42 protein-coding genes and 6 pseudogenes (1 of these 48 cut by a window edge) are annotated in these 57,671 nt (G+C 57.2%); 20 read left to right on the top strand and 28 right to left on the bottom strand.

The annotated features are described in order from the left end of the window. The 9 genes and pseudogenes from GSD1FS_RS03110 to GSD1FS_RS03080 form a co-directional block, all read right to left on the bottom strand. On the bottom strand, positions 1–522 hold the 5' portion of the coding sequence (locus GSD1FS_RS03110; protein WP_155588329.1) for a coiled-coil domain-containing protein. The gene continues 486 nt to the left of window position 1, outside the view; only the first 522 of its 1,008 coding nucleotides appear in the window; its start codon is at positions 520–522; its stop codon lies off the left edge, out of view. A gap of 284 nt (positions 523–806) precedes the next feature. Beyond that, positions 807–4,076 carry a CAP domain-containing protein gene (locus GSD1FS_RS03105; protein WP_155588328.1) on the bottom strand — a complete coding sequence of 1,090 codons (3,270 nt, stop codon included), beginning with the start codon at positions 4,074–4,076 and terminating at the stop codon, positions 807–809. 257 nt (positions 4,077–4,333) lie between these two features. Further along, positions 4,334–4,540 carry a hypothetical protein gene (locus GSD1FS_RS09685; protein WP_246165747.1) on the bottom strand — a complete coding sequence of 69 codons (207 nt, stop codon included), beginning with the start codon at positions 4,538–4,540 and terminating at the stop codon, positions 4,334–4,336. Then, positions 4,512–5,180 (bottom strand): putative RNA methyltransferase, encoded by a 669-nt coding sequence (locus tag GSD1FS_RS03100; protein WP_246165745.1) that lies wholly within the window; start codon positions 5,178–5,180, stop codon positions 4,512–4,514. The genes GSD1FS_RS09685 and GSD1FS_RS03100 overlap by 29 nt, the downstream gene beginning before the upstream one ends. 287 nt (positions 5,181–5,467) lie before the next feature. Further along, positions 5,468–5,809, bottom strand: a complete 342-nt coding sequence (locus tag GSD1FS_RS03095) for a hypothetical protein (protein ID WP_246165743.1) — start codon at positions 5,807–5,809, stop codon at positions 5,468–5,470. 180 nt (positions 5,810–5,989) lie between these two features. Beyond that, entirely contained in the window at positions 5,990–6,964 is a 975-nt protein-coding gene (locus GSD1FS_RS03090; protein WP_196425021.1) for a DMT family transporter, read from the bottom strand. A 247-nt stretch (positions 6,965–7,211) separates the two neighbouring features. Beyond that, positions 7,212–7,337 carry a hypothetical protein gene (locus tag GSD1FS_RS10125; protein ID WP_281349827.1) on the bottom strand — a complete coding sequence of 42 codons (126 nt, stop codon included), beginning with the start codon at positions 7,335–7,337 and terminating at the stop codon, positions 7,212–7,214. Positions 7,338–7,631: 294 nt separating this feature from the next. After that, positions 7,632–8,699 (bottom strand): alpha/beta fold hydrolase, encoded by a 1,068-nt coding sequence (locus tag GSD1FS_RS03085; protein WP_343030178.1) that lies wholly within the window; start codon positions 8,697–8,699, stop codon positions 7,632–7,634. A 45-nt stretch (positions 8,700–8,744) separates the two neighbouring features. Next, positions 8,745–11,296, bottom strand: a pseudogene (locus GSD1FS_RS03080) (S9 family peptidase). A gap of 377 nt (positions 11,297–11,673) precedes the next feature. On the opposite strand from GSD1FS_RS03080, the gene GSD1FS_RS03075 reads away from it, so the two are divergent. The 7 genes and pseudogenes from GSD1FS_RS03075 (at position 11,674) to pknB (ending at position 20,706) form a co-directional block, all read left to right on the top strand. Then, positions 11,674–12,375 (top strand): FHA domain-containing protein, encoded by a 702-nt coding sequence (locus GSD1FS_RS03075; RefSeq protein WP_155588326.1) that lies wholly within the window; start codon positions 11,674–11,676, stop codon positions 12,373–12,375. A 16-nt stretch (positions 12,376–12,391) separates the two neighbouring features. Beyond that, positions 12,392–12,955: an FHA domain-containing protein FhaB/FipA gene (locus GSD1FS_RS03070; protein WP_155588325.1), complete on the top strand. Its 564-nt coding sequence runs from the start codon at positions 12,392–12,394 to the stop codon at positions 12,953–12,955. A gap of 35 nt (positions 12,956–12,990) precedes the next feature. After that, positions 12,991–14,577, top strand: a complete 1,587-nt coding sequence (locus GSD1FS_RS03065) for a PP2C family protein-serine/threonine phosphatase (RefSeq protein WP_155588468.1) — start codon at positions 12,991–12,993, stop codon at positions 14,575–14,577. A gap of 2 nt (positions 14,578–14,579) precedes the next feature. Beyond that, positions 14,580–16,166: an FtsW/RodA/SpoVE family cell cycle protein gene (locus GSD1FS_RS03060; protein ID WP_155588324.1), complete on the top strand. Its 1,587-nt coding sequence runs from the start codon at positions 14,580–14,582 to the stop codon at positions 16,164–16,166. Continuing rightward, positions 16,159–17,630, top strand: a pseudogene (locus tag GSD1FS_RS03055) (peptidoglycan D,D-transpeptidase FtsI family protein). The gene GSD1FS_RS03060 and the pseudogene GSD1FS_RS03055 overlap by 8 nt, the downstream one beginning before the upstream one ends. Continuing rightward, positions 17,627–18,646: a serine/threonine-protein kinase gene (locus GSD1FS_RS03050; protein ID WP_246165740.1), complete on the top strand. Its 1,020-nt coding sequence runs from the start codon at positions 17,627–17,629 to the stop codon at positions 18,644–18,646. Before GSD1FS_RS03055 ends, GSD1FS_RS03050 begins: the two are co-directional and overlap by 4 nt. After that, complete coding sequence (pknB, locus tag GSD1FS_RS03045; RefSeq protein WP_155588323.1) at positions 18,643–20,706, top strand: Stk1 family PASTA domain-containing Ser/Thr kinase; 2,064 nt, start codon at positions 18,643–18,645, stop codon at positions 20,704–20,706. The genes GSD1FS_RS03050 and pknB overlap by 4 nt, the downstream gene beginning before the upstream one ends. A gap of 646 nt (positions 20,707–21,352) precedes the next feature. Here pknB and GSD1FS_RS03040 read toward each other — a convergent pair. The 3 genes from GSD1FS_RS03040 to GSD1FS_RS03030 form a co-directional block, all read right to left on the bottom strand. Then, complete coding sequence (locus GSD1FS_RS03040; RefSeq protein ID WP_155588322.1) at positions 21,353–22,000, bottom strand: anthranilate synthase component II; 648 nt, start codon at positions 21,998–22,000, stop codon at positions 21,353–21,355. Positions 22,001–22,074: 74 nt separating this feature from the next. Next, positions 22,075–23,124: a class E sortase gene (locus GSD1FS_RS03035; RefSeq protein ID WP_246165777.1), complete on the bottom strand. Its 1,050-nt coding sequence runs from the start codon at positions 23,122–23,124 to the stop codon at positions 22,075–22,077. A 182-nt stretch (positions 23,125–23,306) separates the two neighbouring features. After that, on the bottom strand, positions 23,307–24,104 hold the full coding sequence (locus GSD1FS_RS03030) for a DUF881 domain-containing protein (protein ID WP_155588320.1): 798 nt from the start codon (positions 24,102–24,104) through the stop codon (positions 23,307–23,309). Between the two features lie 107 nt (positions 24,105–24,211). Between GSD1FS_RS03030 and crgA the strand changes: the two genes are divergently transcribed. Further along, on the top strand, positions 24,212–24,793 hold the full coding sequence (crgA, locus tag GSD1FS_RS03025; RefSeq protein WP_155588319.1) for a cell division protein CrgA: 582 nt from the start codon (positions 24,212–24,214) through the stop codon (positions 24,791–24,793). Positions 24,794–24,895: 102 nt separating this feature from the next. Here crgA and GSD1FS_RS03020 read toward each other — a convergent pair whose 3' ends face one another. After that, the gene (locus GSD1FS_RS03020) at positions 24,896–25,693 is read right to left on the bottom strand and encodes a rhomboid family intramembrane serine protease (protein WP_155588318.1); all 798 of its coding nucleotides are present in this window, start codon (positions 25,691–25,693) and stop codon (positions 24,896–24,898) included. 525 nt (positions 25,694–26,218) lie between these two features. Here GSD1FS_RS03020 and GSD1FS_RS03015 point away from each other — a divergent pair. From GSD1FS_RS03015 to GSD1FS_RS03005, 3 genes are all read left to right on the top strand, one after another. Beyond that, entirely contained in the window at positions 26,219–27,445 is a 1,227-nt protein-coding gene (locus GSD1FS_RS03015) for a THUMP-like domain-containing protein (protein WP_155588317.1), read from the top strand. A gap of 248 nt (positions 27,446–27,693) precedes the next feature. Next, a complete protein-coding gene (locus GSD1FS_RS03010) occupies positions 27,694–27,918 on the top strand; it encodes a hypothetical protein (protein WP_155588316.1) in 225 nt (74 codons plus the stop codon). A 115-nt stretch (positions 27,919–28,033) separates the two neighbouring features. After that, positions 28,034–29,197 carry a DUF805 domain-containing protein gene (locus GSD1FS_RS03005; protein WP_196425013.1) on the top strand — a complete coding sequence of 388 codons (1,164 nt, stop codon included), beginning with the start codon at positions 28,034–28,036 and terminating at the stop codon, positions 29,195–29,197. A gap of 78 nt (positions 29,198–29,275) precedes the next feature. Here GSD1FS_RS03005 and GSD1FS_RS03000 read toward each other — a convergent pair whose 3' ends face one another. Beyond that, complete coding sequence (locus GSD1FS_RS03000) at positions 29,276–29,938, bottom strand: TetR/AcrR family transcriptional regulator (RefSeq protein ID WP_155588314.1); 663 nt, start codon at positions 29,936–29,938, stop codon at positions 29,276–29,278. A gap of 110 nt (positions 29,939–30,048) precedes the next feature. On the opposite strand from GSD1FS_RS03000, the gene GSD1FS_RS09675 reads away from it, so the two are divergent. After that, a complete protein-coding gene (locus tag GSD1FS_RS09675) occupies positions 30,049–30,564 on the top strand; it encodes an MBL fold metallo-hydrolase (RefSeq protein ID WP_246165738.1) in 516 nt (171 codons plus the stop codon). After that, the gene (locus GSD1FS_RS09670; protein ID WP_246165735.1) at positions 30,561–30,992 is read left to right on the top strand and encodes an MBL fold metallo-hydrolase; all 432 of its coding nucleotides are present in this window, start codon (positions 30,561–30,563) and stop codon (positions 30,990–30,992) included. The genes GSD1FS_RS09675 and GSD1FS_RS09670 overlap by 4 nt, the downstream gene beginning before the upstream one ends. Before the next feature lie 98 nt (positions 30,993–31,090). Here GSD1FS_RS09670 and GSD1FS_RS02990 read toward each other — a convergent pair whose 3' ends face one another. Then, on the bottom strand, positions 31,091–33,547 hold the full coding sequence (locus GSD1FS_RS02990) for a glycogen/starch/alpha-glucan phosphorylase (protein WP_155588313.1): 2,457 nt from the start codon (positions 33,545–33,547) through the stop codon (positions 31,091–31,093). 323 nt (positions 33,548–33,870) lie between these two features. Here GSD1FS_RS02990 and GSD1FS_RS02985 point away from each other — a divergent pair, with 323 nt between their 5' ends. Then, positions 33,871–34,287: a sterol carrier family protein gene (locus GSD1FS_RS02985; RefSeq protein ID WP_155588312.1), complete on the top strand. Its 417-nt coding sequence runs from the start codon at positions 33,871–33,873 to the stop codon at positions 34,285–34,287. Positions 34,288–34,493: 206 nt separating this feature from the next. On the opposite strand, the gene GSD1FS_RS02980 is transcribed toward GSD1FS_RS02985, so the two are convergent. Beyond that, complete coding sequence (locus GSD1FS_RS02980; RefSeq protein ID WP_155588311.1) at positions 34,494–34,712, bottom strand: hypothetical protein; 219 nt, start codon at positions 34,710–34,712, stop codon at positions 34,494–34,496. A 125-nt stretch (positions 34,713–34,837) separates the two neighbouring features. Next, positions 34,838–35,215, bottom strand: a complete 378-nt coding sequence (locus GSD1FS_RS02975; RefSeq protein ID WP_155588310.1) for a DUF3073 domain-containing protein — start codon at positions 35,213–35,215, stop codon at positions 34,838–34,840. Positions 35,216–35,356: 141 nt separating this feature from the next. Between GSD1FS_RS02975 and trpS the strand changes: the two genes are divergently transcribed. Then, a complete protein-coding gene (gene trpS, locus GSD1FS_RS02970) occupies positions 35,357–36,460 on the top strand; it encodes a tryptophan--tRNA ligase (RefSeq protein ID WP_155588309.1) in 1,104 nt (367 codons plus the stop codon). Between the two features lie 275 nt (positions 36,461–36,735). Here the strand turns inward: trpS and GSD1FS_RS02965 are convergent, their stop codons facing one another. Continuing rightward, entirely contained in the window at positions 36,736–37,074 is a 339-nt protein-coding gene (locus tag GSD1FS_RS02965) for an MGMT family protein (protein ID WP_155588308.1), read from the bottom strand. 524 nt (positions 37,075–37,598) lie between these two features. Then, positions 37,599–39,343: pseudogene (locus GSD1FS_RS02960) on the bottom strand (threonine/serine exporter family protein). Positions 39,344–39,760: 417 nt separating this feature from the next. On the opposite strand from GSD1FS_RS02960, the gene GSD1FS_RS02955 reads away from it, so the two are divergent. Continuing rightward, positions 39,761–42,517, top strand: coding sequence for a phosphoenolpyruvate carboxylase (locus GSD1FS_RS02955; protein WP_155588307.1), 2,757 nt, complete (start codon positions 39,761–39,763; stop codon positions 42,515–42,517). A 184-nt stretch (positions 42,518–42,701) separates the two neighbouring features. Here the strand turns inward: GSD1FS_RS02955 and GSD1FS_RS02950 are convergent, their stop codons facing one another. The 8 genes from GSD1FS_RS02950 to GSD1FS_RS02915 all read right to left on the bottom strand — a co-directional run bounded on the left by GSD1FS_RS02950 (position 42,702) and on the right by GSD1FS_RS02915 (position 50,982). Continuing rightward, positions 42,702–43,070 (bottom strand): hypothetical protein, encoded by a 369-nt coding sequence (locus GSD1FS_RS02950; RefSeq protein ID WP_155588306.1) that lies wholly within the window; start codon positions 43,068–43,070, stop codon positions 42,702–42,704. A 378-nt stretch (positions 43,071–43,448) separates the two neighbouring features. Then, positions 43,449–44,321 (bottom strand): aldo/keto reductase, encoded by an 873-nt coding sequence (locus GSD1FS_RS02945; RefSeq protein WP_155588305.1) that lies wholly within the window; start codon positions 44,319–44,321, stop codon positions 43,449–43,451. A gap of 184 nt (positions 44,322–44,505) precedes the next feature. Then, a complete protein-coding gene (gene araA / locus GSD1FS_RS02940) occupies positions 44,506–46,023 on the bottom strand; it encodes an L-arabinose isomerase (RefSeq protein ID WP_155588304.1) in 1,518 nt (505 codons plus the stop codon). A 43-nt stretch (positions 46,024–46,066) separates the two neighbouring features. Beyond that, the gene (locus GSD1FS_RS02935) at positions 46,067–46,759 is read right to left on the bottom strand and encodes an L-ribulose-5-phosphate 4-epimerase (protein ID WP_155588303.1); all 693 of its coding nucleotides are present in this window, start codon (positions 46,757–46,759) and stop codon (positions 46,067–46,069) included. Between the two features lie 43 nt (positions 46,760–46,802). Beyond that, complete coding sequence (locus tag GSD1FS_RS02930; protein WP_196425012.1) at positions 46,803–48,419, bottom strand: xylulokinase; 1,617 nt, start codon at positions 48,417–48,419, stop codon at positions 46,803–46,805. Between the two features lie 145 nt (positions 48,420–48,564). Continuing rightward, positions 48,565–48,903 (bottom strand): hypothetical protein, encoded by a 339-nt coding sequence (locus GSD1FS_RS02925; protein ID WP_246165734.1) that lies wholly within the window; start codon positions 48,901–48,903, stop codon positions 48,565–48,567. A gap of 56 nt (positions 48,904–48,959) precedes the next feature. Then, positions 48,960–49,766, bottom strand: a complete 807-nt coding sequence (locus GSD1FS_RS02920) for an ATP-binding cassette domain-containing protein (protein WP_155588301.1) — start codon at positions 49,764–49,766, stop codon at positions 48,960–48,962. Between the two features lie 28 nt (positions 49,767–49,794). Continuing rightward, the gene (locus tag GSD1FS_RS02915; protein WP_155588300.1) at positions 49,795–50,982 is read right to left on the bottom strand and encodes an ROK family transcriptional regulator; all 1,188 of its coding nucleotides are present in this window, start codon (positions 50,980–50,982) and stop codon (positions 49,795–49,797) included. A gap of 223 nt (positions 50,983–51,205) precedes the next feature. On the opposite strand from GSD1FS_RS02915, the pseudogene GSD1FS_RS02910 reads away from it, so the two are divergent. The 3 genes and pseudogenes from GSD1FS_RS02910 (at position 51,206) to mmsB (ending at position 55,168) form a co-directional block, all read left to right on the top strand. After that, positions 51,206–52,376 (top strand): annotated as a pseudogene (locus GSD1FS_RS02910) (substrate-binding domain-containing protein). Positions 52,377–52,398: 22 nt separating this feature from the next. Next, a pseudogene (locus GSD1FS_RS02905) lies at positions 52,399–53,954 on the top strand (ATP-binding cassette domain-containing protein). Next, a complete protein-coding gene (gene mmsB / locus GSD1FS_RS02900) occupies positions 53,951–55,168 on the top strand; it encodes a multiple monosaccharide ABC transporter permease (protein ID WP_155588299.1) in 1,218 nt (405 codons plus the stop codon). Before GSD1FS_RS02905 ends, mmsB begins: the two are co-directional and overlap by 4 nt. Positions 55,169–55,525: 357 nt before the next feature. On the opposite strand, the pseudogene GSD1FS_RS02890 reads toward mmsB, so the two are convergent. Next, positions 55,526–56,637 (bottom strand): annotated as a pseudogene (locus tag GSD1FS_RS02890) (LacI family DNA-binding transcriptional regulator). Positions 56,638–56,848: 211 nt separating this feature from the next. On the opposite strand from GSD1FS_RS02890, the gene GSD1FS_RS02885 reads away from it, so the two are divergent. Then, complete coding sequence (locus GSD1FS_RS02885; protein WP_155588467.1) at positions 56,849–57,478, top strand: carbonic anhydrase; 630 nt, start codon at positions 56,849–56,851, stop codon at positions 57,476–57,478. Positions 57,479–57,671 lie beyond the last annotated feature (193 nt).

The following is a 57,671-nucleotide window of genomic DNA, read 5'->3' as shown; positions in this document are numbered from 1 at the left end:
CTGCGCCTGCTGCTGAGCATTCTGTGCGTTTTGCACGGCCTGCTGCTTGTTGGCTGCGTCATCAGCGGCAGTCTTCAGCTGAGTATTCGCTTCGGCAAGCTTGCTATTCGCAGTGTCGAGCGCCTGCTGCGACTCGGCGGTGGCGGGATCATTCGAGATCACCGACTTCAGCGCGGCATCTGCCTCGTTCACATTGTTCTGCGCCTGCTCAACCGCCTTCGCGCTAGCATCAGAAACATTCTGTGCCTGCTCCTGCCCGCGCTGTGCTTCGCTAAGCGCGGCCTTCGCGTCGTTCACATCTTGCTGCGCTTGCTGAACGGCCGTATTCGTGTTCGCCGTAGCTTGCGTTTTCTGCGAGTTTTCTGATGCCGAGTCGCCGGTCGTCGCTGCAAGCGCGGTCATTGGCGCACCCAACGTGGTCGCCGCGGTCACTGCCGCGACCGTCGCCATCGCCCCCTTGCGCACTGCTTTCACACGATCGTCATGAATTTTGCTGTATTCATCTTTAGCGTGCTTCGCCATGGATGTCCCTCTCTTCTCTCACTTGGAATTTCCAAGTCACTTCCCCGCCGATGCCTGCATCATTGCGGGTACGTTCAGAGAATATTTTAGTTTCCCACAGAAATTATTCAAATTTAAAGAAGAGTTATTATTAGACAAAGATAAGATTATTGTTGATTCATATTCTTCAGCTGAGCGACAATATTACGCAGAACTAAAAAATAGCATTTGTTCTCGAAATAATACACATATAAAAAGCTGTGGTCAGCGGAGATCCACTGGTCACAGCTCAGATACTGCCAATATCAGCTGTTCACATGCTTCTTGCCGGCTGCAAACAGCGAGGCGCCAACAACCACGAGCATCAGCGAAGTCATTGCCACAGCATCAGCAGTTGCGCCGGTTGCCGCAAGCTTCGCGCTGGCAGCATTCGCGGCTTGCACGGTTTCCGGCACAGCTTCTGATACAGCGTTGCTGCTGTTCGTATCATTGCTCGCGCTAGATGCTGAACTAGACACTGAGTAGGCGGTGCCAGCGTGCGAGTCAGAAGCGGCCTTGGCATTCGCGACCGGCGTAGCGGAATGCGCCGATTCATGCGCGCTGTTCTCAGTCAGCGATTGGGCTGCGGGGCGCGAAGTTGCGTTGGCGTCAAGCTTCAGCACGGCTGCCAGCGCAGCCTCGGCAGCCTCGAAATTGTGCTCCTGCGTGACGAGCGTCTTCTGCGCGGTCTGCAGCGCCTTCTGTGCAGCCGCAAGATCGGTGCGCTTCTGTGCGGCGTCAGCCTTGGCAGCGTCCAAGCGCTGCTCAGCCTGCTCAACTGCCGGTGAATGCTTCGCCTGCTCCTTGGCCTGTGCGAGGGCGGTGCGATCGGCAGCCACCTCAACCTGCGCGTTCTTGTATGCGGTCTGAGCCGACTGTTCCTTGCTCTGAGCGTTGCTCAGTGCGGTTTGTGCCGCCGCGAGCGCGTTGTCAGCGTCACTCAAGCGCTGCTTGTCTGCAGCAAGCGCAGCCTGGCGCTTGGCAAGCGTCGCCTTGGCAGCGGTCAAATCAGCAACGGTCTTCTTCGCATTGGCCAGCGCCGTTTCAGCAGCCTGATATGCCTTGTTTGCCTTGGCGTGTGCGGCCTTCGTATCAGTGGCAGCGGTTTCTTTTGCGGCAGCGTCTTGATGCGCGAGTGCGAATAGCCTCTGCGCAGAGGCGAGCTTGGCAGCCGCCTGCTTCTTGGCGGCCTTCGCGTCTTGCAGCTTGGTCTGAGCCGCATCAAGCGCGCGCGTCTTCGCGGTTGCGGTCTCATTGGCAGTCTTCGCAGTCTGTTCGGCGGCGGCGAGCGCAGTTTGCGCGGCGTTGTAATTCCGTTGCGCCGAATCGTCAGCCGAGCGTGCACGCTGCACGGCAACCTTGGCAGCGGCCTCCTGAGCGTCAGCCGCGCGAGCCGCCTTCTGTGCAGAAACCAGTGTCGAATCGGTGGAATCGCTTGCTTGCTGCGCCTTGATGAGATCGGCGGCAGCCTTGCTCTGCACGGTCTTGGCGTTGCCCAACTTGCGCGAAGCCGTTTGAGTGGCGGTCTGCGCGGAAGTCACGGCCTTGTTTGCCGCGGTGAGCACGTGCTGAGCCTGCTTCACAGCGGTTTGCGCGTCGCTGAGCTTCTTCTGCGCGTTGTTGATCGAGTCGACGTACGCCTGCGCCTGCTGCAAGTATTCGTTCGCGTCAATCGGCGTATCGGCGTTCGGCTCGCCTTCCATCGCGGTCGGGTTCACCAGCCAGCTGTTGAGCCCGAACTCCTGCGAATCCGCCTTGCTGTATTCGCCACCTGGGTTCTGGCTGCAACCCATGCCGATCACTTGCATGCCGGAGTCCCTGATGTTCAGGTAATGACCGATATTCTCCCACAACTGCGGGTATTTCAGCGAGATTGCATAGGCAGACATGTGCGCGAGATTCGGGTACTTTCCGCTCTTCACAGCGTCGTCGTACACCTTCTTTTCCTGAGTCCACCAACCGTCGAGCGGATCTGGCCAGCCCCACGAAAGATTCTCTCCGAGCACGAATTTGTCGTTGAACTGATAGTTGTGAGCCACAGTTTGCGTGGCACTGTTCGCCTGCACCATGGCGAGTGCCATCGCAGCGTCCGACACCTTAAGCGGCTTGAGTCCTTCCGTCGCGCGCAACTTGTTCGTCTCTTGCACGAGCTTCAGCGCGCGGATCATATTCGGCAGACTCGTCGCGTCAGTGGACTCGCCGATATGCGCTTCATCAAGATACGGCTTGCCTGTGCGCGGGTTCACCTTGCCGAGAGACGAATCGGTGAGCACTTTCACCGCGAGCTGCGAGTTGCGGCTCTTGAACCAACCGAGCGCGCCCTCTTTTTGCTGCTCGCTCACGTTGGCGGCGGCGGTTTTCGCGGCTGCCAGCGTCTTGTTGGCAGCGGCGAGTGCGTTCTTCGCTTGCGTTTGAGACTGCGTGGCAGCGGTCACCTGCTTGCGCGCCGCATCGAGATTCGCAGTGGCCTGCGAAACGGCTTCATCTGCGGCGTTCTTCGCCTTTTGCGCCGCTTGCACAGCTGGCGATTGCTCCGACGCAGACCTGCTCTGCGCCTGCTCAAGCGCTTCGTCTGCCTTGGTTTGCGCCTCGCGCGCCTGCTGTTCCGCGGATTGCGCGGCATCGAGCTTCTTGTTCGCATTCGTCAGCGCTGCGGAAGCCTCTTGCACCGCTGCCTTTCTCGCCGTGACCACAGTATTCGCCGTAGTCACTGCGTTTTGCGCCTGCGCCACTTGCTGTTGCGCGTTTTCAACGGCGTTCGCATCTGCGGTTTCATTTGATTGCGCGGTCGCGTTATCACGTTCCGCTTGCACGAGCGAATTTTTCGCAGTACTTTCGCGCTGCTGCGCGCTCTGCTCAGCTTGCGTTGCCGCAACGTCGGCTGAAGCGGCAGAATTATTCGCTTGCTCGGCGGAATGTTCGTTCTGCTCGAGCTCATCGATGTTCTGTGCGGAGGCTGATTTGTTCAGCTCATCGACTTGCTGCTGCGCAGCATCCGCGGCGTTCTGCGACTTCGACTCCCGAGCACTCGCCTGCTGCTGCGCGTGCTCGGCTTGCGCCATTTGCTGCTGATCTTGCGCCGTTGACTGCTTAGCGTCGTTCAACTGATTCGCGGCATCCGAAAGCTTGCTGTTCGCTTGGTTCAGCGCCTGCTGCGCATTGCTCACCGAAGTGTTGCTCGACATAGCTGAATCAAGCGCGGACTGCGCCTGCTCGACTGTTGCGTTCGCCTGCTTGAGCGCTTGCTCGTCACCGTTCACAGTGCGCTGCGCCTGTTGCTGCGCCTGCTGCGCTTCAGCGACCGCCTGCTTCGCCTCGGTCACGGAATTGCGCGCTTTCTGCACGGCTGACGTCGCCGGCGTGCTCTCCGAAGTCTTCTCAGAGGCACTCGGCTCGGCCTGAGAACCGGTTGCTGCCATGGCAGGTAACGGTGCGCCCAACGTTGCCGCCGCAGCCACAGCTGCGATCGTCACGCCGATGCCCTTGCGCACCCCGTGTTCGTTGTTATGCAGTGGTTCTTGTTCATACTTGGCCATAATCCCTCTTTTCGACCGCGTTCAGTCATTATGTGAGGAATCCTCGTGACGCTATCTACTGATCTGTGTATTTATTTTGCGCTACGAGAGTATCCGATGCCATATTGTATGAATTTGTCTAGTATTTTCAATTTATATTCGTCGAATGTTTTACTTAAATAAAAAATTCCAAACTCTTATTAATTTTTCGCACATACCAGACTCGGTAATACTAGACATAAAAATCAGACTGTATAACACTAAATATTATGTGAACGTCAGTCTTCACAAACGCGTCCCACCAAAATTTGCGCCTCGATTGTCAGTTCACGCACCCGACTCAGGTCGAGCTGTTCAACGTCGACGTTGAACAGCAGCGGGGTCATATGAGCGAATGCGAGCACATCTTCGGGCGGCATGGCGAAGGTGCGAGAAACCGTATGATTCTCAATAACATCAACGTGTTCGGAGAACTGCTCGACCACCGACTCGTTCGAGTAATCGGCATGTCGCAGCTGCTCGTGCGCGAGGTCGCGCAGCTGCCTGTCGTGGTTGGCCCCGGGCACTACTTTGATAATTAGTCCGTTGTTTTTCACCACACGCTGAAATTCGCCGTAATGTATTGGCGAAAAATATCAAGAATGCAGTCAAAATATGATCTCGCAGCGGAAGCTCGGCGAGGTTGCCGACGAACCACTTCACCGCCATGCTCGCATCATCGCGAGCGGCGAGCTGCACCGAATCTTTCGCAATGTCGAAAGCGAGCATAGTGGCGGCTGGATTCGCCCGCTGCACAGCGCGCGCATAGAATCCCTCGCCGCAACCGGCATCGAGGATCGTGCCGCTCGCGCAATACTTCGCCACCGCGTCGAGCACTGCCTCGAGAACGTGCTGGTAATAACCGCCTTCGAGCACCGTGCGGCGGTTCTCGAACGACTGTTTGCTGTAGTACTGCGACTGCTTGGCTGCCGGCACGAGATTCACATACCCCTGCTTCGCGATGTCGAAGGTGTGGCGATTGGCGCAACGCAAACTTGTGCCGCTCAATCGCAGTTCTTCACGGCACAGCGGGCAGATGAAGTAGCGTTCGGCATCGGCGAACCGCTTCAATTTCGCAGGACTCATGCCCTCATTGTAAAGAACGCGGTGCAACAAGCGGCATTGACTTATGTTTGCCTGCTTTTATGGCATCTCAACAAGTCACGGGCGAGACATCCGGCATTTACCTCATTTCAATCAGCAAGTACGTGCACGAGCACACACCCGTTATCGTCACATTCACCAGTATGTTCCACGTAAGAACACAAACGCGCGCCTTGCACAACCTCCTCTTGTTCCACATGAAACACAAGCGCGCCCCGCAACATAAGCTGCGGGGCGCGCAAATAATAATTAATTATTTTCAGTCAATATCAGTCGTGCGGGCGCGTGTTCAGGCGGCTGAAATAGAACGATGCGAGCACGCAGAACACGATCGTGGCGATGTTGAACACGAGTTCGATCCACCACAGAATCTGATTCCACGTGTTCGAGAGCGGGCCGAACAGTCCGGGCAACGTGACGAGCCAGCTCACGATGACGCAGATGAACACCCAGATGCCATATTTTTGACCCATTTGCTGGTCGTAGAGATGCGCCGGCGTGAGTTCGAAGTTCGGCTTGTTGTTATACACGGCGAAGATGCCGAATACGAGCAACGCGATCAGCACGATCACGTTGAGCACAGTCATGATGATATTTTGTGCGATCATCATTTCACACTTTCCTACACAATATATGTTCGACTTTGATTGTATGAACTTGAGTTCGTGCCGTAGCCCAGTTTTACGATTAACACAATTTTGTGCAATTAATCAGATTATTTTATCTCAAATGAACAGCGTGAGTGCTGTTCACTCACGTGAGACTGTATACTGTGCGCCGCGTTATCTGCATTATCTGACGAGGAACACCATGATGAGGATGAGCACGAAGCCCACCAGATCGGCGGGCGTGAACACTGCGCCGGTCCACATGACTGCGGTGATCGTAGCCATGACCGGCTCGATTGTGCCGAGCATCGTCGCGCGCATTGAGCCGATGCGCACAACGCCGATCATGAACAACCAGAACGCGGCGAACGTGCCAATGACCACGGTGAATGCCAGCAGTCCCCAGCCGCGAGCGTCATATGCGGGCACATGCTCCCAAGGGCGGACGAACGGCATAAGAATCAGGCCGGAGAGCAGAAATGTGAGGCCATTGACCACGAAATTTCCATACTTGTCGATCATCTTCACTGGAATAATCGCCAGGCATGCGCACGAGAACGCGTTGAGCAGTCCCCAGAACAGACCGGGTAGCGGCAGTGACAGCGCGGAGATGTTGCCGCCAGTGGCGAGCAGCCAAACGCCGATGAGTGCGAGCAGCACACCCACCGTTTCGCGGGAACTCGGGCGTCGATGCCCGCGCACGCACACGTAGATGAGCACCATCACCAAGTTCAACGTTTGCAACACCGTCGCAGTGCCGGCGTTCGTCCAGTGAATTGCGAACAAGTAGCCCACTTGCATCAGCGTCACGCATAGCAACGCGGTGCAAATGAACATCGGGTATTCGCGCACGTTCGTCACTGCTCTCTTCAGCGAGTGTGGTGTGGCGAAGGCGGCGCAGATCAGGAAGATGAGTCCGGCGAAAATTTCGCGTATGCACGCGAGCCATAGTGGGCTTGTGCCATAGCCGTCCATCAGGATCTTCGACACGGAGCCGTTGACGCCCCACATCGTGCCGCCAATCAGCGTGCAGATGATGCCGACGACGATCATGCGCGGCGTGCGTTCCAGTGATGGAGTTGAATCGTCTTGAGAGTCTATTGCAGACTGCGCGTCTTGTGCATCGTGCCGCTCGTCTTGTGCGGATTTGCTTAGCATCTCGTGCAGTTCGTCTGCCGAATCATCGCCGTGCGCCTGCTTCACCACCGCACGGTGCTCGTCATGATGTTCGCCATCGCGCTGACCAGACTGCGCCACAACCGTCTCCTTTACTCTCTGCATGGCATCTTATCGCGCAGCCCGCCGCCCACGCCCACAGAATAGCCCACAGAGTAGTTGCCTACCATCGCACCGTCTCCATCGCCTGCATTTTCGCCGTTTTTACCACTAGATTTGCCGTTTTAACTCACCCCACACGCCCAAAATAGGTTAAAACGGCAAATCCAGCAGCTAAAACAACAAAACCAGCCACCTTTGCCGTTCCAGCCAGCGGATTTGCTGTTTTACCTATAGAGCCGCCTTCAAAGTGCATAAAACGGCAAATCCTCTGGCGAGAACGGCAAATCTAACAGTCAAAACAGCAAAACTCTCTATTTTCGCCGTTTCTACCGTCAGTTTTGCCGTTCCGACTCACCCCGCACGCCAAAAGAGGTTAAAACGGCAAAACCATCGTGCAGAACGGCAAAACCAGCCATTTTCGCCGTTTCTACCAATGGTTTTGCTGTTTTAACTCATCACACACGCCTAAAAGAAGTTAAAAACGGCAAAACCAGTGGGTAAAACGGCAAAACTAGATGCGAAACGGCAAAGCAACAGGATCGGCGGCTCAGGCAAGGACGGTCACTGGCTCTTCGGATTGCAGGTAGGTGAAGATCTCTTCGAGGTATGGAGCCATAACCGCGTTCGGCATCGTGAAGATCTCATGCACCGAGCCGGGCACGCGAATCATACGAATGCTTCCGCCGTGCTTACCGACGAGTTTGACGAAGCGATCTTCCGCGGAATTGCGCACCCAGTGGTCGTTGCCGGCCTGAAACAGCAGGATCGGCGTTTCGATGCGCTCGCACATCTTCGGACTCTGCACAGCGCGCGCGATGCGCAACGCCTGACGCACCCATTCGTTCGCCGCCGCCGACGTCTGGTAGTGGGTGTTCGCCATGCGTAGCTTCTTCGCCCATTCCAAGCGTTGCATGCATGCACCTTGATGATCTTTCATGTCGATGACCGGTGAAAAACCGTGCTGCCCGGGAGCCATGCTCTTGCCGTGCCCTGTGTCGCAGCCCACGCCGCACGCGAGCGCCGCCAACCAGTTCGGCACATGCATGTTCGCTTCGATCATCGGCGACGAAAGCACTGCTTTGTCGACGACGTTCGGGTAGCGCTCGAGCATCGCCGCCGCGATGCCGCCGCCCATCGAATGGGCGAAGAGCATCAGCGGCTTGTTTCCCGCCAGTGGTCGCGCGATCGTGTTCGCGCATTTCGCAAGGTCAGCCACATAGCGGCGCCATGTGTCGATGTAGACGATCTCGTCGTCGGCCACATCGCGCGCCGAATAGCCGTGCCCGCGGTGTTCGAGTATGCACACGGAGAATCCGGCGAGCAAAAAATACCAGACCATCTCTTCATATTTCGCAGCGAATTCAGAGAATCCATGCGAGATCAGCACAGCGCCATGGTTGTTGCTCGATGCGCCGGGAATGGCAAGGTCGTGGAAGAGTTCAACGTCGTAGCTCACGACGTGCAATGTGCCCTGCAGATCAGCGAGCGGGTGCCCGTCCCAGTCGGATTGCGCAGGCGCCATATAATCCTCACGCCTGCACTTGGTGATCGCCGGCAATGCCGTCGCCTCGAAATCCTGCTGGAAACGGATCTCGTTCAACATTGCAATTTCCACACTTGCCTCCTCTATATATGCGACAGTTATGCGCGAGACTAGTTGTTATTCAGCGGTTGTTTCACTCAGCGCCTGCGCAAGGAAGTCGCGCTGCAGAATCAGCAGATTCTTCGCGACCTTCGGATCGTTCGTCATATGCGTGATGCCGGTGAGCGGCAGGAACGTGTGCGCGCGTCCTGCCTGCATAAGCGCTTGGCTCAAGCGCAGGCTGTGGGCGATCGTCACGTTGTCGTCGGCAAAACCGTGGATCAGCATGAGCGGGCGCGTGAGCTTCGGGGCATCGTCAATGATGCTGTTGCGACGATACACTTCCGGGTCGAGGCCCAGGAAGCGCTCGGTGTAGCAGGTGTCATACAGCGTCCAGTCGGTCGGAGGAGCACCGGCGCAGGCGGCTGCGAATGTGTCGGGTGCGTCGAGCACGGCGAGCGCGGAGAGGAAGCCACCATACGACCAACCGATCATCGCCACATGGTCGAGATCCGGCTCCGGCAGCGCAAGCGCGGCATCCTGCGCTTCGCTGAATTCAGTGCCCTCGACTTGAGTTCCCGCTGCGTTAAGTGCGGCGATGGCGTCAGGCAACGCGTGCACGGCGTCCACTTGGTCTTGCAGGCTCACGTCTTTCATGTTCAAATACATCGTGCGATCCCAAGCCGGCCCGCGTCCGGTCGTGCCGCGACCGTCGGCGATCACCACCAAGTAGCCTTGATCCGCCCACCATTGCGCATCCCAGTATCCGGCAACGCTCAACGTCACGCGCTGGAATCCGGGGCCGCCGTATGGCTGCATCATCACCGGCAGCTTCTTGGCGTCGGCGAACGCGCTGCCAGCCTGCGGAGCCACAATCGCCGTATATAGTCCACGCTCACCGAGTCGCGTGAAGCGAATGTTTGGCGTGAAACCAGGTGTGCCGGCGTAGTTACTCACGACGTAGGACTCGTCGCCGCTGAACAGCGTCATCTGAGCGAACGCGCTATCCATCGTGCGTCCCCACACCACCATCTCGTTGCCGCGGCGGGCGGCGGTCCACACGCCCGGCTTGCGGCTCACCGCCTGCACAGTGCCGTCGTAATCAATCGTCACCACGTCGAAGCTGCGCGCATCGTGGTAGCGGGCGTCAGCGCCTTGCCATGCTTCGGGCAGCGAATTCTCGCCCACCACTTCAGGTGTGCGCTGCACCACGCACAGCACATTGGCATCGTTGGCGTCAAGCACTTCGTGCACCTGCCAACCAAGCGGTGTGAACGCCTTGCCATCCACAGTCAAGCGATTTGTGTCGTGTTCCATGTCGTTCACGAAGCCGATCAGTTTGCCGGAAGGAGTCACTGCGGGAGCGCCCGCGATCACGTCGATCCACTGGTCGTTGTGGCCGGTCTGCAGCACTTCAACCGGCAGCAACGCCATCGCGTTGCCGTCCATCGCGTGCAACGTAGACCACTCATCTTCAGCGGGCAGAGCCACGCGCAGAATCTGCTCGTTGTGCTGCAAGCGGTCGAGCACGTACAGAATCGGGTTGGCACCTTGGGCGTCGCCCTCCCAAGTCACCGAAGCCAAATATTCGTAGGCCACATTGTCCCAGTCAATCATCGCGGTATTCGCGACGTCCAATCCATCGTCTCCCAAACGCACGGCGAACAAGTCGACGACGGCGTTTTCGGTCAACGCGCGCGGGTAGCGGTGCTGGAATCCTGCGTGATCGGGATTCGCCGGATCGCTGATCGTCCACACCGGCTCCGGCGACGAGTCGAAGCATTCCACGAGCAACGTGCGCGAGTCTGGGCTCCACCAGAAGCCGTCGTATCTATCGAGTTCCTCGGATGCGGCGAATTCCGCGAGTCCGGCCTGCATCGTCGCGCGATCGTCAGCAGACACGGTGAAGATCGCGTTCGCCTCGCACGTCTCAATGTCTACAACAACCACCGCGCTGCCGGTGGCGTATGCCACGCGCGTGCCGTCCGGACTGATGCGCGGGTTGAGCACGGGGCCTGCGAATTCGCTGTGCGCGGGGTTCGTGAACTTCGGCACGATGTGCTTGGTCGTCACGCCGGACTTCACCGACGCGCGAATATCCTCGCCGTTCTCCCCCGCTAGCGGTCGTCGAACGTGCACGCGAGCGAATCCCACTCGATCGTCGTCACGAACAGCTCGCCGTTCACAGTGAACGCGATATGCGAGCCATCTGTATCAACCGAATACGAGACGATGCCAGTCGCGCTTTCGCGGGCACGTTCGCGGCGCGCACGCTCGGCTTCGGGCACGTCTTCGTTCGCCGGCGAGCTCATCAGTTCCGCAGGATCCACCAGTTCGATCTCACAGCTCTGGTTTGCAGCTTCTGTGCCGCCGTCTAATACGAAATTTTCGAAAATCGGCTCGGCGGGGTCATTCGGAGCATACATGCCAAGCCAGAGCGCGGTTTCCGTATCTTCCGGCCCGGCAGACCGCAGAAACAGCATGCGCGAGCCGTCGCCGAACAGGTGCGGCGAGCGCGGCGCACCGCACGTGAAGCGCACCGAGCGCGCCTTCGCCACGGGGTATTCATCAATCACGGTTTGCTCTTCAATATTCTCTGCATTCTCTACTTTGCCTGCGTCTTCGCTCATCATGCCTCTTTCGTCTCCCGATTTGCCGCACAATATCTACGCATACAATTATGCGTCACACTGCTTTTGCTGTTTTCGCAAACAGATTTGCCGTTTTTACATATAAAACAGCCTCCAGAGCGCACAAAACAGCAAATCCAGCTGTCAAAACGGCGAAACAACATTATTTTCGCCGTTTTTACCAGTAGATTCGCCGTTTATACACTGGTTCGCACCGCGCTCCGCACTCTCGCGTTTTTATGCGTCGCCGTCGCGCGTATACACTATTTTCTATCGTTAGCCTACGCTTCAAGAGGAAAATGAGCGGGTTCGAGAAAACTTGAGATTGGAGCGGTTGATATATCAGCGTAGGATAGAACAAGATAGAAAGGGATACTATGAGCGTTCTTGACCGTTTTGAGAAAAGCGTGGAGGGTGCGGTCAACGGAGTGTTCGCGAAGTTCGGCTCCAAGGACTTGCAGCCCGTCGACCTCTCCAGTGCACTCGAGCGCGAAATCGACGCGGAGGCCATGCCAGTGGGGCGTGACCGCACCGTAGCGCCGAACGAGTACCGCTTCAAGTTGAGTACTCCCGACTTCGACCGTATTGAGCAGTGGGGTTCCGAAGCGTTGGCGAACGAGCTCGCAGACAATCTCACGCAGTATGCAAAGAGCCAGCACTATGCATTCGTTGGCCCTGTCGTCGTGATCTTCGAAGAGGATCTTCAGCTGACGAAGGGCAATTTCAAGCTCACCTCCGAATCTGTGCAAGGCAATGCGGTTCCGGTCACCACCGACGAGCAGACGCAGGACTGCCCGATGCTCGAAGTCAACAACAACCAATACCTGCTCACCAAAGACAAGACGATTCTGGGTCGCGGCTCGGGCTGCGACATCGTGATCGACGATCCTGGCATCTCCCGTAAGCATCTGGAGATCGATATCACCGACAATGGCGTGATCGCCCGCGATCTGGGATCTACGAACGGCACTTACGTGGAAGGCCATCAGGTTCCGGCGGCGACGTTGCTGGACGGCAATACGATCACGATTGGTCGCACCCGCATTCTGTATTGGGCTTCTTCGCAAGACCAGAGGTGAGCCAGACAGGCTATTTATGATTACCGAACTGACCTTCGCGGTACTGAAATATGCGTTTCTCATCTTGCTGTGGGTGTTCGTGTGGGTGATCACACGTTCGCTCTATAAAGATGTGGCGGCATACAGTCCGCGCAAATCACGCGCGCGCAGACGTAAGGAGCGCGAGGTACGCAAGCAAAGCGACTCCGTGTCGGCTCCCGCGCAACCGGCCGCGCCGCTCGCGGCACCGCGTGCAACGCAGAGCACCGTTGCCGGTGCCGGCGTCGGCGGTGGCAACGGCAATGCTTCACCTACGCTGCTCGTCATTATCGACGGCCCGCTCGCAGGCACTTCCGTTCCGCTGAACTCGTCTGTGATCACGCTCGGCCGCGCCGCATCTAACACGGTGGTGCTCGACGATGAATTCGTGTCGTCGCACCACGCACGCGTGTACCCTGACGCAGCCTCCGGCTCGTGGGCCATCGAAGATCTGCACAGCACGAACGGCACCGTCGTCAATCAGCAGCGCATCTCCACGCCGACTATTCTCGCACCGCGCGTTCCAGTTCGCATTGGCGCCACGACCTTTGAATTGAGGTGATCGCGGTGGCGGAACGCGACAATCAGCACTTGTACATGTATTCGACCACGGTTTCCGACGTTGGCACCGTGCGCTCGAATAATCAGGACTCCTCGTTCGCCGGCGAGCATTTGGTGGCTGTGTGCGACGGCATGGGCGGTCATGCCGGCGGCGACACCGCGTCGACGATTGCTATTCGCTCGCTCGCGCATATTGAGACTGATAGCGCGGGCGGAGACGTGGCGAAGGCGGCGAGCATCATGGAGACGTCGACGCTCGCCGCGCATGACGCGATTGTGGGCAAGGCGAAGCGCGAGCGCAAACTCGCGGGCATGGGCACGACGGTCACTGCGGTGACTCTCGTTTCTGATTATTGGGTGATCTCGCATATCGGTGATTCGCGCGCATATTTGCTGCGCGACGGCAAGCTGATGCATTTGACGACTGATCACAGCTACGTGCAGCATCTGATCGACACGAAGCGCATCAACGAGGTCGAGGCTCGCAACCACCCTCAGCGCAACGTCGTGATGCGCGTGCTCGGTGATTTCGACATCGACGCTCACCCCGACATTTCGATTCGCCGCGCGCAGGCTGGCGACCGCCTGCTGCTGTGTTCCGACGGCTTGTGCGGCGTGCTTGAAGATTCGACCATTGAAGAGACGATGCTGCGCTTCACCGACGCTGAGGAATGCGCGCAAACGCTCGTGTCGATGGCTCTGAAGGCTGGCAGTACCGACAACGTGTCGGCAGTGATCGCCGATTCCACGCTGGCGCTCAACGCCGATTCGTTCGATTTGCCGCACCAGACTCCGCTTATCGGTGGCGCTGCGAGCGCTTCGCTCGAACCGATTGCCGATATTATTCACGAACCTGTGGCGTCCGCTCCCCCGCTTATCGCGCAGTCGTCGCCCGCTGAACGCGCCGCCGCGCTGATTCAAAGCGATTCCAACAAAGAGGCGCATGACGAGGAGCGTGAGACCGCTCGCCAGGTGGCGCAGCCGTCTACTGTGCGCGCTGAGAACGGCGAGCTGCAGGATCCCGACACCGGTGAGATTCCGGTTATTCGCAAAAGCGATGGGCGTTACAGCGCCGACCCGAACGACCCCGAGGTCGCCAAGGCGATTCACCACGAGCATTTGCAAGAGAAGAAGCAGGCTCGCTCGCGCAGAACGCGCGGCAAAGTGGTGGGCTGGGTCGTGGCGGCTGCCATCGTCGCGCTGCTCGCGCTCGGCACCTGGGTCGCCTATGCGTGGAGCCAACGCCAATATTATTTGGCTTCCGACGAAGGCGTGGTCACAATCTACCAAGGTGTGCCCACGAACATCTTCGGCTATGAGCTTTCGCACCCGATTGACCACACAAATCTGAAGGTCGATCAGCTGCCCGAACAGTGGCAGGATCGCCTGAAGCAGGGCATCAGCGTCGACGGATACGATGAGGCGGTCAGCCATGTCGATCTGATTCGCACACAGTTCGAGGAGTGGCAGCAAGAGCAGAAGAAGAAGTCGAACGAGACTTCGAAGAGCTCCTCCAGTTCAAGCTCTAGCTCCAGCTCCAGTTCCAGCTCGAGCAGCAGCAAGGATGCGTCGAAGTCCCCGTCTTCAACCAAGTCGTCGTCGGCGACGGCGCAAAGTAGGTGACGATGACTTCTTCGCATATTCGGTATTTGCTGCAGATAGTGTTCGCGCTGCTGATCGCCGCGCTTGGGTTCTTCCAGCTGTCTGAACGCATGTATGGCACGCCTGTGAGCGGCAGCGTGGTGATGCAGATCACCTGCGCGCTGATGTTCCTCGTGGCATGGGGGTTGATGAGCCACTTCCAAAAGTATGGCAATCAATCCATATTCGCATGCGTGCTGATGCTCACTGCCATCGGCATACTGATGATCTCGCGCATCGACGGTGAAAACTCGACCGCCGTCGCCACCCGCCAGATGATGTGGCTGTGCTTGGCGCTCGTGTGCTGCTACTTCCTGTTCGCGTTCATGAAGGATTACCGCGTTCTGCGCAAGTTCTCATACGTGAGCATGGTCATTGGCTTGGTATTGCTGCTCTCCCCGATGATTCCCGGGCTTGGCCGCGAAATCGGCGGTGCTCGCATTTGGATCGGCATCGGCAATTACTCGTTGCAGCCCGGCGAGTTCGCGAAGCTGTTCCTCGCGTTCTTCTTCGCCTCATACTTGTTCAATCACCGCGATCAGCTCGCCGTGGGCGGCAAGAAAGTGCTGGGCTTGCAGCTGCCGCGCTTCCGTGATCTCGGCCCGATCGTGATCGTGTGGGTGGCGGCCATGGGCGTGCTTATTCTGCAGCATGACTTGGGCACGTCGCTGATGTTCTTCGCGATGTTCGTGGCGATGCTCTACGTGGCTACCGGCCGCGCGAGCTGGCTGGTCATCGGCTTCGTGGCGTTCGCCGTGGGTTGCGTGGTGGCTGCGAAACTGTTCGCGCACGTTGGCTACCGCGTCGACGCTTGGCTGCACCCGTTCGACTCCGAGATCTACAACCGTTACCCGGGCGGTTCGAGCCAGATCGTTCAGGGATTGTTCGGCTTGGCTGCCGGCGGATTGTTCGGCACTGGCTTGGGTGAGGGGCATCCGGCGATCACCCCGCTCGCCAATTCCGATTTTATTTTCGCATCGACTGGCGAAGGGCTCGGGTTGGTCGGCATTTTCGCCGTGCTCATGCTGTATTTGCTGATTATTGCGGCGGGCATGATCACTGCGATGAAGATCAAAGACGGATTCGGCAAACTGCTCGCATCCGGCTTGGTGTTCACGATGGCGTTCCAGGTGTTCACCGTGGTCGGCGGCATCACGCTCGTCATTCCGCTCACCGGTTTGACGATGCCTTATATGGCGGCTGGCGGCTCGTCGTTGATTGCGAATTATCTGCTCGCGGCGCTGCTGATTATTATTTCGGATTCCGCGAATAAACCTGAGGCCGACGTGACGAGCGACACGTTCCGCATGGAAGCAGTGCAGGCGCTCAACAGTCGTAAGCCGCGCACGGCTCAGCCGCGTTCACGGCGCGCTCGGCGTTCCGCCGAACCGGTGTCGAACACGAGTCAGCTGCCGGTGACGCGCGCCGCTGGCACGCAATCCGCAGAGCGCACGGCAGCGTCTGAGCAATCCAGCGAAGCGTCTCAACCGGTTCCAGACGATTCCGCCACGCAAATCGTGTCGCCTCAACCACTACGCGCAGATCTGAAGGGAGATGAGGGTAATGAATAAAACGTTGCGTCAGCTATTCACCGCCGTCATCGTGCTCTTCGTGATCCTCGGCATCTCGAGTTCGATCATCATGGTGAACCGCGCGAACTCACTGTCGCATGACGCTCGCAATACGCGTGCGCTCTACCAAACGTACGGTGCCCCGCGCGGGCGATTCTTGCATCAGACGGCACGATCATCGCGAAATCCGATCCGGTGAACGATTCGTTCTCGTATCAGCGTTCCTACCCAGAGGGGTCGATGTATGCGCCGATCACCGGCTACTTCTCGATCGCGCAGAACGCCGACCGTGGCATCGAAGCGTCGGAGAACTCGCTGCTCACCGGCGAATCGAACGCGCTGTTCTGGCAGCATATCAAGGCGCTGTTCACAGGTCAGGAGAACAAGGGTGCGTCGATCGAAACGTCGATCGACCCGAAACTGCAGAAGGCCGCGATGGACGCGCTCAATGCGAATAACGAAGATGGTGCGGCAGTAGCCATCGAGCCTTCCACCGGACGCATTCTCGCGATGGCGAGCACTCCAAGCTACGACCCGAACACGTTGGCGTCGCACGACACGGGGGCTGCGAGCAAGGCATACACCGAGCTCGTCACGAACAGCTCGAACCCGATGCTCAACCGTGCCACCAGCCAGCTGTACCCGCCAGGATCCACGTTCAAAACCGTCGTGATGGCAGCCGCCCTCGAAAGCGGCAAATACCAGCTCGACACACAGATTCCAGCTGGTGCTTTATACACGCTGCCGGGCACGCAGACGCAGTTGACGAACGCCGAAACGCAGGGCAACGGCACCGATGGCAAGATCTCACTCAAAGAGGCTTTGGCATGGTCGTCGAACACGGCGTTCTCGCAGCTCGGCGTGGCGTTGGGCGATCAAACGGTGTCTGACATGGCGAAGAAGCTCGGCTTCGACAAGTCGATCACGATTGACGGCACCGACACGAACGGCATTCCGATGACCGCCGTCGCGTCGCGCTTCCCCACCGACGTGAGCCAAGACAAGCTCGCGTTGGCGTCGATCGGCCAGGGAGACACGGTGGAGACCCCGTTGCAGAACGCGATGATCGCCGCCGCGATCGCCAACGATGGCAAGCTGATGAAGCCGACGATCGTCGACCGCGTGCGTTTCAGCGATCTTTCGGTGATGCCCGACACGAAGCCGCAGGTGATGAGCAATGCGTTCAGCGCCGACACCGCGAACAAGCTCACCGAGGCGATGGAGGCCGTGGTAGACGAGGCGAACCCGAATCTTCAGATTTCGGGCGTCAAAGTGGCTGCGAAAACCGGCACAGCGCAGATCGGTGAGAACAACAGCTCGATCGACGGCTGGGTCATGGGCTTCGCGCCTGCCGACAATCCGAAGATCGCCGTGGCCGTCGTTGTGCACAACGTCGACCTGTATGGCTCATTTGCCGCCGGCCCGATTATGACTGCGATCATGAAGGAGGCGCTCCAACAATGAGATTGATTGAAGGGCAACTGATCCATTGCCGGTATCGCCTCGATTCCCGCTTGGCGCAAGGCGGCATGGGTGAAGTGTGGAAGGGCTACGACATTCAGCTCGGCCGCCCCGTCGCTATCAAGGCATTGCGCACCGACACCACAAATCAGGAGTCGAAGCTGCGCAGGCTGCGTGCCGAGGCTCGCAATTCCGCGAATCTGGCGCATCCGAACATCGCTGCGCTGTTCGAATACTACGAGCATGACGGCATTGGGTTCCTGATCATGGAATATGTGCCGAGCAAATCGCTTGCCGACATCTATCACGAGATCGACGGCCCGATGGATCCGATCCGTTTGCTGCCGATTCTGATTCAGACCGCACGCGGCTTGTTCGTCGCGCATTCGCATGGCGTGATTCACCGTGATGTGAAGCCGGCGAACATCATGGTGTCTGACAACGGTGAGGTGAAGATCACCGATTTCGGCGTCTCGTATTCCACGAACCAAGAACAGATCACGCAAGATGGCATGGTGGTCGGCACTGCGCAATACATCTCACCTGAGCAGGCTCAGGGCGAGCAGGCGACCCCGCAATCCGACATCTATTCGCTGGGCGTCGTGGCATATGAGGGCTTGTGCGGGCACAGGCCGTTCACCGGCGCCACGCCGGTCGACATCGCCGCCGCACACGTCAACAATCCGGTGCCGCCGTTGCCCGATACCGTCGATTTCCAGCTTGCACAATTCGTGATGGCCATGCTCGCCAAAGATCCTGCGGATCGCCCGCAAGACGCTTTGACGGTGGCCCGTGTGCTTTCGCGCATCGAACGTCGTCTTCTCGACCAGCAAACCGCGCTGTCGGATGCCACGATGGTCAACATCAATGGTCGCGTGCCGCGCAGAGTCACCAGCGCTCCGCACCGCGATCCTCAGACTCACCAGTCCGCCTTCTCATTGATGCATCATGCGTCACATGATTCTGGCACACACGATTCCGGCCGCACCGCCGGAAGCCTTGGAAGGGAGCAGCAATGAGCAGCATGCCCACCACACTTGATGGCGGCCGTTACCAATTAGGCCAGCTCATAGGCCGCGGCGGTATGGCAGAAGTGCATATCGCTCTCGACACGCGTTTGGGGCGCACCGTGGCCGTCAAGATCATGCGTGCCGACCTCGCGCACGACGAGATCTTCCTGACCCGCTTCCGCCGTGAAGCGCATTCCGTGGCGCAGATGAACAACCCGAACATCGTCAACATCTACGATTCGGGTGAGGAAGTGGTCACGCTCGACAACGGGCAGACCGAGCATGTGCCCTACCTGATCATGGAGTATGTGCAGGGGCAGACGCTGCGCGACATCATCAAGGCGAACGGCGCTCTGAGCCAGAGCGACACCGAGCATGTGATGATCGGTTTGCTCAACGCGCTTGAATACTCGCATCGCATGGGCATCATTCACCGCGACATCAAGCCCGGCAACATCATGATCTCCGAGCAGGGCATCGTCAAGGTCATGGACTTCGGCATCGCCCGTGCGCTCGACGATTCGGCTACGACGATGACGAAGTCGCAGGGCGTCGTCGGCACTGCGCAATATCTCTCGCCTGAGCAGGCTCGCGGCGAGAACGTTGACATGCGTTCCGACCTCTATTCCGCAGGCTGCGTGCTCTACGAGATGCTCACCGGACGCCCGCCGTTCACCGGCGATTCGGCTGTGGCGATCGCCTACCAGCATGTGTCGGAGGTGGCTGTCAAGCCAAGTTCGATCGTGCCCGGCCTGAACCCGATGTGGGATCAGATCGTCGCCAAGGCCATGGCCAAAGATCGTCAGAACCGTTATGCCACGGCCACGGAGTTCAAGAACGACATTCTCACCTATATGAACGGTGGTTTGCCGTCTGCAGCGGCGTTCAACCCGTTGCAAGACATGTCTATGATCAATGCGCGTAAAGACGCCGAGAATGCTACGAAGGCGATCGACTACGCCAACGAGGGGCAGGCCACGCGCGTCTACAATCCGGTGACCGGCCAGTTCCAGACCATTCCGGCAGACCCCGCCACAACGGGGCAGGGCGATACGCAGGTGAAAACCCGCGCCCAGCAGCGTGCCGAAGCCGCGAAGAAGAAAAAGCGCAGGACGATCATCACGGCGGTGTCGATTCTCGTGGTGCTGCTGATCGCGGGCGGACTCGGCTACTACTTCTGGTCGCAGAACCGCACGCCGAAGGTCGAATATGTGACTGTGCCGACCTTCACGACCACCACCACGCAGGATCGCGCGAAAGCCCAGCTCGAAGAACTCGGACTCAAAGCGGTGATCAAGCAAGACACCGATTCCACCGAGCCTGAAGGCACGTTCACCAAGCAGAATCCTGCTGGCGGACGCAGTGTGGCAAAGGGCTCGACGGTCACCGTGTGGTTCTCGGCAGGGCCGAAGAGCGTGACGGTGCCAGATGTCACCGGCCAGACGCAGGCGAACGCCCGTGCTGCATTGGAGGCCGCTGGCTTCGAGGTGAACACCAGTGTGCAAACCGAAGACAGCGCAACCATCGAAAAAGACATGGTGACGCGCACCGATCCTGCCGCGGGCTCGTCTGCCGAGCAGGGTTCCACGATCAGCCTGTGGGTGTCGTCCGGCATGACGAAGGTGCCGTCTGACTTGGTGGGCAAGACCAAGGATGAAGCGGTCAGCGAACTGCAGAAGAGCGATTTCGCCGTGCAGATCAACGAAGAGAACTCCACTGCCACCAAAGACACGGTGACGCGTGTGGAGCCAACAGGCGGCACGTCGGTCGAGCGTGGCTCGTCGGTCACCATCTGGGTCTCCAATGGCAAGATCTCCGTGCCATCCAATCTCGTCGGCATGACGGTAGCGGAAGCAAAGTCTGCGCTGTCTTCAGCCGGTTTCAAGAACATCGATACGCAAGGCGCTGCTGACGATGCCACGGTGACTGCGGTTGATCAAAGCGGAGACGTCGACGCCAACACCACCATCAAGTTGACCGCCAAGGCGAAGGAGTCCACGAGCAGCCCATCGCCATCGTCGTCAGCCGACAAAGACGCAGGCAATACCAACAGCAACAAACAGGAGTGAGCGCCAGCAATCAGAAGTGATGCCAGCAATTAAGCGCAATACTGCTGAGCGGTAACCATCTGCTCAACGCTCATCCAAGGGCTCGGGCCAATCCCCGAGCCCTTCTATTTGCTGGTGGGGATATGAAACCATTCAGGACTCGAATAGTCGTGTTTGAAAAAGGGCGGAAAATAGCGCTTTTCGGCACACGGCTACTCCGAAGGTTGAAGGTTTTATATCCCCACCAGCAAAATGAGGGGCAGGGTGGTGACAAGGAATGTGGGCGATGGGGGTGGCGCTCCGCTGCGGCTCCCTTGGTCAGGTCATCTAGATCGTTTCGGCAAATTGCCTATATGGGGGTGCTGCATACAGTCGTGTTGTCTAGCGATGTTATGCAACATGCACATTCACAGCACCCCTTCTGGTCATGTTGTATAGCTTCCTTAGGCAACCTGACCGGATGCGATGCCGTTTATGGTCATGTTGTCTATTCAAGGTAGATGACCTGACCATGCTCGATGCCCTGCATGGTCATGTTGCCTGATTCCGTTCGACAACTTGACCATTCGCGATACCGTTTTCGGCCATGTTGTCTATTGACCTTATACGACTTGGCTGTGGGAAGGCAGAGGATGAAACTGGGGAAATCTACTCGGAAGACTGAGACTCAGTTGGAGGCGAGCTTGGGCTGCAGGCCACGGCTCTTCTCGACCGCATTGGCCTGGCCACACACGGCGAGCCAATTCGCCAGCAAACGGTATCCGTCTTGCGTCAGCACCGATTCAGGGTGGAATTGCACGGCATACAGCGGCAGTTCACGGTGGCGCAGCCCCTGCACAATGTGATCGTCGACCGTCCAAGCGGTCACTTGCAGCTCATCTGGCACGGAATCTGGCTCCACAGCGAGCGAATGGTAACGGGTGGCAGTCATCGGGTTGGCGACGCCGGCGAAAATCTCATCGTCCACATGTTCCACCTGGCTCGTTTTGCCATGCATGATCGTCGGCGCATGATCCACAGTGCAGCCATACACCTCAGCAAGCGCCTGCATGCCCAAGCACACGCCGAACATCGGCTTGCGTTCAGCCGCGCACAGTCGAATCATGTCTTCGCTGATGCCGGATTCGCTCGGAGCGCCCGGCCCTGGCGAAATCAGCACGCCGTCGTAGTCATCGAGCAGCCCCGGCGTCTTCGGGTCGAGAGCGTCATTGCGCACCACGTCAACGTGTGCGCCGAGCGTCTTCAAATACCCGACGATCGTATATACGAAGGAGTCATAGTTATCGATCACCAGAATGTGTGCGGAATCCGTCATCGTTTCTCTTCCGTTACGTGAAATACCCGAAATATGCGTGCGCAACTCCCCAGTCTAGCAAGGTGCGGCGCGCACTACGCCGGTGTGATCGCCGTATAGTTCGACATCTCGCGCAATATCTCGATGTGGCTTGCCGCCCACGGGCACGCCCATTCGACCACTGCGGCGGACGCCGCCAGGAACAGCAGCAGCGTGAGCAGCCAGCGAATAACGCCGGGACCCGGCTGGTGACGCACCAGCGCGCCGTAAATATCAACGTCTGGCTTCGAGCGCTCACCGTTGCGAATCGCGCGCAACAGCGGCCAGCGCCACGCGAAGGCGGCTGCGATGAAGATGATCACATATGCCGCGAGCAGCCCGTAGATGACCGGCTTGAGCGAATCGAGCTGTGCGAAGAACGGCGTGCTCTCGTTGTTGATGAACTGCACGTTGCCATTCGAGCCATTCGTCGCGAGCTCCTTGGGAATGCCGTCGCTCACTTTCGCCCAATATTTGAATTCGCCGAAGCTCACCCAGCGATGCGTCGGAGCCGTGTATTTCGGTTCGCACGTCGTCATCGTGAGCATGCGCTTGGTCGCCGGCGCAGATGGGTTCTCGGGGTTCGCCGAAATGACCTCGCCCTGATCCGGCGTCACGATGATGTAGTTCGTGTAGTTGTACACATACCAGTAGTCTTTCGTGCGAATCACCACGGCGTCGCCGGCTTTGAGTTTGTCGACGTCTCCGAGCGGCTGGCCGTACCCGTTGCGGTGGCCTGCGAACGCGAAATTACCCACTTGCCCCGGCCACTGGGAGTCCACATAGTGCCCGAGACCGTGCATATTGAGCTCGGTCAGATCGGTGCCCTGCACAAGATTGCGCTCCCACGTGTCGCCGAATCGCGGAATATAGACGCGCGCGATCAGCTCCCCCACGTTCGCGCTCGTCGGCTGCACGGGAGGCTCGCCGCTTTGCGGCTGCGCGATCTTCGCGTTCTTGCCGTCGCTCGCGGGCTGCGCCCACGACGAGTTCGCGCGCTCCTCGAGCTGCGCGTGCTCGGACTGCACACCAGTCCACCACTGCATCCACAGCACATACAGCGCGCACACCACGCCCACAGTGAGCATGATCTCCGCAAGAATCATCACAATGGAGCGACCGACGCTGCGTTTGCGCGGCGGTTCGCCCGCGCCGCTGATATTCTGCGCGCCGTGCGCACCCTGCGCATCATGCCTGGCGTTATGCTTCATGCTCGTTCCTCTTGCCTTGCTTCTCTTGAATACACCCGAATATTCGAGCTACTCAATACAACGAAATAGTAATCTCGTTACTTCCCAGCGGAGTTCGTCTCCGAATTACTTTCTGATCCGTTGTTATTTTCGGGTATTACTTTCGCATATCGCAGCGGCTGAAGCAAGAGAGGGGTACGCTGAAAGGTGAGATTGCTCTGCTCAGTGACTTTGTAGCCGAGGCCGAACGCCTCCACGTATTGTTTGTAAATCTGGATCGCCTGCGACTCGTTCAGTGCCTGCTCCATCTCAGCCACAGGACCAATAGCTGAGATTGTGAACGGCGGCGAATATTTGTGACCTTGCAGCAGCAGCACGTTGCCTGAGCAGAGCACTGCGGAGGTGGGCAGCACGCGCTGGTCCATAATCTGCATGGATTCCGCGCCACCCGCCCATAGCGCGTTCACCACTGCTTCGACGTCTTGCTGGTGCACCACATATTTGTCGATGTCAGCAGTGGAGCCGGAACTGTCTACCACGTTCTCCCACATAGCTGAATCGTTGAGTGTCACCGTGAGCCCTGGGCCAGACACCTCCGGCAGCATAGTGCTGCTGCCGCTTTCCTCGCTGTTCTGATCACCACTCTGGTCACTCTTTTTCAGCAGCTTGTTGTAGTCGTCGACTTGCGAGCTCAACGTATTGACTTCAGACTGCAGCTCGTCCACCTGCTGCACGCGGTGCTCAATGAGTTCCGCGGCGTCGTTCGACACGGTTGTAGAGCGGTTGACGCGCAGATTGGTCACGATCAGAAACCCCACCAATGCGACCACAACGAGCACGGCCATGCTCCCCACCATCGATGTCTTCTTGACATGCTTGGCTCCGTGTTTCGCCATCGCCACCTCCAAAAATAAGATTATTTCGCTCGAAGTTATGGCTTTCGGGTTCTCTTTCTTGTGTAACCACTATGATAACTTGTAGCCGATCGAAGGAGACTACACAAATGGCTGAGGAAGAGCTGCACAAGACCGACGCAGATGGCCAGATCAGCGAAGCCACTGCTGACGAGACCGCAACGGTCACCGATGATGTTGTCGTTGACGCCGACTCCGAGGGCGATGCCGTAGCCGTGGAATCTGAGGAAGTAGCCGAGGAACCGGTGCACGAAGATCGCAAGGAGAGGCGCGCGGAAGAGAAGGCCGAGCGCAAGGAAGCCAAAGAAGAGGCTAAGGAAGAGCGCGAGGCTGAGGAATCCGAGGAAGCCGCCGACGATATCTCTCTCGACAAAATTCAGGACTTGCTCAACTCCACTGTTGATGAGAAAGACATGACTCCGCAGATGCGCCGCATGGTGCGTCGCCAGCAGGAGAACACGAAGCGTGTGGAAGACACGATCAAGGGCACGAAGGCGAACCCGAGCTGGTATGTGCCGCTGTTCTGCGCGTTCATGATCATCGGCCTCATCTGGGTCGTCGTGTTCTACCTGACCGCGAAGTGGCCGATTCCTGGCATTGGCAACTGGAACCTGCTCATTGGTTTCGCATTGATTATGGTCGGCTTCCTGATGACGGTAGCCTGGCGATAATCGCTGCTATTCAAACGTTGAAAGGGGGTCTGCGGAACACCGCAGACCCCCTTTTGCTATGCACTTTTCGACCAATATATATAGGTTGAAAGCAGAGTTTCGTTAGAACAGCATCTGCAGCAGTGTGCCGCGAATCGGGTTCTGCGTATCGCACAGGTAGCAGATGACCAGCAGAATAACCAGCAGAGCACCGCCGTAGATGAGCGCGCGTTGCACGATCGACTTGCGTCGAAGCGCGCGTATGCCATCGGTGAGCAGCAGCGTCATCACACCACCGATGATGAAGCCGCCGACGTGCGCCTGCCATGCGATGTTCGGCACAACGAGCGGCATCAGGAAGTTGACGGCCATCCAAATGAGCATCGAGCGAATGTCTTCGCCCACTTTCTTGTAGATCACCAGAATCGCGGCGAACAAGCCGAACAGCGCGCCGGAAGCGCCGTAACTAGACGTGAACCAACCCTCACCGGAGCGGTTGAGCAGCGCCCAGATCATCATGCCGGAGTCGCCGCCGATGCCCGAGATCATGTAGAGAATCAGGAACGCCCAGTGCCCCATCATGCGTTCGAGCAGCGGGCCTACCGACCACAGTGTGAGCATGTTGAAGCCGATGTGCCATATCGACACCGGCTGGTGCAGGAACATGGCGGTTATGAGCGTCCACGGTTCGCGGGTCATCGAAGCCGGCTGCATCATGCCGAAGTTGAGCATCGCGGTGAGACCCGCGGGCCAGACGAAGCGGAACAGCGTTTCGATAATCCAGATCGCCACGCACGCGATGATCAGCGCGGACGTGATGACGGGCGCTCCGCTGCGCCAACGTGCGCGCAGCGATGTCGCCGAGAAAATCTGGCGTGCGGACGGTGAATCTGGGAACAAACTAAAACCACGACGAGGCATGACCACCACTCTAGCAAGAGCTGTCGCTGTGCAAATCCGCTGAATCGCACAGCACAAACCCAACATATTCGCTGTGCACAAGCATCACGCATATCTGTTGTGCAATCGAACGTCTGTTTGACTAATTCACTGTGCGAACTGGACTGTTTCGAACATACGTTTTAATTACACGCATGTAGTTTTCCACAGATGTGGAAAACGTTGTGGAAAACGTGGGTATAACGTATGGATAACTCATAAAGTTATCCACATACTTATCCACAAATGTTGATATTTCAAGGTTTCTTTCTGTGGAATATTGTGGACAAGATTATCCACATCACCGTGTGAACCATGTGCACAACCCAGAAATAGGGTGGATTACTCCACACTCGCCCTGTATATAGTGGCAAATTCGCACACTTTCAGCACGTTATGTCAGAAATTCATAAAAGTGGTGAACACTGTGCATAACTCGCTGTTATCCACATTCGCACATCATTTCGAACACCTGTTGCGTGCGCACGCGCGTGCATAATGAGAAGTATGCGATTGACACAATCCGAACGCGATTTTATAGCCGCGCACAGCACCGATGACGTGCACGAGCTCGCTCTCCACACCAAACCGCAACCGGATTGCAATCTGCCGCTCGTACTTGACCAGATCGCCGGAAGGCAAATCGCGCAACGCAAACTCCCGCAGTGGGCGGAACACAGCGGCATCATCTACCCGCCGCATCTCGCCATGGAGCAGTGTTCGTCGCAGTTCACCGCGCAATGCAAAGCGCGCATCGCCGCCGAGCTGACGAGCGACGCCGCTCACCCGACGTCGCTCGTCGATCTGACCGGCGGCTTCGGTGTGGATTTCTCATATATGGCGCGCGATTTCGACGCCGCCACCTATGTGGAACGGCAGGAGTCGCTGTGCGAGCTGGCGGAGCACAATCTGCGCGAGCTCGGACTCGCACACGTGAACGTCGTGCACAGTGACGGTGTGGAGTATCTGCGCGCGATGCCGCCGGCGACACTGATTTATCTCGACCCCGCGCGCCGCGACGAGCACGGCTCGCGCACCTACGCCATCGAGGACTGCACTCCAAACGTGCTCGAACTGCGCGATCTGCTGCTCGGCAAAGCTCCGGTTGTGATGATCAAACTCTCCCCCATGCTTGACTGGCGCAAAACAGTCGATGATTTCGCCGGCGCCGCGTCTCAGTTGATCATTACGGCGAGCGCGAACGAGTGCAAGGAAATCGTCGTCGTGCTCGAACGCGGGCGGCATGAGCAGGTGCGGATTACCTGCGTGAACGATTCCCAGCACTTGGAGTTCACGGTTGGCACCGATGATTTTGCGAGCGCGCAGGCTGCGACGCTCGTCGACCCGAATGATTTGCCCGCACAGCAGTACTTGTATGAGCCGAATGCGGCGATTATGAAGGCGGGCGCGTTCCGCGAGCTGCAGCGCGAGTTTGCGGGCACCGATCTCAAGCAAATAGGTGCGAACAGTCATCTGTTTGTCAGCACGCAGGCGATACGCGAGTTTCCTGGGCGCGCGTTTGTGATCGACGCGATCGGCACGCTGAATAAACGCGAATTGAAGGCGCTGCTCGCGGGAGTCGAGCGCGCGAATATCACCGTGCGCAACTTCCCGCTCACCGCACAGCAGCTGCGCAAGAAGCTCAAGCTCAAAGACGGCGGAGATGCATACATATTCGCGACCACCGTCGCAGGCAGGCACGTGCTGCTGCGCACGCATAAGCTCGCCCACTAATGCCTTTTGCGACCAATGTATATATGAGTCACACAATGGTTCGCCCGCGATCGATGCATAGTATCGGTCAGGAACTCAGCGGACTTCCAGCTCGCGCACAGAGAATAGAGTATTATGTGGTGATAAGACATAACGCATCATCCGCTTGCCATGAGCACAACGTGCGCCATCTTGCGACGTGAGGCTTTATGATGGAAAGCAGAGTCGACTGGGGAACCGGCCGACCAAGAATACTGAAAGGAGCCGTCATGGAGAAGAAGTCTTCAAACGGTTGGAAGTTCTTTGCACTGCTGTTCGGCGGTCTGCTCGCGGCTGTTGTTGGTCTCTACATCTACAAGCAGCAGAACCCGGATTACGATCCGTGGGAGGAGCCGTGGGAGAACAGCTCGTCTCCAGTGGATCTGAGCCTGTCGAAAGACAAGACCGAAGACGATCTTGACAAGGCAGACGCACCAACCCCTGAAGCCGCCTGAGATTCATTGACGTTATGGAGCGGAGTACTACTGCATGGTAGTGCTCCGCTTTTCATATAATCGTGCGTATCTGGCAGAACCAAAATCCAGAATCCAAGCTTTTGTAAGGAGTATCATGACCGATCCGATGTCGAATCAAACCGGCGATGCGAATAATCCGCAGAGTGTTGACCCGAACACTGCGCAGAATGCAGCGCAGAACACACCTGACAATCAGCCGGTGATCGTCGACGCCGTTGTGGAAACCGAGCAGGTGAGCAGCACCGTTCCAACGGTGGACTACACGCAGAACGCCGTGCCCCAGCAACCGGCAGCACCGAACTACAACCAGCAGCAGCCGAACTACACGCAGCCAAACTATGCGGCGCCGCAGACTCCTGCGAATCCATATGCGCCCGCTCAGCCGGTTCAGCCAGCCCAGCCTGCGCAGCCGCAGTATGCACAGAACGTTCCGCAGACCAATCCGTATGATGCGAACCAGTATGCCGCGCCAAATGCGACGCCGAACTATGCTGCGAATCAGGCGCCGACCTACACGTCGAGCACCGGTCAGCAGTATGCCGGCGCGAGCTCCACGCAGTCGCCGTTCGTGCAGAACCAGCAGGATCCCTTCGGCCAGCAGGCTCCGTTCAATCAGCAGGCTCAGCCTCCGTATGGTCAGCAGCCGCAGCAGTCGCCGTTCGTGCAGAATCAGCCGTTCCAGCAGCCATATCAGCAGCAGTACCAGCAGGCTCCATACGGCCAGCAGCCGCAACAGATGTATGCCAACGGCGCTGAGCCGCCGCTGAACCAGCCGTGGTATGGCATCGGTTTCGGTGACGCCATCGCCCGCTTCTTCAAGAAGTATGCGACGTTCTCGGGTCGCGCGAGCCGCGGTGAATATTGGTGGGTCTTCCTATTCACCACGATCGTCTCTGCCGTGCTGGGCATGTTCGAGCAGGTTGACAGCCTGCAGACTCTTATGAATGTGCTGACCAGCCTGTGGAACCTGGCGATCATCATTCCTATGATCGCGTTGACTGTGCGCCGTCTGCACGACAGTAACCTTAACGGCGCGTGGTTCCTGCTCCCCTATGGTCTTGAGTTCCTCGGCGTGATCATCATGCTCGCGGGCGGCGTCGGCTTCGCGCTCACCGGCAGCATGAACACGTTCCTTGTAGGCGGCGGCGCGTCAGTCGTCATCGGCTTGCTGGTCGTTATCGGCGGCGCAGTTGCGCAGATCATACTGATGGTGCGTCCATCCGACCCGCGCGGTGCAAGCTACGACTCTGCACAATAATCTACAATATAAATTATTTATAATAATTAAATAATTACTAGCAGTGGCACGTAATAATAATTACGTGCCACTGCTATTTTACCAAATCTCATCCATCGCTTGCACAAATCGCGGCAGTAATATATCGATTTCCGCCATCGACACGTCGTTCGGGTGTTCAAAGCGGAACGTGACGAACGTCATCATCAGTCCGGCGATCATCTCCACCATCAGTTGCCTGTTCACTGTCGCTGCGATGGAGTGCGCGCGCAGTTCGCCACGTGCGCCGCGCAGCCCATTCTCGCAGAACAATCGATCCCACAAATGCCCGCACAGCGCCATTCGCCAGTTGTGCATGAACCGCTCGTTCGGCACGTCAACGACGAACAAGCGAAAGAGCGGCTCCTGCTCATTCACCAAGCGCATGACGTTCGAGAACGATTCAACCGCCGCGTCGACACCCACGGAGAGCACGGGCGCGCCTTCGTCGATGATGCGGCGTAGCAGTCTACGCTCCACGGACTGCAACACTTCGTCAACGTGATGATAGTTCGCATAGAACGTGCTGCGAGCCACATGCGCGCGCTTGCACAGCGCAGTCACCGACACTTCCTGCGCCGGTCGCCGCGTCTCGCGCATGATCTCGATCAGCGCGCGTTCCATCGCCTCGCGCGCTCCGCTGCTCGGCTCGACGGGTATCGCCAACGCCTGCGCATATGGATTGGCGTGGCCGCTCGCTTGCGTGGAAGGATCCTGACTCATACGCGCTATTGTAAACGCGAACAGCGGGCACTGGCACACCTTTTGTAGTGTTCACTCGCCCCGCGAACACTGCGAATTGTGTTGAATAAGAGGCAAGTGAAAGGACTGCCATGACTGCGAATTCAATCAACACAACACACACGATGGAAACGATCGGCGAAGGCGTGGAAACCGTGCCAGTCACCACGGTCGGCGACGGCACCGGCTTCAGCGTGCAGACCTTCGTGTGCGGCAACGTGTGCATTTCGCCGAATCTCGCGTGGGGTGGCGAGCATTGCAATATAGTCAAAGGCTCCGGCTTCTTCACGTCACGTGCGAACCGCGTGTGGCTGCCGGTGTGCTCGTTCCTCGTTGAGACTCCGCACGGCCGCGTGCTCGTAGACACCGCCTGGAACCGCAATATGAGTCCGTTCGGCGTGTATGATCGCCGCGCGCAGATCTCGTCGCTTGGCTCGTGGATGCTGTACCGCATCAACCAGGGCGTCGTGGGGCCGAATCGCACGATTCGCGAACGGCTCGCCGCGCAAGGCGTCGAACCGCGCGATCTCGACTATGTGGTGATCTCGCACCTCGACTGCGACCACGCGAACGGTCTACGCATGATGAAAGACGCCGGCAAATCATGATCGCGGACGACGAGATGCGCGGCGCCACCGAACACGGCATCGTCAACCGCGTGCGCTTCTACCCGGGCTGGTGGAACGGCTTGAAGAACGTGGACCTCTACCACTGGAACGGCACCGAGGGGCCTGCCGGCAAATCATACGATTTGTTCGGCGACGGCAGCGTGCAGCTCATCAACATCCCCGGGCACACGCGCGGACTCGTCGCCACGAAGATCACGAACCCCGACGGCAAATACGTGCTGCTGTTCGCAGACGGCGGCTATTCGTCGAAGTCGTGGCAAGACATGATCGTCTCCGGCATCGCCGTAGACAAGCGCGCGCAGAAGCGTTCGCTTGAGTGGATTCGCGAGCAGAGTCTCGACCCGAACTGCATCGCGTCGATGGCGAGCCACGACCCCGCACATGTAGATAATATTATTCGTTTCTAATAATACTTATTAATATTACTTATTATAAATAAAAAGTCTGCGGTACTCAGAATTATTTGAGTACCGCAGACTTTTTATTTGCTTACGCTAGTTGCAACTCACTTGTCGAGCGAGTGGGTGTGCCACACGCGATCGAGGTAATCCTCGATCGAACGATCGGAGCTGAAGTAGCCGGAGTTGGCAACGTTGAGGATTGCCTTGCGGTTCCACTCGAGCTGATCGCCATACAGCGTATCGATGTCAGCCTGAATGTCGTGGTACGCGCTGAAGTCGGCCAGCGTCATGAACCAATCCTTCGTCAGCCAGTCAGAGACCAGCGGAGCGTAGGTGTTCTTGTCGCCGCCCGAGAACGTGCCGTCAGCCACCATGTCGATGGCGGCGTGCAGGCGAGGATCAGCCTCGTAGTACTTGCTCGGGTCGTAGCCGTCAGCATACAGCTTCTCAACCTCGTCAACGGTCATGCCGAAGAGGAAGAAGTTGTCGGCGCCGACGCGCTCGCGAATCTCGACGTTCGCGCCGTCGAGCGTACCAACGGTGAGCGCGCCGTTCAGGGCGAACTTCATGTTGGACGTGCCGGAAGCTTCCTTGCCGGCCTGCGAGATCTGCTCGTCGAGCTCGGTCGCAGGAATCAGCATCTGAGCGACTTCGATGTTGTAGTTGTATGGGAAGAAGATCTTGAGCTTGCCCATCACGTCTGGGTCGTTGTTGATGACCTTGGCGACATTGTTGATGAGCTGGATCGTCATCTTCGCGAGGTAGTAGCCAGGGGCTGCCTTCGCGCCGAAGATGATCGTGCGTGGGGTCAGATCTTCGACCTTGACCTTGCCGGACTTGATGTCGGCATAGGTGGCGATGACCTCGAGGATCTTCAGTGCCTGACGCTTGTATTCGTGCAGACGCTTGATCATCGTGTCGAACATCGTGGTCGCGTCGAGCTCAACGCCGTAACGCTTCTTCGAGAAGTCGGCGAAGGCCAGCTTGTTGTCGTACTTGACCTGAGCGAACTTCTTGACGAACTCATCATCCTGAGCCAGCGGTGCGAGACCCTGCAGCATGTCGAGATCTTCGAGCCAGCGATCGGTGCCCAGACCTTCGGTGATGAGGGCGGACAGACGCGGGTTGGCGATCTTCATGAAGCGACGTGGGGTGACGCCGTTGGTCACGTTCTTGAACTTCGCCGGGTAGATGTCGGAGAAGTCACGCAGCGTGACGTCCTTGAGCAGCTGGGAGTGCAGCTCGGCAACGCCGTTGACGCTGGAACCTGCGTAGGTAGCGAGGTATGCCATGCGCACAACCGGGTTCTCGTCGTTGGTGACGATGAGCATGCGCTCGATCTTGCTCTCGTCGTCGGTCTTCGACTCGAGTTCGGAGACGAACTGCTTGTTGATGCGCTCGATGATTTCCATGTGGCGCGGCAGCAGCTTCGAGATCAGGGCGACCGGCCACACTTCCAGAGCTTCCGGAAGCAGCGTGTGGCAGGTGTAGTTGAACGTCTTCGTGGTGACGGCCCAAGCGGTATCCCAGTCGTAGCCGTACTCGTCGATCATGATGCGCATGAGCTCTGGAATGCCGATCACCGGGTGGGTGTCGTTGAGCTGGAACGTGATCTTGTCGGCGAACGTGGTCAGATCAGGCTTCTCGGCGTCCTTGTAGAACACGCGGATGGCATCGTGAATCGATGCGCTTGCGAAGAAGTACTGCTGCTCGAGACGCAGTTCCTTGCCGGCCTCGGTGGAATCCTCCGGGTAGAGGATCTTCGAGATGTTCTCGGCCTTGACCTGCGGCTTCACGGCGTCCAGATATTCGGACTTGTTGAAGGTGAGCAGATCGAACTCGTCGTAGGAGCGAGCCTGCCACAGACGCAGCGTGTTCACACGGCCGGAAGCATAGCCCGGAACCATGTAGTCAACGGGGATGGCGCGGACGGACCAGTCCGGCTTCCACACGCGCTTGCCGTTCTCTTCGACGACCTTGCCGCCGAAGTTCACGCGCTGATCGCGCTCGTAGTCGATGTGGCCCCATGGGTCTTCGTTCGACAGCCAGTAGTCAGGGCGCTCGATCTGGCGGCCTTCCTCGTCGAATTCCTGACGGAAGATGCCGTACTTGTATTGAATGCCGTAACCGAAGGCCGGAACGCCGAGGGATGCGAGCGAATCGATGAAGCAGGCGGCGAGACGGCCGAGACCGCCGTTGCCCAAACCTGGCTCGTATTCGGCGTCGACGACTGCCTGTGGATCGAAGCCGAGATCTTTGACGGCTTCTTCGAACTGTGGGGTAAGGCCTGCGTTGAGCAGTGCGTTACGAAGCTGCTTGCCCATCAGGAACTCTGCAGACAAGTAGCCGACGGCCTTGGTGTTGCCGTTGATCATGTCCTGCTGGGTCTTCATCCAGGAATCCATCAGGTGACGACGGACGACCGTTGCCGTTGCAACGTAAATGTCGGCAGTCTTCGCCTGCTCTGGGGTGACACCCTGCGTGTATTTGAGTGCCTCGCGAATCTCATCCGCGAATTCGGCCGCAGTCAGCGGGGACTTTGGTGCCGTTTGTTCGGTCATACATGACTCCCTTTATATATTCCTCATCAAACGCTGCATATTGGCGGGCATGAAGCCCATGCTTTTGCATACGTTCTCAAGAGCAATATACTACCATCTCCCCTAATCAGTAAAATTAAGTTTTTCAGTTGCATGCGAGCCATATTCACCGCGGAAAATGCGAGGTTCCTCTGCCTGTTGTTTCATTGGACTAGAGCGCTTCAGTCAGCACACGTTTTCACCGTGGGCTTGACCGTATGTTGAGATTGCTTCGTGCCGATATTTACACATTTCCACCCGTTCAATCGGTGAAAATATCAGACGCGCGGTGCACAATACCGCCTATGGCAGCAATTCGCAAGCAAGACATGCTCCGCGGCATGCAAGCATATGATGACTGGTGCGCGCAGGCACGCGCGCAGCTCGCGCAGATTCCCGCCGAGAACGCGATCACTGTGGCTCCGAAACTGGGCAGGCAGACCATGGCGATGGCTGTGCGCTATTCGCTGCACATGATGGAACTCAAAGCGCCGGGGCCTGGCGTCGAGGTGCGCGTCGCGCCATACGGTGTGATCAAAATACTCGACGGCCCCGCCTCCGACCCGCATAATCTCACGCCGCCCGACGTGATCGAACTCGATCCGGACGTATGGCTGCGCGTGGCGAGTGGCATCACCAGCTGGCACGACGAGCAGCGCGCGGGGCATATCAGCGCGGTCGGCGAGCGCGACGACCTGAGCGCGCTGCTGCCGCTCGGCTGAGCCGCGCCGCAGCTGTTGCGGCACGAGTGTGCAATCGTTGTCATACTGTTTGGCTCACTGCCGCGCAGCAGTAATCATCACAATATTCATGTGCAATTCGCGGTGCTGACGTAACGAGTAACGCGTAGCGGAATGCGCCGCAGACACAGTGATGCAGGCGAGTAATCTGCACCTTTCAGTATCACGCGGCGAATGTGCCGCGCAGCTCAGTTGTGCGCAGCGTGCGTATCATCGGCATCGTCAGCGTGCTGGTTCTCGCGTTCGCGCGCATACTGAAAAGCCATCGCGCCCACCTGCACGAGCATCAGAGCGACCACCAATATCTGCGGAATCCAATATCCGAGCGGCATCAACGTGAGCTCAATAATCAGCAAAACGACTATGTTGGTCAGCGGCAGCGCCCAGTTGACATTCGACTTCTTCATATTCTCTCTTCTTCCGCGCGGTTATCTGCAAATATACAGTGAGGTGGGGCGCAGAAATCCATCTGCGTCCCACCTCACTGAATGGTGTGCGAGCATAACTCGCGCATATATAAGTTAGTTGTGCCTCACTGTTTGTGATCGGTGTCGGAATGCTTGAAAGCACCTGGCACTGGCATCGGGATCGGCTTGTGCGGTTGCGCATGGGTCACCGGAATTTCACCGGTTGTGGCCTTCGCCGCTGCCTCGGCAGCCCACTTCGCGTATTCGTCAAGATCATCGTCGGTCGTGTCTGTGCTCTCCGTAGACTCACCTTCGACGTCTTCTTGATAATCGGCGTCATGCGCGTATTTCTCTTCGACATCGGCAAATGGATCGAATGAGCCAACTCCTGGCTCGTGCGCGCCCAATTCTTTGGCAAGCTCATCGTAATCCGTGTCAGTGGTCATGTACTTGAGCTTCCTGGCGATCTTCTGCTGTTTGGCTTTCTGACGTCCGCGGCCCATCTGACCCCCTGAATTACTATTTGTTTCGATTCATCACATAAGAGAGTACCACTACTTACGACACGTTTTGTTGTCTTCTCAGATTTCTACGATGATTCTCAATACATAAGGTGGCATTCGACACGGCATAAGGACGTTCCAATGAGCGAAGAAATGAATCAGCAGCTGACTGCGGCCGGCAACGAGATGAGCGCGAGTTTCCTCGCGGCGAAGAAACGTTCCGACGAAACGCTCGCCAAGCTCAAAGCGAATCCGAGCCAGTTCACGATGCTCACCGGCGACCGTCCGACCGGACGCCTGCACTTGGGCCATTTCTTCGGCTCGATTCGCGAACGCGTCGCCATGCAGAACCTCGGCGTGAACACGAACATCATCATCGCCGACTACCAAGTGATCACCGACCGCGACACCACCGAGCACATCGGCGACAACGTGCTCAACTTGGTGCTTGACTACATGGCGGCTGGCATCGACCCTGAGAAAACGATGATGTTCACGCATTCCGCAGTGCCCGCTGAGAACCAGCTGATGCTGCCGTTCCTCTCGCTCGTCACCGAAGCCGAGCTGCACCGTAACCCGACGGTGAAGTCCGAGATGGAGTCGTCCGGCCACGCACTGACCGGCCTTCTGCTCACCTACCCGGTTCACCAGGCGTGCGATATTCTCTTCTGCAAGGCGAACGTTGTGCCGATCGGCAAAGATAATCTGCCGCACGTTGAGATCACGCGCACCATTGCCCGCCGTTTCAATGAGCGTTATTCCCCGAAGAACCCGATCTTCCCGGAGCCTGCCGCTATTTTGTCGGAGGCTCCTGAGATTCCGGGACTCGACGGCCGCAAGATGAGCAAGTCGTACGGCAATTCGATCATGCTAGGCGCCACCGCCGAGGAGACAGCGAAGCTGATCAAGAAGAGCAAGACCGACTCCGACCGCAACATCACGTTCGATCCGGTGAATCGTCCGGAAGTGTCCGCACTGCTCACGACCGCCGGACTGGTGACCGGCCGCGATCCTGCTGAGATCGCCGCGGAGATCGGCAACGGTGGCGGCGGCGCGCTGAAGGCGTACGTCACCAAGTCGGTGAACGAGTTCCTCGCGCCGCACCGCGAGCGTCGCGCCGAACTTGCGCGCGATATGGATACGATTCGCGACATTCTGCATGACGGTAACGCGCGCGCGAACGCGATCGCCAACGAAACGCTCGACCAGGTTCGCGACGCAATGGGCATGAGCTACGACCGCTGATCTGCTGAATCTACTGAATCTACCGTAGACCAGCCAAAAATTGTCGTTTGTGTGGGTCAGTTAACCACTGAGTTAGTTAACTGACCCACATCTATGTCATTTCCGGGTCAGTTAACCCGCGCACGTGTTAACTTGCCCACAAATGCTGGATTATGCGGGTCAGTTAACCTAGTCTCAAGTTAATTCGCCCACAAATATCGGGATATGTGGGTCAATTAACTTGGCTGCCGGTTAACTGACCCACTTGCAACGGCTGCGTAGATGATTATGTGCTACTAGTGTTCCCATTGGAAGCGGCGGAGGTCGACGTGCGGGCCGTCCGCGTAGTCTGTCAGAGTCACGCCTTCTGAGATTAGTAATTCAGCCTGTTCCTCCCAGCCGGGGACGAGTCTGCCCGCGTGATTGACGATGCGGTGGCATGGGTAATCCCCATATTCCTGTGCATGTGCGAGCACGCGTCCCACCAAGCGAGCCGAGCGCGGGCGACCGGCGAGCTCGGCGATCTGCCCGTATGTCGCCACGCGCCCGCTCGGCACTTGCGCCACTATCTGCAGAATCTGGTGCGCGACACTGCCAGTAGAATCAGCGGAAGAAATATGCTTCGAACTCGTCATACCAGCATTCTGCCACACACCAGCGCTGGGTATTGCACCCCACAGACCTGCCAATAGATCTAACAGCATCTATCCAACTATCCAGACAACTCCAGCTATTCAGAACTCCGACTATTCAACCAGCTACAGTCATCCGGCCAACACAATCACCAGCCAGCGCATCAGTTACTGGTTGCCCATCTGCCAGAACGTCAAATCCAGCGGTCAAAACGGCGAAATAATCAGCCAACACAGCAAAACTGATAGCCAAAACAACAACTAATCAGCCGATTTGCTGTTATGACAGATAATTTCGCCGTTTTTACCACTAAAACACTCAATTTTGTGGTAAAAACAGCAAACCTAAGTGACAAAACAGCAAAAGCAGCTTATTTGCTGTTCCAGCCAATAGATTTGCCGTTCTAACAAATAGATTTGCTGTTTTGACTATAAAAATAGACGAAATAGTAGTTAAAACAGCAAAAGCAGATGTCAAAACGTCAAATCTCCGCGGAAGCAGAAAAAGCCGCCTACTGTCAAATGGCTTAGATGTCGTAGCGCCAGGATTTGTCGGTAATCACTCGTGCCATAGCCAAGCCTATCGGCAGGCAGATGATCACCATGAATGCGCGGAATGCCCAGTCGAGAGCCAGCAGCGTTTTGAACTGGCCGAGGTAGAACATGGCGCGGTACATATAGAGTCCCGGAACCATGATGACGATCGACGGCACGGTCAGGCAGATGCGCGGGTAGCCGAGGTGCGGCGGCAGCATGCCGTGCCGCACCGAGCTACGCCACAGCGAGGCGATCAGTCCGGCGAGCAAAGCGCCGAGGAACGCGCTGGCTTCGGCAGGCACGCCCCAATCCACAAGTTCCAAACGCAACGTGTCGGTGATCAGGCCGATGAATGCCGCCACTATGCACATGCGTTGCGGCGAATTGAATAGCACGGAGAAGCCCCACACGCCTACGAACGCGAACACTGCGCGAAGCCCGGCATTCAGCCACGGATTCAGATCGGGAGTTTCGAAGCCTTGCGGGTTCAGGTGCACGAGAACCGCAACCATCCAGCCTGCCAGCGTAGCCATCAAAATAATGCACATCACATATGCCACGCGTTGCACGCCGGAGGGGAAGTCTATCTTCGCCATGTCGAGTCCGCCGGTGATCAGCGGGAAGCCTGGGATCACGAACAGCATCGCGCCGATGTATGCGGTGTCGTGCCGCAGCGCCACCGGGTCGAAGAGACCGATCAAGCGCAGTGTGCCCACGCAGGCGAGCGCGGCGACGGCCACGCACACGAACGTCACGAAGAACTGGTTGAGACGGTGCGCAAAGAGGCGGCGACGCACCCACTGGCCGAGTCCGGCGCCCACGAACGCGCCGAGCATGTCGTATGGCGCGCCACCGAGCAGGAACACGAAGGCCGCGCACGCGCAGGCGGCGGCGAAACCTGAGAATGCGGGAGAATACAGCGGCTTGCGGCGTTCAATCAGGTCGAGTCGCTGATGCACCTGCCCCACGGTGATCGGCCCGCCGCCCGGCGCATGGTGATGCGTCGGGTGCGCGCCCACGTGGTCGAAGTGTTCGGCGTACTGCTTCTCCGGCGGGCGTTGCGCGCGCGTGCGCATGCGCTCGCGAACGCGCGCTCGCAATCCGCTGGTTTTCTGCGCGCGCTCTTGCGCAGTGTCAGCAGTGCCACCGGCAGCCACACTCTCCGCGCGCAGATTTTCCGCGGAATCCGCCACCGATTCTTCGCTGAGTTCCGCGAAATCCACGGACTCCGCCTCGCGTTCCTGCTGCTGACGCTCGCGCGCAGATTCGCGCTCGAGCTCGCGCTGTTCGCGCCGTTCTTCGCGCAGTCTTTTCGACGTGTCTGCAGACACCTGCGACGCGTCGCGAATCCCCAACGTGTTCGGCTGTATGAGCTGCGAGGAGACTTCGGTGCGGCGGTGATACATGGTGCCGACGCCGAGGTTGACGCTGAACCAGTCGGCGAAATGCTCAAGCAGCCAAATGCGCTCGGTGTTCACGCCGGTGGTCGGCAGATTGACGACTTCGGTGATGCGATCTTTGCCATCGGTGCACGATGCTTGAATATCGGTCAGATTCACGTCGCGCGCACGTGCACGCCGAGCGGATACGCGATGCGGTGCATCATCTCGCGCACGCGGAAGCTTCCGGTGCCCGCGCCAAGATCGAGCATGCCCACGCGCACGATCACGCTCGCTTTGGCGGCGATGCCGGCGTCGGTGATCGGCTTGTTCCAGTCGCGCTCGATATCTTCCATATCGAGCGGAATGGCGTGCGTGTGGTATTTGCGCACGGCAGTCGCTGCCGATTTCAACGATTCCGTTTGTTCGGATTGCGCGGATTGCGTAGTATTCGGCTGCTCAAACTGGTCATTGTGCTGTGGATTGTTGCTCATGCTCACGTGTTCTATTACTACTACCGCCACTATCCGAGCGGCTGCACCGAGCTGTTTCACGCGAGCTTTCGCGAACTGCACGTTGCAAGCACCGCGCGCACATCTCACATCATGGCATTGCGCACAGTTTCGTAACATTGGTGTCTCATGCTCGAGCCTACAATGCAACTGACTTTACCGAATGAGGGCTGTGGGCTCGCAACGATCGGCGACAACAACTACGGAGGAGCCGTAGATGACCGATAGACCGAGCAACCCGACTTTGGAGAAAGGGGTCTGATGACTGAACAAGAGCAACAGATCACGCCTGCGGACGCCACTATTGTGACCTCCGGCCTCGGCACCAAAGGTCCCGAGGAGCGTGAACTTCCCGCAACACTTCAAGAAGACATGGATCTGTGTCTCAACATTCTGCGTGAAGTGCTTTCTGAATACGACGAAAATCTCCTCAAAACGTTCGACACCGTGCGCCAGTATGCCGTCGATGCCAGCGCTGAGCGTTTCTCCGGCGTGCTTTCTGACACGCACCCTGAACGTGACGATTTGGAGATGGCAGTCAAGACGATCGACGCGATGAATCTGCATGACGCCCAGTTGCTCGCTCGCGCATTCACCACCTACTTCCACTTGGCGAATCTGTGCGAAGAGAATTACCGCGTTTCCGTGCTGCATGACCGCGAGGCTGAGGTCGATGACACTCAGGCGATCGATCCGGTGAACGAGATGACCAAGGCGTACCACCAGCTCATCACTGAGATGGGTCCGGCGAAGGCCAAGGAACTGCTTGAACGCCTCGAATTCCACCCGGTGTTCACCGCTCACCCGACCGAGGCTCGCCGCAAGGCAGTCGAAGGCAAGATTCGCCGCATCTCCGACCTGCTCGCCGCACACAAGCTGCTCGGTGGTTCTGATAAGAAGGAGAACAGCCGTCGCCTCTACAGCGAGATCGACGCACTGTTCCGAACGTCGCCGATCGCGTTGAAGAAGCCGACGCCTGTTGAAGAGGCCGACACGATTCTCGACATCTTCGACAACACGTTGTTCCACACGATTCCGATGGTGTATCGCCGCTTCGATGATTGGGTGCTCGGAGACCGCGCCGGCCTTGAACCGCCGGTGTGCCCCGCATTCTTCCACCCTGGCAGCTGGATCGGTTCCGACCGCGACGGCAACCCGAACGTCACCGCCAAGGTGAGCCGTCAGGTGGCACGCAAGTTCAGCGACCACGTGCTGGCCGCACTGGAAGAGGCCACCCGAACCGTCGGCCGCAATATGACCGTCGAGTCCGAAACGACTCCGGCAAGCGACGAACTGCATGCGCTGTGGAATCAGCAGAAGGAAATCAGTGAGCGCTTGACCAGCAAGGCTTCGCTCATCTCCACGAAGGAGCTGCACCGCGCGGTTCTGCTGGTGATGGCCGACCGCCTGCACTACACGATCAAGCGTGACACCGACCTGATGTATCACGACTGCGACGACTTCCTCGCCGACCTGCGCGTGGTGCAGCGCTCGCTCGCCGAAGCTGGCGACAAGCGCGCAGCCTATGGTCCGCTGCAGGACCTGATCTGGCAGACCGAGACCTTCGGCTTCCACATGGTCGAGATGGAGTTCCGCCAGCACTCGGTGGTGCATGCCCGTGCCCTTGACGACATTCGCGAGCATGGTCTGCACGGCGAGCGTGGCCCGCTTCAGCCGATGACGCACGAGGTGCTCGACACCTTCCGCGCGTTGGGTGCCATTCAGAAGCGCAACGGCATCAAGGCCGCACGCCGCTACATCATCTCGTTCACGAAGAGCGCGAAGAACATTCGCGACGTCTACGAGCTCAACCGCCTGGCATTCTCGAACCCCGACGATGCGCCGGTCATCGACGTCATCCCGCTGTTCGAGCAGCTTGAGGATCTCGAGAACTCGGTTTCCGTGCTCGACGAGATGCTGAAGATTCCTGAGGTGCAGGCTCGCTTGAAGCAGACCGGCCGCAAGATGGAAGTCATGCTCGGCTACTCTGATTCCTCGAAGGACGCCGGCCCGACCACGGCAACGCTCGCACTGCATTCCGCACAGGAGCGCATCGCGAAGTGGGCTGACGACAACGACATCGACTTGACGCTGTTCCACGGTCGTGGCGGCGCGGTCGGTCGTGGCGGTGGCCCTGCAAACCGTGCAGTGCTCGCCCAGCCGAAGGATTCTGTCAAGTGCCGCTTCAAGCTGACCGAACAGGGCGAGGTCATCTTCGCCCGCTATGGCAACCCGGTGCTGGCCATTCGCCACGTCGAGTCCGTTGCCGGCGCAACGCTGCTGCAGTCCGCTCCAAGCGTTGAGAAGACGAACACCGACATGACCGAGAAGTACAACCCGATGGCTGAGAAGCTGAGTGAAGTTTCACATGAAACCTTCCTCGACCTGCTCAACTCGGAAGACTTCGCTCCTTGGTTCTCCACCGTCACGCCACTGACCGAGATCGGCCTGCTGCCGATCGGCTCTCGCCCTGCGAAGCGTGGTCTTGGCGCGAAGTCGCTTGACGATCTGCGCACGATTCCGTGGATCTTCTCGTGGGCTCAGGCACGCATCAACCTGGCTGCTTGGTATGGCTTGGGTTCTGCATGCGAAGCCTTCGGCGACTTGAAGACGCTGCGTCAGGCATATGAAGAGTGGCCACTGTTCTCGACGTTCATCGACAACATCGAGATGTCGCTGGCGAAGACCGACGAGCGCATCGCGAAGATGTATCTCGCACTCGGCGATCGTCCGGATCTGAGCCAGAAGGTGCTCGACGAGATGGAGCTCACCCGTCAGTGGGTGCTTCGCATCGTCGGCGACGAGTGGCCGTTGCAGCATCGCCATGTGCTCGGCCAGGCCATCCGCATTCGCTCTCCTTACGTCGACGCGCTGTCGGTCACCCAGGTGCTCGCACTGCGTTCGCTGCGTAAGAAGGTCGACAAGGAAGAGCTCTCCGAGAGCCAGCAGGCAGGATTCATCTACTTGATCCTCTGCACCGTTTCGGGTGTTGCCGCCGGCCTCCAGAACACTGGCTGATCCCTATTCCCCTTATATACGGTGACCGCAGATTGCAATAATCTGCGGGGCTCACCGTTTTCCTTTCTGTAGATAAATTATCTTCTTTTCACAGTTTTTGTGAGTCTCACTGTGCACCTCTCTGCCCACAACTTGTGCGACCAATATATATTGGTCGGTCTGAAGCGCAGGAGGGCAAGCAGAACTACTTAGCGGGTGCGTGCGCGACCTCTGACTCTGGCTTTTCACGCATTTTGTAGACCAAATAGACCACGCCAGTCACCGCCCAGAACACCATGCAGATGTTGTTCACGGTGTCTTGCGAGAGTCCGAACAGCGACCAATTTCTGACTGCGGCTGCCGTGATAATCCAGTCAACCGGCCACACGAAGGCGTAGAAAATAACCGACATCCTCGAATACACGCGTTCGTAATAGACGGCGATGCAGCCCCAGAGTCCCCAAATAATCCAAGCCGCCCACCACCATGCGGAAAGCGGTGTGAAGAAAACAGCCGCTCCCAGCGCTGCGAATATCACGACATACCCGAACACCAATCCCATTGCGCGAGTCATGACCCTCCCCTTTCACTATTCTCAACGATTCCTCTTTGAACCATTGGAATTACTCATATTGTAAGGGTCGCGGGAATGCGCGCATATAGACAACGCGCAGCATGCTGAATCATTATTTTTCAGCATATTTTCGCGGATGCTACTGAGCTATTTTTCTAGCGACCAACATATATTGGCCGCAAAATAGATTGCGTGCCGAATGTCGGTGTGGGCTATCCCGCTTACGAGGAGGCATTACTGAGCATATCCACACATATCAGTGACGGTTTTCCAACGATTTCCGGCGATCGTACTTGCCGAATGCACTCTTAATGTCTCCTCGTAAGCGAGATACCCTGCACCAATGTGTGAAACACAATCGCAGAATAGGCCGCTATATCAGGCGTAGGTGAAGGTGAGAGGGTCATGGCCGGCACGGGTCGGGCCATCGAGAGCGTCGATCTGCGCGTGTTCTTCCGGCGTCAACGCGAAGCCGAACAAGTCGAGGTTCTCGCGCTGGCGTTCAACGTGCACGGATTTCGGGATGATGATCGTGCCGTTCTCGATGTGCCAGCGCAGAATAACCTGCGCCGGAGTCACGCCGTGCGCGCGCGCGATCTCTTCGACCACACCGTTTGCGAGGTCGGCACCGCGTGCCATAGGTGAATACGCCTCCACTGCGATGTTGTGCTCTTTGCAGTAGGCGACCACTCCACGCTGCTGCCATGTGGGGTGCAGTTCGATCTGGTTGACGGCGGGGTATTCGCCGGTCTCCTCGTGCAAACGCTCGAGATGTTCGGGCAGGAAGTTGCAGACGCCCAGCGTGCGCACGCGCCCCTCGGAACGCAGGCGGTCGAACGCCTTCCACGTTTCGCCGCTGCGCCAGTTGAACGGCGTCGGCCAGTGCAGCATATACATGTCTACATAGTCGAGCTGCAGCAGTTCAAGCGAGCGGTCGAACGCGCGCAGTGCGGAATCGTAGCCTTGCTCGGAATCGCGCAGTTTCGTGGTCATCCACAGGCTCTTGCGTTGTTCTCCGGCATTGTATCCACTTTCCGCCAGTGCACGTCCGACGCCCTCTTCGTTGTTGTAGCCGGCAGCACCGTCGATATGCCGGTAGCCCACCTGCAACGCCGATTCCACAACCGGCACAACGCCGTCGTTGTCGATGCGAAGCACACCCAAACCGATTTGCGGAATCTGATTACCGTCACGCAACGTGATCATGGGAACTTCCGGCGTCTGCGCCGTCTGGGTCGTGCTTTCGCTCATCTGAAACCTTTCTCCGAGCATTCTTATGCACCGAACATTGTGCACAACAGTATTGCTTGCATATATTTGCCTGCTTTTGATGCTAGCACCCACGTCACCGGTCACCATCGAAACGCTCGCATCTGCTGACTGCGTTGAGTATTGGGCGGATTGATTATCGATAGTGACCAGCTGGGGTGTGGGATCAGTGGCGGTTCCTGAGTTCATGAACCATGTCGGCGAGGTCGAGTTCACGCTCGAACTCGCGTGGCGTTGTGGAGGCGTCGATCGTGGCGAGCTCGACGCCGGCGATGCGCGCGAAATCCTCCCAGGCTTCGCGACCGACCGATGTGGTCATGCAAGTGTGGTGCGAGCCTCCTGCAAGCAGCCAGCATTCGGCTGAGGTTTCGAGGCTTGGCTCCGGCTTCCACAAGCCACGGGCGCACGGCAGCTTGGCGAGCGAACCAAGCGGTTCCACAACGTCGACGACGTTCATCAGCATGCGGAAGCGCGTGCGCACGTCGGCGAGCGACACGACGACGGCATCGTGCTTTGGTGCGACGGTGAACACCAGACGAACCGGATCCGCCTTGCCGCCGATGCCGAGCGGGTGGATCTCGAGCTTCGGCTTGGCGATGGTGCCAAGCGACGGCGAGACCTCGAGCATGTGCGATCCCATGATCATCTCATTGCCCGGCGTGAAGTTGTAGGAATAGTCTTCCATAAGCGATGCGCCACCGTTCAGGCCGTAGCCCATCACTGCACCGATGCGCACCAGAATCGAGGTCTTCCAGTCGCCTTCCGCTGAGAAGCCCCAACCGTATTCGGAGGGGAAGCGTTGCGGCCCCACGCCCGGCAATTGCGGCAATGCACCGAGGTCTTCGAAGTTGTCGACGCCAGCGGTGCAATCGTTGCTGCGCATCATGTTGACCATCGCAGCCTCTTCGCGTGCGGCGACCACCAGTGAATCGTAGCGTTTGTCGAGCAGTTCGGGAGCCACGTCATATTTCAGCTTGTAGTCTTCAATCAGGTCGTTGACCTGCGAGTCTTTCACCGCGTCATAGGCGGCGACGAGTTCGTTGACCGGCCACGTATTGACCGATGCGCCGAACACGCGTTCCGCCTCGGTTTTGTCGCCTTCGGTGACGGCCACATTGCGCATGTTGTCGCCCCAACGCATCACGTTCATCGTGTTCGACGCCTGCCAGCCGGCGCAGGCGCGTGCCCATGTGCCGATCTTCTTGGCGACTTCCGGGCTGGTGTAGTGGCCGACGACGATTTTGCGCGGAATGCCGAGTCGGGTGACGATGTAGCCGAATTCGCGGTCGCCGTGTGCGGACTGGTTGAGATTCATGAAGTCCATGTCGATGGTCTCCCACGGAATCTCGAAATGATGCTGCGTGTTGAGCTGCAGCAGCGGCTTCCTCAGCGCCTCGAGTCCGCGAATCCACATTTTCGCAGGCGAGAACGTGTGCATCCAAGCGATCACGCCGATGCAGGAATCGTCGGCGGAAGCGTCGACCATGAACCTGCGCACGCCATCCGACGACTTCAGCGTTGGTTTCAGCACGAGTTTGACCGGTATCTCACTGCTCGCGTTGAGCGTGTCGACTATCTCTTTCGACTGTGCCGCCACTTGGCGCAGCGCTTCCTCGCCGTAGAGGTCTTGCGAGCCGACGCCGAACCAGATTTCCTTGCCTTCAAACGGGTTGTCCATTGCCATTGTTGTTCCTTTGCTTCGTTGCTGTCGATTGTTTGTGACTCGCTCAGTGCTGGCCGTACACGTTCTGGTAGCGGTCGTTGAGCTTGTCGATGTCTTCCTGCGGAATCGGAATGATGCTGCCGATCTGGCGTGCCGCCCACATCGTGTGCGCCACTTCTTCGGTCATGGCCGCGGCCTTCACTGCGGCTTCGGCGTCTTTGCCGATCGTGAATGGCCCATGGTTCTGCATCAGCACGGCGGGAGACTTCGGGTATTTCTTCAGCGTCTCCACCACGCCCTCGCCTATCGCCTCGGAGCCGATCAAGCGGAATGGCCCGACCGGCACTTCGCCACCGAATTCGTCGCCCATCATCGTCAATCCGCACGGAATGTTCTGGCCGGTCGACGCCCATGCCGTCGCGTAGGTGGAGTGCGTGTGCACCACGCCATACACGTCGGGCATGTGCCGGTAGATGTATGCGTGCGAAGCGGTGTCAGACGACGGCGCTTCAGCACCATCCACCACGTTGCCGTCGAGATCGCACACGACCATCGAGCTCGGAGTCAAGTATTCGTAGCGCAATCCAGACGGCTTGATCACCATCAGGTCGGCGGTGTGCAAGCGTTGCGACACATTGCCCGCCGTCCACACCACGAGATTCCACTTGATGAGTTGCTGGTGCAGGTTCGCAACCGTTTCGCGCACCTGCTTGACTTCGGCTCGAACTTCGGGGCCGTAGTCCGCCAATGTTGCCATTGCTAGTCCTTTCAACAAAGTTGTGGATATGTGGATTCGCGTATTATTTCGTTCCGCTTATGTGCTCGACGGCACTGTGTTCCACAGGCAGTCCGCGCATGAACCGCTCGAAGAATCGTTGGAATCCCGCCACATCGCGCGGATCCGGCCGTTCGACTGTGGATTGCGCGTCCGCGAACACAGCGGTGTCGAGATAATCAGCGAGCGGAGTGCTCGCGTGATTCAGATAATCCGCCAATACCGCCATGCCCCACGCGCCGCCTTCGGAGGCGGTGGTCATCACGCGAATCGGTGTATTGAATGCTGCGGCGAGTATTTTCTGTGCGACTACCGGCGTTGCGAAGATGCCGCCGTGCCCGACGAGCGAGTCGATCTGCACGCCTTCGTCTTCGGTCATCACGCGCATGCCTATGCTCACCGGGCAGAACGCGCCGAATAATTGCGCGCGCATGAAGTTCGCCAACGAAAGGTTCGCCTCCGGCGCGCGAGTGACGAGCGGGCGTCCTTCCGCAAGTCCGGCGAGAAATTCGCCGGTGCGGAACGGGTAGTTGAGCACTCCCCCGGCGTCATCTTCCGCATCGCTTGAGATGGCGGCGCGGAACAGCCGCCCATATAGTTCGGCGTCGCTGAGCTGCACGCCGTTGAGATTCGCGAATTCGCGGAACATGTTCACCCACGCGTTGAGATCTGACGTGAAGTTGTTCGCATGACTCATGCCCGCCAGGTCTCCAACCGGAGTCGTCACCACGTCGACTTCCGGGCGCAGTTGCGAAAGCTTATGTTCGAGCACGACAGTGGCGAAAATAGACGTGCCAGCCGAAACGTTGCCGGTGCGCGGGCGAACGGAATTCGTGGCGACCATGCCAGTTCCTGCGTCGCCTTCCGGTGGGGCGAACGCGATGCCTGGCTGCAGCGTGCCGCTTGGGTCGAGCAGAGCCACACCCTCTTGTGTCAGTGTGCCTGCGGGCGTGCCGGCGACAAGCGGTGCGGGCAGTAGGTCTTCGAGCTTCCATGGCTGCGCAGCGACTTCGGGGAGCGCATCGAACTGCTCGACAAACGCGCGCTCGTAGGTTTTGGTTTGCGGGTCGATCGGGAACATGCCCGAGGCGTCTCCCACGCCGAGCACTTTGCGGCCGGTGAGCTTCCAATGCACGTAACCTGCGAGCGTGGTGATGAAGCGCACGTTGGGAACATGTGGCTCGTGGTCGAGCACCGCTTGGTAGAGGTGGGCGACCGACCAGCGCTCGGGGATGTTGAATTGGAACAGGTTGGAAAGCCGCTCGTGAGCTTCATGCGTGTTCGTGTTCTGCCAAGTGCGGAACGGTACGAGCAGCTCGCCGCGCTCGTCGAACGCGAGGTAGCCGTGCATCATGGCGGAGACGCCGATCTGCCCGATCGTCGTGAGCTCCACGCCATAATCATGTTTCACATGAAACGCGATGCCCGTGTATACGCTCTGCAGGCCATGCCACACCTCGTCGAGATCGTACGTCCACAAGCCATCGTTCAAATGCGACTGCCATTCGAAATCGCTCGTAGCCAATGCGCGGCAATGTTCATCGACGAGAACCGCTTTGATGCGCGTCGATCCGAATTCAATGCCGAGCGACGTCCTCCCTGCCGCTATAGCCTCCGCGACTGCCGAACTCTGACTGCCCATAGCTCCTCCAGCGTCTTCGCTCAAAATAGTGAGCGCTAACATCTTTGTTATCTAAAATCATGTTAGCGCTCACAATAACGGGAACACGCCGAATTGGATTATTTACTTTGTCAAAGTCACAACAGCCGCAAAATACCGGATACCGCTATCGATCATTCTTTCGCTTGACTCGGCGCAACGGAGAAGATGGCTGCGCTGGCTGAAGTATTGGGAAACGGTTAAGCAACACCCGACGTATTGCTGGGATATAACTGATTGCAACACCAACAGCCAATGTTCCGATTGATACCCATGAAGCGACATCCATGCTCAGCAGCATGAGAATCACGACAATTGCACATGCGAGGATACCGCCTAATTGCTGGTATTTGTTCTGCTCCTCAGTAATCTCAGCGCGTTTAATCGGCAACGCACCAAGGAACACACCAAGAACAAAACAACCTATGCCCACAACAATAGAAACGATAATTTCTACAACAGTCACGAGTAACCTTTCCTATCGGGATTCACGCATCATTGCGCAATACGAAATACTCTCAGTCACCTTACACGACGTTCAATAGGCGTACGTGCACGCAACACGCGCCGGCGCTCCCGTATAGAGGCATTATTCTGCACGACGCCAGCCATCTCGGCAAGCACCTGTTCATACGTGGTTTCATCAGTGGCATGCACTGCACAGATGGAGCCATGCCGCATCACCACAATACGATCGGCAATGGCAAAGACACTGGGAAGATCATGACAGACCATGATGACACTACGGCCCATCGAACGCAAAGACACAATGTAGTCAAGCACTTCTGCAGATTGCGTCACCGACAAAGATGCAGTGGGCTCATCAAGTACGACTACATCCGGCTCGTTGAGCAATGTGCGCGCTATGGCAACTGTTTGACGCTGACCGCCAGACAGGGACGCAATTGACTGGCTCGCGCGCACCGGCACAGACAATGCGCTTAATATCTCGCGCGCCTTAGCATGCATCTGCTCATCATCACGCATCGATAATCCATTGGACAACTCTTTACCAAGGAAGATATTTGCACAAACATCGAGATTTTCGCAAAACTCCGGTTGCTGAAAAGCAGACGCAATTCCTAATTCAGCGGCTTTAGCAATGCCATCAATGCGCAATTCTTTGCCTCGTACGGCAATACGTCCGCTATCAGGTTGTTCAAGTCCCGCGATGATATGCACAAGCGTGGATTTGCCCGCGCCATTGTCACCAACGATAGCCACAATTTGTCTGGTTTTTACCTCCAGATCGACATCACGCAATGCTTCGACGAGGCCATACCGCTTCGTGATGCCCTGAAGCTCAATCAACGTTGACTGCTGGCTCATCTCTCCTCCCTCTGTCCTCTTTTAACTTTTAGATAGCACCTTTAAGCGCGGCTCGCTCAACATGCTCAATAGCTAGAACGCCTGCGCCGAGCGCGCTGTTGACCACCGGACGACGTGCCTCAAGTACTGATATAGGCATCAATGCATCAGGGAACAGCAATCGTTGCAAAGTTTCACGGAATGGGTCTAAGAACACATCTCCAGACTCCGACAGCTCGCCGCCAACAATGACTAGCTCCGGATCAACGGAAATGCAGAGCGTAGACGCCACATTGCCTATACGAACAGCCGCATCAGCAATGACCCTGCGGCATCCAGGATCTCCTTCATTAGCTTTAGATACAAGATCCGCCAAAGTGAGTTCTCCATGCGTCACCGTCAGCAATGATGTCAACCGTTGCTCATCGACAACAGTGTTCAAGCAACCTCGATTGCCGCATCGACAGATAGCACCGAGAGGATCAACCTGAATATGCCCAATCTCCCCAGCTAGGCCAGTGACACCTCGCCGAACCTCACCATGTTCAACAATGCCAGCACCAACACCATCTCCGGCGCTGACATACACAAAATCATCAATACCGACACCGGCGCCGACCCTCGCCTCGCAGAATGCTGCCATATTGGCATCATTCTCGACATGCACAGGTACGGAGAAAACGCCCTCAAGCATTGCCTCGATATCTGTATCTTCCCAACCAGGCAATAACCCTGGAACAGCCAACATGTGCGTCCGAGCATCAACAGGAGCTCCAAGCGCCACGCCGATTGCCAACAACTCACTTGGTTCTGCATCTAGCTGCGCAAGAGATTCGCGAATTAACTGCACAACGACATTAAGCGTGGTATCAGGATGATGATTGACTGCCAAAGGGTAGTGATGATCTACGAAAGGCTCGCGTTTATCATCACACAGAACCACACGCAAACCGCGACGCGTGATATGCACTCCGGCAGCCAGCCCCTCATGGTGCGTAAGCGCGACTAGCTGAGCACGCCTACCATTGCGCACAGTGCTGTGGGTCTCTAGTTGCCCTTCGTCCACCAACTGATGAACCAGTGCCGAGACCGTGGCCGTCGACACACCCATGATCTCAGCAAGTTCAACCTGCGTCATCGCACCGAATCTATGAATGGTCTCCAATAGATTTGCACGATTCGCTTCACGAAGAGAGCTTTGTGAGCCAAGCTTCCTCTTTGAAAGTCGTCCTGCCATACATAACAGCATAAAGCCATACGGCCTACGACTGACACCCACAACGAAAAACGGTCGAAAATAGACAAACACTTTCACATTGAATTCATATATCAAACAAATAACACTCCAAAACGCCGTATTGAGTTTGACAACTTAACACAATGGCGTATGCTAACACTAAACCTCTTGTGAGGTCATGGCAATGAAGCCACATATTCCGTCAAAGGAGATGGGAGCAGAGATGAAACGCATCACAAAGATAGCAGCCCTGATGAGCAGTCTCGCGTTATGCGCATCCATGGGCGCATGCGGATCCACCCGTTCTGGATTCGAGCAGACCTCCGGTGTCCAGAAACTAGAAAAGGGGGCCACAATAGGCATTTCCATGCCAACGAAATCAGAGGAACGTTGGAATAAAGACGGCAACAACCTCAAGAACAAACTTGAAAAAGCCGGCTACAAAGTCGTTCTCAACTATGCAGATGACAAGCCAGCACAGCAGAATGCAGACATCGAAAATATGGTGAATCAAAACGCCAAAATTCTTGTCGTTGCTGCAAAAGATGGCTCAGCGGTGGGCCCAGCAGTCGAAAAAGCCCATGATGCTGGCGCAAAAGTCATCGCCTACGATCGCCTTATCATGAACACCGACGCGGTTGACTACTATGCCACATTCCAACTGGAGCAGGTAGGCAAACTCGAAGCCGAATACCTCGTAGATCAGCTGGGGCTCAACGACGGCGAAAAAGGACCGTTCAACATGGAGCTCTTCACCGGCTCACCCGATGACAACAATGCGAAGTACTTCTTCAAGGGTGCGTGGGACATCCTGCAGCCGTATTTTGCAAAAGGCGTGCTGGTATGCCCATCGAATCATGGTGGTGGAGTGACAAAAGACTTCACAGTTGATGATTGGCAGAAGATTTCGGTGCAGTCTTGGAAAACCGAACAGGCACAAAAGATATGGAATCGATTCTCGATTCCACCTATGCCAGCGGTAAAAACTCGATGCCGTACTCACCCCATATGACGGAATTGCTCAGGGCGTGATCAACGCCATTGAATCGAAGCGTCCAGATATGAAACCAGGCACCGAATCTTGGCCTCCAATCACAGGCCAAGACGCTATGGAAATCGCAGTTTCAAATATTGCCGCGGGCAAGCAGGGCGAAACAGTGTTCAAAAATGTCAATGAACTTGCTGACGCCGTTTATGACATGATCATCGAGATCGCCGAAGGCAAGGAAGTCACTGGCATCAACGGTAAATTCAATAACAACAACATCGATGTTCCATCGAAGCTGCTTGACCCACAGAATATCACCATTGAGAATCTCAACGATCTTGTGAAAGCCAACTATCTGACGCAAGAGCGCTTTGACAAACTCACGAAGGGCGAAGACGTCCGCTGACAGTCTTTGAAAGGAGCATGTCATGTCAAATAATGACACGATTTTGACGATGAACAATATCGTCAAAACCTTCGGTCCGGTCAAAGCATTGTCGGGCGTAGATCTCAATGTCGAACGCGGCGAAATCCACGCGATCTGTGGGGAAAACGGCGCGGGAAAGTCCACATTAATGAATGTGCTGTCAGGGGTATACCCCTACGGCTCCTACTCTGGAACCATCACTTTTGAAGGAAAGGAATGCAAATACCGCACCATTAATGATTCAGAAGCCGATGGCATCGTCATCATTCATCAGGAACTCGCCCTCAGCCCATTTCTGTCGATCGCAGAAAACATCTTTATCGGCAATGAGCAAGCTAAAGGCGGTGTGATCAACTGGGATGAGACACGAGCCAAAGCTGCACAGCTGCTGAAAAGAGTAGGTCTGCCAGAGAATCCAGATACTAAAATCATGGATATCGGAGTTGGCAAGCAGCAACTGGTTGAAATCGCCAAAGCATTGTCAAAAATGTTAAGCTGCTAATCCTTGATGAACCAACAGCTGCGTTGAACGATGAGGACTCAGCACATCTACTCAATCTGGTTCGTGAACTGCGTGATGAGCAAGGGGTAACGAGCATCATCATCAGCCACAAACTCAATGAGATCGCAGAGATCGCAGACAATGTGACAATCATCCGAGATGGTGCCACCGTCGGCGAAATGTTCATCACCCCAGAAACACCTCTTGATCAGGATGAACTGATCCGCAAGATGGTAGGTCGTTCGCTGACGAACCTCTATCCCGATCATGAGTCCAACAAGCCAGGTGACGAATACCTCCGCATTGAAGACTGGACAGTGCACCATCCACTCGATCAAAGCCGCGTCATTGTCGATCACGCCAACATAGCTGCACGCTCTGGCGAGATCGTTGGACTAGCAGGTTTGATGGGTGCCGGACGCACTGAACTCGCGATGAGTATTTTCGGCAAGTCATATGGTTCGCATATCTCCGGCAAAGTATTTGTTAAAGGCAAAGAGGTGAGCTTGCCGAACGTGCAGGCAGCTATCGATGCCGGTCTTGCTTACGCCACCGAAGATCGCAAAGTGTATGGCCTCAATCTACTGCAAAACATCCGAGAGAATGCTTCTATGGCATCTCTTGAAAAGATGAGTGTCCACGGTGTGATGAACGACAACATAGAGCGCAAAGAAGTGGAAGAATACCGCAAAGACTTTCACATCAAATGCAACAGCATCGATGTTAATGTCGGCACGCTTTCAGGTGGCAACCAGCAAAAGGTAGTTCTCGCAAAATGGGTGATCTCCGATCCGGATATTCTCATTCTCGATGAGCCAACGCGAGGAATTGACGTAGGCGCCAAATATGAAATCTACGAGATCATTAACAAGCTCGCGGACGAGGGCAAAGCCATCATCGTCATCTCCTCGGAGTTGCCGGAACTCATCGGCATCTGCGATCGCATTTACACAGTCAGTCAGGGAGTCGTCACAGACAATGTCGCCAAGAACGGCTTCACACAGGAATATCTCATGAAGGGCATGACTAAAGAGAAGGAGGTGGTTGCACGATGAGCACTGCTAATGCAACCCCAGTAAAGAAGAACAAGAACACAGGTGTTCTTGAAACATTGGCCAATAACTCGAAGCAATACGGCATCGTCGGCGCACTCGTCGTGATCGTTCTTGTCTTTGAATTCCTCACCAAAGGCGTACTGCTCAAGCCAAACAGCTTCGTCTCTCTGATTCAGCAGAACGCTTATGTGATCATCCTCGCCATCGGCATGGTCATGGTCATCATTGCCACACACATCGATCTGTCTGTAGGTTCGATTGTCGCCTTCGTCGGTGGTATCTGCGCAATTTTGATGGAACGACAAGGCGTCAATTGGATGCTTGCCATTCTCATCTCTCTTGTTGTCGGCCTGATCATTGGCTGCTGGCAAGGTTTCTGGGTCGCTTATGTCGGAATCCCCGGCTTTATCACCACATTAGCTGGCATGCTGATCTTCCGCGGTCTCGCCACTGTTATCGTCGGCGAATCTGTGCCAATCACTTCGCCGCAATTCCGTGGCATTGCACGTAATTATCTGCCGAATATTCTTGGCTGGTGGGGACCATTCGATGGACTAACTATAGTCGTTGGCATCATTTGCATCGCCCTGTTTGCATGGAGTCAGCTTCGCCGCCGCGCTAAGGTAGCCAAGGCAGGACTCTCGCCTGAGCCAATGGCAATAACCGTCACAAAGATCGTCGTTGCTGCACTGCTCATCGGATTCGTCACCTATCTGCTGGCGCTATCTGGCAACGCCGATCAAGGCGGCATCCCGATTATGCTCGTCATTCTGGCAGTTCTCGTGCTTATCTACAACTTCATTCTGACCAAGACTGTGTTCGGACGCCACGTGTATGCAGTTGGCGGTAACCGCAAGGCTGCAATCCTCTCCGGCATCAATACCAAACGGGTCGATTTCACACTCTTTGTGCACATGGGCTTCCTGTCCGCCGTGGCAGCTATCTGCGTCTTGTCTCGTCTCTCTTCTGCAACCGCACAAGCTGGCATGGAATTCGAAATGGACGCCATCGCATCTTGCTTCATCGGCGGCACTGCAGTCACCGGCGGCATCGGCACTATCCCAGGAGCTGTGGTCGGCGCACTCGTCATGGGTGTGATCAATCAGGGCCTGTCGATCATGGGCGTTGATACCGCAGTGGTCAAGACCATCAAAGGCCTTGTGCTTCTCGGAGCCGTTGCAGTAGACATTCTCACTAAGCGCAAGAAGGGCTGAAAGCCTGACACCTACTCACACGAAAGGCATTGTCATGAAACTCAATTCACAAGCACGAGCGCGAATGTACGCACTCACCTCGGTCGCCTGCGCTATCTGGCTCGTGCAAACATGCGTAGAAGCAAATGCCAATGGAGACCTGCTCAGTTGGTCAAACATCATCTTTGCTCTCTGTCTGACCATTGTGACCGTGTATTGCGCAGTCAATGCCGTTCGTGGGTGGGTGGTTACCGACAAGCATGCACATAATGAAACATCGTCTGAATCATCAGTCGACGAATCATAATGAGCAAATGCTGAATAACCAATAATCGTAAATCCTCAAACTACATCAGCCGAGGCCGCGCGCAGATAAATCTATCTGCGCGCGGCCTCGCGCACCGATTGGCGCACGATCACGTCAGCCGGCGCGAGCCCAACGCCGTGCCGCGACATCGTGTAGCCCGGCTCGTCGCCTTCGCCGAGCAGATACAGCAGCTCACGCATCGCCATCGTCCCCAAGTCATCGAAATCCTGGCGAACAGTAGTTAGCGGCGGGAACAAATTGCTCATGCCGGGCATGTCGTCGAATCCGGTCACACTCACGTCTTGCGGTACGTGCACGCCATGCTCAAGCAGCGCGCGGATCACGCCAATCGCCATCTGATCGTTCGAGCACACTACGCAAGTCGGCAGTCTGCCGCCGTTCGAGCCAATATTTTCGAGAATATGATTCATGCGCTGGTACGCTTCGCCCGACTCCCACACGCTGCATTGCACAGTGATCGAGTTCACGCCATACTGCGTGCACAGTTTATTCCAAGCGAGCAGTCGAGTCGCGGCGTCGCGCCACTGCGTCGGGCCTGCGAACAGCAACACGTTGCGGTGGCCGAATTTGTCGATGAGGCGCATAATCCCCTCCATACCGCCCCACTGATCAACGCCGACGAGCGACACTTTGCGCCGCTGCTCGGCACCGAGTAAGCGCATGCCCTCCTGAATGCTCATCTTGCCGTGTGTGGAAGTCACCAGCACGCGCGGCTGCGTCACTTTCGCACGGCACGCGGACTGCAACATCACGTCGGTCGGTGTCAAAAAATATAGCCGTCGACGCCCTGCTGCCCGAACATGTCGCATAGATTATCGAACTCCTCCTGCGAGCAGAGCGCCTCGTGCACCATCGCCACCGACACGAACATGCCGTGTTCGCGAGCCATCGTCTCGATAGCAGCCAGCGAACTCACCGGCCCATAGAAGCGTTGCCCGCCCGCGATCACGCCGATCGTGCGCGTGGTGCGCGAAGCGAGCGCGCGCGCCGAGTTACTCGGTCTATAACCGAGCTCGTCAATTGCCTGCTCGACTTTCGCGCGCGTGGCTTGAGCAACGTTCGGAGAATGATTGATCACACGCGAAACCGTCTGGTGACTCACCCCCGCACGTTTCGCCACCTCGAAAATCGACGGGCGTTTCGCAGTTTTTCGGGTGCTCATCACTCCTCCTATCGCTCAGCTCGCGCCGCGTTCACGCGCGCGCGTTCTCTTCTATGCGCGAATATCAAACGCGTATTCTAAAAGAAGTATCACACAGGCAGCAATATTTCGCCGACGCACATTCGCGATACGGTGCGAAACGGTGAATTATCAAGGATTGTAAGGAGTGGCTATGAGCGAAGAAACTACTGCAAACAGCACGTGGAGCCGCATGCTCGCAGGCAACCGCCGGTTCGCGGAGGGCAAGGAGGAGCATCCGTGGCAAGACAAAGAAACGCGCGAATCTCTTATTGACCGGCAGAATCCGGATGCCGCGGTGCTGAGCTGCTCTGATTCGCGTGTGCCACCGGAGATCATCTTCGACGCGGGCCTTGGCGACATGTTCACTGTGCGCACCGCCGGCCAGATGATCGACAAGTCCGTGCTGCAATCTCTTGAATACGCAGTGAGCGGGTTGCATGTGAGCCTGCTCGTCGTGCTCGGGCATCAGCATTGCGGCGCTGTCGTGCACGCCGAGCACGATCTCGACGAACTTGTCGAGCACCTGACGAATGAGATTACGAACACGCGCACCAAAGAAGAGATTATGGAAGATCTCGATCAGGTGATCGAATCCTCTTCGAACGAGTTCCTGAAGAACGTCGGCATCTCCGTGTGGCAGGCGCGCATGGCTGGCTTGGAGGACTGCGACGACTACGAGCAGGTGCATATTGCGCACACTATCGAGCAGCTCGTCACCAGCTCCGAGATTATTCGCGACGCCGTGGCACACGAAAAGCTGATGATTGTGGGCGCGCGCTACCGCCTCGACACCGGACTGGTGGAAGTGCTCAGCTTCTGAGCACTCCTGAGTGCTTCTGAGCATAAGCATGCTGCCGCGCGTGCCGATCATCGGTTGCTTCGTGCGCGCGCAGCAGCAATGTGCTGTTGAGTGTGCGCCAGCGAGCTCTCCCGCGTGCACGCAACAGTTTCGTTCTGTTAGATGCACACCAGCGAGCTCCTTCGCGCACTCTCAGCAGCATCGTTCTGTTAGA

Source organism: Bifidobacterium canis, from assembly GCF_009727065.1.
In the GTDB taxonomy this organism is placed as follows: domain Bacteria; phylum Actinomycetota; class Actinomycetes; order Actinomycetales; family Bifidobacteriaceae; genus Bifidobacterium; species Bifidobacterium canis.
Note: the sequence above shows the minus strand (reverse complement) of the source record. Positions and strands in the feature narration are given on the sequence as shown.

What these genes read in the sequence shown, in the direction of transcription:
- GSD1FS_RS03030 (WP_155588320.1), bottom strand. Translation starts at nt 24,104, where the DNA reads ATGGCGAAACACGGAGCCAAGCATGTCAAGAAGACATCGATGGTGGGG.
- GSD1FS_RS03040 (WP_155588322.1), bottom strand. Translation starts at nt 22,000, where the DNA reads ATGACGGATTCCGCACACATTCTGGTGATCGATAACTATGACTCCTTC.
- GSD1FS_RS09670 (WP_246165735.1), top strand. Translation starts at nt 30,561, where the DNA reads ATGATCGCGGACGACGAGATGCGCGGCGCCACCGAACACGGCATCGTC.
- GSD1FS_RS03065 (WP_155588468.1), top strand. Translation starts at nt 12,991, where the DNA reads ATGTATTCGACCACGGTTTCCGACGTTGGCACCGTGCGCTCGAATAAT.
- GSD1FS_RS02975 (WP_155588310.1), bottom strand. Translation starts at nt 35,215, where the DNA reads ATGGGCCGCGGACGTCAGAAAGCCAAACAGCAGAAGATCGCCAGGAAG.
- GSD1FS_RS02885 (WP_155588467.1), top strand. Translation starts at nt 56,849, where the DNA reads ATGCTCGCAGGCAACCGCCGGTTCGCGGAGGGCAAGGAGGAGCATCCG.
- GSD1FS_RS02980 (WP_155588311.1), bottom strand. Translation starts at nt 34,712, where the DNA reads ATGAAGAAGTCGAATGTCAACTGGGCGCTGCCGCTGACCAACATAGTC.
- GSD1FS_RS02985 (WP_155588312.1), top strand. Translation starts at nt 33,871, where the DNA reads ATGGCAGCAATTCGCAAGCAAGACATGCTCCGCGGCATGCAAGCATAT.
- GSD1FS_RS03050 (WP_246165740.1), top strand. Translation starts at nt 17,627, where the DNA reads ATGAGATTGATTGAAGGGCAACTGATCCATTGCCGGTATCGCCTCGAT.
- GSD1FS_RS02930 (WP_196425012.1), bottom strand. Translation starts at nt 48,419, where the DNA reads ATGGGCAGTCAGAGTTCGGCAGTCGCGGAGGCTATAGCGGCAGGGAGG.
- GSD1FS_RS03090 (WP_196425021.1), bottom strand. Translation starts at nt 6,964, where the DNA reads ATGCTAAGCAAATCCGCACAAGACGAGCGGCACGATGCACAAGACGCG.
- GSD1FS_RS09675 (WP_246165738.1), top strand. Translation starts at nt 30,049, where the DNA reads ATGACTGCGAATTCAATCAACACAACACACACGATGGAAACGATCGGC.
- GSD1FS_RS03035 (WP_246165777.1), bottom strand. Translation starts at nt 23,124, where the DNA reads ATGATTCTTGCGGAGATCATGCTCACTGTGGGCGTGGTGTGCGCGCTG.
- crgA (WP_155588319.1), top strand. Translation starts at nt 24,212, where the DNA reads ATGGCTGAGGAAGAGCTGCACAAGACCGACGCAGATGGCCAGATCAGC.
- mmsB (WP_155588299.1), top strand. Translation starts at nt 53,951, where the DNA reads ATGAGCACTGCTAATGCAACCCCAGTAAAGAAGAACAAGAACACAGGT.
- GSD1FS_RS02965 (WP_155588308.1), bottom strand. Translation starts at nt 37,074, where the DNA reads ATGACGAGTTCGAAGCATATTTCTTCCGCTGATTCTACTGGCAGTGTC.
- GSD1FS_RS02955 (WP_155588307.1), top strand. Translation starts at nt 39,761, where the DNA reads ATGACTGAACAAGAGCAACAGATCACGCCTGCGGACGCCACTATTGTG.
- araA (WP_155588304.1), bottom strand. Translation starts at nt 46,023, where the DNA reads ATGGCAATGGACAACCCGTTTGAAGGCAAGGAAATCTGGTTCGGCGTC.
- pknB (WP_155588323.1), top strand. Translation starts at nt 18,643, where the DNA reads ATGAGCAGCATGCCCACCACACTTGATGGCGGCCGTTACCAATTAGGC.
- GSD1FS_RS03070 (WP_155588325.1), top strand. Translation starts at nt 12,392, where the DNA reads ATGATTACCGAACTGACCTTCGCGGTACTGAAATATGCGTTTCTCATC.
- GSD1FS_RS03005 (WP_196425013.1), top strand. Translation starts at nt 28,034, where the DNA reads ATGACCGATCCGATGTCGAATCAAACCGGCGATGCGAATAATCCGCAG.
- GSD1FS_RS02935 (WP_155588303.1), bottom strand. Translation starts at nt 46,759, where the DNA reads ATGGCAACATTGGCGGACTACGGCCCCGAAGTTCGAGCCGAAGTCAAG.
- GSD1FS_RS03095 (WP_246165743.1), bottom strand. Translation starts at nt 5,809, where the DNA reads ATGATGATCGCACAAAATATCATCATGACTGTGCTCAACGTGATCGTG.
- GSD1FS_RS02920 (WP_155588301.1), bottom strand. Translation starts at nt 49,766, where the DNA reads ATGAGCCAGCAGTCAACGTTGATTGAGCTTCAGGGCATCACGAAGCGG.
- GSD1FS_RS02950 (WP_155588306.1), bottom strand. Translation starts at nt 43,070, where the DNA reads ATGACTCGCGCAATGGGATTGGTGTTCGGGTATGTCGTGATATTCGCA.
- GSD1FS_RS03010 (WP_155588316.1), top strand. Translation starts at nt 27,694, where the DNA reads ATGGAGAAGAAGTCTTCAAACGGTTGGAAGTTCTTTGCACTGCTGTTC.
- GSD1FS_RS03105 (WP_155588328.1), bottom strand. Translation starts at nt 4,076, where the DNA reads ATGGCCAAGTATGAACAAGAACCACTGCATAACAACGAACACGGGGTG.
- GSD1FS_RS02990 (WP_155588313.1), bottom strand. Translation starts at nt 33,547, where the DNA reads ATGACCGAACAAACGGCACCAAAGTCCCCGCTGACTGCGGCCGAATTC.
- GSD1FS_RS02915 (WP_155588300.1), bottom strand. Translation starts at nt 50,982, where the DNA reads ATGGCAGGACGACTTTCAAAGAGGAAGCTTGGCTCACAAAGCTCTCTT.
- GSD1FS_RS03060 (WP_155588324.1), top strand. Translation starts at nt 14,580, where the DNA reads ATGACTTCTTCGCATATTCGGTATTTGCTGCAGATAGTGTTCGCGCTG.
- GSD1FS_RS02945 (WP_155588305.1), bottom strand. Translation starts at nt 44,321, where the DNA reads ATGAGCGAAAGCACGACCCAGACGGCGCAGACGCCGGAAGTTCCCATG.
- GSD1FS_RS03000 (WP_155588314.1), bottom strand. Translation starts at nt 29,938, where the DNA reads ATGAGTCAGGATCCTTCCACGCAAGCGAGCGGCCACGCCAATCCATAT.
- GSD1FS_RS10125 (WP_281349827.1), bottom strand. Translation starts at nt 7,337, where the DNA reads ATGCACTTTGAAGGCGGCTCTATAGGTAAAACAGCAAATCCGCTGGCT.
- GSD1FS_RS03020 (WP_155588318.1), bottom strand. Translation starts at nt 25,693, where the DNA reads ATGCCTCGTCGTGGTTTTAGTTTGTTCCCAGATTCACCGTCCGCACGC.
- GSD1FS_RS03015 (WP_155588317.1), top strand. Translation starts at nt 26,219, where the DNA reads ATGCGATTGACACAATCCGAACGCGATTTTATAGCCGCGCACAGCACC.
- GSD1FS_RS03075 (WP_155588326.1), top strand. Translation starts at nt 11,674, where the DNA reads ATGAGCGTTCTTGACCGTTTTGAGAAAAGCGTGGAGGGTGCGGTCAAC.
- GSD1FS_RS03100 (WP_246165745.1), bottom strand. Translation starts at nt 5,180, where the DNA reads ATGAGTCCTGCGAAATTGAAGCGGTTCGCCGATGCCGAACGCTACTTC.
- trpS (WP_155588309.1), top strand. Translation starts at nt 35,357, where the DNA reads ATGAGCGAAGAAATGAATCAGCAGCTGACTGCGGCCGGCAACGAGATG.